Raw genomic sequence first — 45,897 nt, forward strand, 5'->3', positions numbered from 1 at the left:
GTAGATATTCGTCCTTTCGACTATTGCCCGACAAGGCTCTCTTCCCTTTGTGCGGCAGGCTCTTTTTTGTCCCCCACCCCTAGCTTTGGGGTGTGCGGAGTCTGAACACGCGAGTCACGTCTACAAACACGCGAGTTCCGTCTATGAACACGCGAGGTCCGGGTCCGAGCACGCGAGTGCGGTATCACGTCACCCAGCCCGCCGTCTCACCCGAGACACGCCACGTGTGCCTTAACCCTCAAGAGAGCCCGAATCGCCACTCACGACCGCGGCCTACGTGATCGCGGGCGGTGACCAGGTCAGCCGCGGATCCGTCTGCACGAAACTGCCCAGCAGCTGGTCGATCCGGGTGAGCGTGTCGAGGTCCAGCACCACCCCGGCCGCTTTCGCGTTCTCGGTCAGCTGGGTGGCGGTGCTCGCGCCGGTCACCACCGAGGCGACGGTGTTGTGCTGCAACGTCCAAGCGAGTGCCAGCTGCGCCATGGTCAGTCCCGCCTCGTCGGCGACGCCGCGCAGCATGCCGACGCGTTCGAGGAGGTCCGGCAGGAGCAGTGGCCGTGCCTCGGTGGACTTCGCGGCCCGGGAGTCCGGCGGGATCTCACCCGGCCGGTATTTGCCGGTCAGGACGCCTTGCGCGAGGGGGACCGAGGCGAACTGGCCGATCCCGGCGCGTTCGCAGACCGGCATCACCTGCGCTTCGGCGACTCGCCAGAGCATCGAGTAGTGCGGCTGGTTGGCGATGAGCGGGACGCCGTGCCGCTCGGCGATCGGCCGCGCCTCGAGCAGCTGTTCCGCCGTCCATTCCGCGGTGCCGGCGTAGAGGATCTTCCCCTGCCGCACCAGATCCGACAGCGCGAGGAACGTCTCCTCCAGCGGGGTGCGGTAGTCGAACCGCAGCAACTGGTAGACGTCGACGTAGTCGGTGCGCAGTCGCCGCAGCGATCCGTGCAGCGACGTGGTCAGGTGTTTGCGGCTGAGGCCGGCGTCGTTGACACCCGGTCCTTCCGGCCAGAAGACACCGGTGCACAGAACGAGATCGTCGCGGCGGGCGGGGCTCAGCGCCGCGGCGAGGTTCTCTTCGGCGGCGCCGCCGTCCCAGGCCGCGGCGGTGTGGAAGGTCGTGATGCCCGCGTCGAGCGCGGCCCGGACGCACTCCGCGCCGTCGCGGTGCGTGAGCCAGTTGCCGTAGGAGATCTCACTGACGGAAAGCCCGCTCGCGCCGAGCCTGCGGTATTCCATGGTCACCTCTTCAGCGCGCCGGTTTCGAGGATGGTGCGGTCGATCCATGCGTCGAGACCCGCCGCCTTGCGGGCGTAGGTCTCCCGCACCGATTCGTGCGGCAGGATCAGGAACTCCTCCGACGCCAGGCCCTGAACGACGGATTCCGCGACTTCCTCCGGTTCCAGCAACGGCGCGGCGGCGGCGATCGCGAGCGCGGCGGGGTGCCCGGCGGCGATGCCCGGTTCCAGCAGCGCGGTCCGCACGCCGAGCGGGCACAGCGCGCTGACCCGCACCCCGCGCGGCCGGTAGGTGATGGCCAGCCATTCGGCGAGGCCGACGGCCGCGTGCTTCGTCACCGAGTACGGCGCGTCGCCGGGGGTTCCCAGCAGACCCGCTCCCGAGGCCGTGATCAGCAGATACCCGCTCCCCCGGCTCAACATCGCGGGGAGTGCGACCTGGGCGGCGTGCACATGCTGCATGACGTTGATCGCCCACGAGCGCGTCCACTGTTCGTCCGCGGCGTGCACGCCCGTCCCGAACGCGGCACCGGCGTTGGAACAGAAGAGGTCCACCGGCCCGAACTCCGCGCGGGCCTCGGTCACCAGCGTCTTCAGATCCTCTTTGGACGACGCGTCGGCATGCCGCGCGATCGCGGCACCGCCCGAAGCCGTGATCCCGGCGACGACCTGCTCCGCGGCCTCGAGATCGAGATCCGAGACCACCACCCCGGCGGCGCCCTCGGCGGCGAACCGCCGGGCCATGGCGGCGCCGATACCGTGTGCCGCCCCGGTCAGCACGACGACTCGTCCTGTCACTTCCACATGCGCTCCATGGTTATCGATTCTGCTTTCGATGACAATTCTTCTGTTTTGTGACGCCGGTGAGCAATGCGTTGTCGAAATCTGCGACGGCGGTGATAAAAGTGCAGGTCAACGGCCTGTTTTGAACGTGTCGACATATTTGTTTCCGGCGCCGGACTTTAGCATGTGATCCCTTGTTTTCCGAGTTCTCGTGCGGGAGTATTGCGCTCTCTGCGGCAAGTAGGTTATTTCTTGGGAATCCCGCTGAAAGATCGCCGAACCCGGCGAGGTTCGACCAGGCCCAGCCGAACAGGAGGTCCGCCGGTGAGTCATGCGACGGCGCGCACGCGGGTACTCGGCGTCAACCCGCTCGGACGTCCGGATCCGGGGCTGGCGGCCGCCGTCGCCAGGGGCGGTGGGCTCGGGATCGTGGACATCGGGTCCACCGCGTCCATATCGGACGGTAGGTTCCCGTTCGGCGTCCGCGTCCCGTCGGGCCGCCACGCGCGGGACGAAGAAGTGCGGGAAAGCGGCGCGGGGCTCGTCCTGCTGGCCGAGGGGGCGGTCTGGCGGGGGAGGGCCGACCTTCCCGTCCTGGCCGAGGTGACCGGTGTCGAGCAGGCCGTCCGGATGCTCGACACCGGCGCCTCCGGTCTGGTGGCGAAGGGAGCCGAAGCGGGCGGCTCGGACCTCACCACGTTCGTTCTGCTCCAGCGGCTGCTGGCGCGGTTCGGCGAGGGCGTCCCGGTGTGGGCGTACGGGGGCATCGGGCCGCGGACGGCGGTGGCCGCGATCGCCGGGGGCGCGGCGGGGGTGGTGCTCGACGGGTTCGGCCTGTTCCCGGAGGTCGACGTGTTCCCGGCCGAGCGGGCCGAACTGGCCAGGGCCGACGACGGACTCACCACGTTGTTCGCGAGTCGCTTCGAGGACGCGGAAAGTGCTGTCCGATCGGTTGTACGGTCGCTTGCCGCGCCGTCGTCGGCGAGCCCCTCGGACCAAGGCGTACGGCTCTGCCGCACGTTGGGGACCCGCCTGCCGGTCGTGCAGGGACCGATGACCCGGGTGAGCGATCAGCCCGGTTTCGCCGCCGCGGTGGCCGCGCACGACGGCTTCCCGTTCGTCGCGGTGGCCACCGCGAACGGCGCCAAGACCGCCGAACTGCTCGGCCGCACCGCCGAAGCGCTCGGCGAGCGGCCTTGGGGCGCGGGCATTCTGGGCTTCGTCCCGGAGTCGCTGCGTGCCGAACAACTCACGGCGGTCCGGGCGGCGCGCCCGCGGTGCGTGCTGATCGCGGGCGGGAAACCCGCGCAGGCCAAGACGCTGGAGGCCGACGGGATCGCGACCTTCCTCCACGTGCCGTCCCCGATCCTCCTGCGGCAGTTCCTCGACGCCGGGATCCGCCGGTTCGTCTTCGAGGGTGCCGAATGCGGCGGGCACATCGGCCCGCGATCGAGTTTCGTGCTGTGGGAGCAGCAGCTGGACGTCCTGCGCGAACACGGCGGCAAGGACGTCGAGGTGCTGTTCGCGGGCGGGATCCACGACGCCCGGTCCGCGGCCATGGTCTCGGCGATGGCGGAGCCGCTGACGGGGATCGGTGTCCTGATGGGCACCGCGTACCTGTTCACCGAGGAGGCCGTCACCCACGGTGCCATCACCGAGGTCTTCCAGGACCGGGTGCTCGACGCCGGAGCCACGGTCACCCTGGAGACCGCGCCCGGGCACCTGACCCGCTGCCTGCCCAGCCCGTACACCGACGAGTTCGCCGCGGTGAAGGCCGGGCTCCGCGCGGACGGCGTCCCGCCGCAGGAGAGCTGGCAACGGCTGGAGGAGCTGAACACCGGACGGTTGCGGATCGCGAGCAAGGGCATCCGGCGGGAAGGCGACGCCCTCATCGAGGTCGACGCCCTGGGTCAGCTCGCCGAGGGCATGTACATGGCGGGCCAGGTGACGGTGCTGCGTGAGCGCCGCACCGATATCGCCGCCCTGCACCGGGAAGTCACCGATGGAGCGGCGGAACTGCTCGCCGGCCGAACTCCGCCGGAGGAGTCCGTTGTAGACGGTGACATCGCCATCGTCGGCATGGCGTGCGTGTTCCCCGGGGCACCCGACCTCCCGGCCTTCTGGTCCAACATCCTGCGCGGTGCCGACGCCGTCACCGAAGTGCCGGATCAGCGCTGGGACAAGGCGGTCTACGCCGATCAGTCGACGTCGAAGTGGGGCGGTTTCCTCCCGGCCGTGGACTTCGACCCGCTCGCGTACGGCATCCCGCCCAAATCGATGGGCAGCATCGACCCGGCCCAGCTGGTGTCACTGCAGACGGCACGCCGAGCCCTCGAAGACGCGGGCTACGGCGACGGCGGTTTCGATCGTGAGCGCACCAGCGTCATCTTCGGCGCCGAGGCCGGGGGAGACCTGGCGAACGCCGGCGTGTTGCGCGCGTTGCTGCCCAGCTATCTCGAAGAGGTCCCGGAAGAGCTCCTCGCGCAATTGCCGGAGCTGACCGAGGACTCGTTCCCCGGCACGCTCGCCAACGTCATCTCCGGCCGGATCGCCAACCGGCTCGACCTCGGCGGCACCAACTACACCGTGGACGCCGCCTGCGGCTCCTCGCTGGCGGCGCTGGACCTCGCGGTGAAGGAACTGCGGGCGGGCACGAGCTCGATGGTCCTGTGCGGCGCCGTCGACCTGCACAACGGCGTCAACGACTACCTCATGTTCACCTCCGCGGGCGCGCTGTCGCCGACCGGCCGGTGCCGTCCGTTCGACGCGTCGGCCGACGGGATCTCGCTCGGCGAAGGCGTCGCGTGTCTCGTGCTCAAGCGGCGGGCCGACGCCGAACGCGACGGCGACCGCGTCTACGCCGTGGTCAAGGGCGTCGGTGCCGCCAGCGACGGCAAGGCGCTGGGCCTCACCGCCCCGCGTCCCGAGGGGCAACGGCGGGCCCTAGCCCGGGCGTACCGCGACGCCGGGGTGTCCCCGGCGGACGTCTCGCTGGTGGAGGCGCACGGCACCGGCACGGTCGTCGGCGACGCCACCGAACTGACCACGCTCACCGAGTTCTTCCTCGACGCGGGCGCCGAACCGGGCCAGTGCGCGCTGGGTTCGGTGAAGAGCCAGATCGGGCACACGAAATGCGCCGCGGGGCTGGCGGGCCTCATGAAGGCGGCGCTGGCGTTGTGGCACGAGGTCGTGCCACCCACCCTGCACCTGCGCACGCCGAACCCCGCCTGGGACGCCGAGCGCAGTCCCTTCACCTTCTCCATCGGGGCCAGGCCGACGCCGGTTCCTCGCGGTCGCGAGTTCGCCGGAGTGAGCGCGTTCGGGTTCGGTGGGACCAACTTCCACGCGGTGCTCGCCGCCCCGGGAGTCCCGCCGGGACGGCGGCACGGCCCGCGTGACTGGGACGCCGAGCTGGTCCTGCTCCGAGGGTCCGATGTGGACGGTGCCAGGGCCGCGTTGCGTGACCTGCTGGCAGCGAACGAAGGCCGTCCGCTGCGGGAGATCGCCGCGCTCGCCGCCGAACGGGGCGGATCCGGACCGGTGCGGCTCGCGGTCGTCGCGAGTGACCTCGCGGAGCTGCGTGAGGCCGCCGACAACGGCGGAGGGCTCACCGCGGAGCACACCGAGGCCGGTGCCGTCGCGTTCCTGTTCCCCGGCCAGGGCAGTCAGCGGACGGGGATGCTGGCGGAGCTGTTCGTGCACTTCCCCGAACTGGCCGACGTGCTGAGGCTCGCTCCCGACGTCGCCGCGACCACCTTCCCGCCGCGCGCGTTCACCGAAGAGGCACGTGCCGCCCAGGACGAGGCGCTCAAGGACACACGGGTCGCGCAGCCCGCGCTCGGGCTCGTCGAGTCGGCAGTGTGCCGGTTGCTGGCCGACCTCGGTGTCCGGCCGGACCTGCTGGCGGGGCACAGCTACGGAGAACTGACCGCGCTGTCGGTCGCGGGCGCCTTCGACACCCCGACTTTGGTGGCGCTCAGCCGGGCGAGGGCTCGCTCGATCGCCGAAGTCGCGGGCGCCGATCCGGGCGCGATGGCCGCGGTGAAGGCGTCCCGCGAGGAACTGGCCGCCGCCCACGACCACCCGGACGTCGTACTGGCCAACCACAACGCGCCGGGCCAGACCGTCCTTTCCGGACCGACGGCCGCCGTGGAGGAGGCCGTCCGCGTACTGCGGGGCCAGGGAATCGCGGCCAAACGGATCCCCGTCGCCTGCGCCTTCCACAGTCCGCTGGTGGCCGGGGCGAGTGACGTGTTCGCTGTCGATCTCGACAACGCCGAGATCGCTGAGCCGGGTGCGCCGGTGTGGTCGAACCGCACCGCACGGCCGTACGACGCCGGATCAGTACGCGCCGGACTCGCCGCGCAGATCGGGTCGCCGGTGCGCTTCGTCGAGCTGATCGAGGACATGTACGCGGCGGGCGCGCGCACGTTCGTCGAAGCGGGTCCGGGACAGGTGCTTTCCCGGCTGGCCAAGGAAATCCTCGGTGACCGGCCGCATACCGTGATCGCTTGCGACCCCGGTGGGCCGGGGTTGCGAGGGTTCCTCACGGCGCTCGCGCGCCTGGCGCTCACGGGTGTCGACGTGCGCACCGAACGGCTCTTCCACGGCCGCGTCCACGTCGGCCCGCTTCCCTCGCCCGCCTGGACCGTGGACGGCCAGACCGTCCGCGCCCCCGGCGGCGAGGTCCCCGCCCATGGGCTCGTGCCCGCCCGACGAATCCCGAGGACGACCATGAACCAGCCCGTGCCCGGTCGCGACCAGGCCGTCGTCGAATTCCTCCGCACCAGCCGGGAAATGCTGGCGGCGCAACGGGACGTGATGCTGGGCTACCTCGGCACCGCGCCGCTCACGCCGGCCCCCGTGCAGGTCCCGGTCGGGCAGGCGCTGCTGCCGCCCGTCGAGGCCCCGGTCGTCGTGTCCCGGCACGCCGTCGAGCCGGAACCGGTCGCCGCGGTCTCACAAGAAGCCCCGAGCACCGACGTACTGGCCACCGTGATCGGCGCGATCAGCGAACGCACCGGCTATCCGGCCGAGATGATCGACGCCGATCTCGACCTGGAAGCGGATCTTTCCATCGACTCGATCAAACGCACCGAGATCGCGGGCACGCTGCTCGCGAAGCTCGGTCTCACCGGACGGGTGCACGACGACGCCCAAGATCAGCTCAGCCGCGACCGGACGGCGAGCGCACTGGCCGCGCGGCTGCGGAAGTGGCTCGAACCGGCCGCTCCGGCCGCCGTCGCACCGGCGCCCGCGGGTACCTCGCCCGGCCGGTACCTGCTCAACCGGGTGTCCGCGCCCCTCCCGACACCCGATCTCGGCAGGGTGAACGGCAAGACGGTCTCGGTGAGTTTCGAACCCGGCCAGGAAGAACTGGCCGAGTCGGTCCGTGCGGTGTTCATCGACGCGGGCGCCGTGCCGGGGGAGCGGGCCGAGGCCGACATCGTCCTCGTGCTGAATCCGTTGTCGGACGCCGAAGAGCCGGTCGCGGCCCAGGTCTTCGGCCTGCTCAAGGAAGCCATGGGCGCGGTGGTCGTGGTGGCGAGGCCGGGCGCCGGGCACACCGCCGGATTGCGCGGCCTCGTCCGGGCCGCGGCGCGAGAGCGGACCGAGCCGACCAGGCTGGTCGAGCTGGAGTCCACAGTGGACTTGGCGCGCATAGTGCTGGAAGAGGCGCTCGCCGACGGGCCGGTGGCCGTCCGCTACGACACCGCGGGGCGTGCGGCGTTCGAGCCGTCCGCGGGCTCTCTCGGTTCGATCGCGTACGCGGGTGCCGGTCCCGGCGGCGGAGAGGTCAAGGCACTCGGCCTCGACCAGGATTCGGTGCTGTTGCTGATCGGCGGCGCCCGCGGGATCACCGCGCGGACGGCGGTCGCGCTGGCGGCGAGCGGATGCCGGATCGAACTGGCCGGGCGCACCCCGTGGCCCGCCGAACCCGGCGACGACGACCTGCCCGGCGACGCGCCGGGGATGCGCTCGGCCTTGGCCGCGCGGGGCGGTTCGCTGGCGGACATCGAACGCCGGGTGCGCACCGTGCTGGCCCAGCGTGAGATCGCGAGAACGCTCGACCAGATCGGCGCGGCAGGCGGTGTCGCGGCCTACCGGTCGCTCGACGTGCGTGACGGCGCCGCCGTCCGTCAAGTGGTCAAGGATCTGCACACCCGATACGGCCGCATCGACGGCGTCGTCCACGCCGCCGGGGTGATCGACGACAAGTTGATGGCCGACAAGGACGAGCACTCCTTCCGCACGGTCTACGGGACCAAAGTGGACGGTGCGCGCGCGTTGCTCGACGCCTTGGAGCACTTCGGGGTGCGGCCCGGGTTCGTGACGTTCTTCGGCAGCATCGCCGCGGTGCTGGGAAACCGGGGGCAGACCGACTACGCGGCGGCGAACGACGCCTTGGAAACCCTCGGCGAGCAGTGGGCGGAGCGCACCGGCTGCCGGGCGCTGACCGTCCACTGGGGACCGTGGGCGCCCTCGGAGGACCACGCGGGCATGGTGTCGCCTGAATTGGCGCGCGAGTACGAACGCCGCGAGGTGGCGCTGATCGACCCGGACGAAGGCACCACCGCGCTCCTGCGTGAGCTCGCCTTCGGCCCGGCCGACGTCCGCTCCGTGCTGTACACGGCATCACTGTGGTGAACCAGGCCGTGGTGAACCAAGAGCCGGTCGCGATCGTCGGGATGGGCGTGTTCCTTCCCGGATCGTCCACTGTGGACGAGTATTGGCAGAACATCCTTTCCGGCACCGACGCGATCACCGAGATCCCGCCGCACCGCTGGGATCCGAGTTTCCACGCTCGCGACGGCCGCACCCCCGACCGCACCTACGGGCGGCGCGGCGGGTTCGTCGCCGACAGCCTGGACTTCGACGCGACGGCACTGGGCATCGCCCCGAGTTCCGTCGCCGGGATGGAACCCGACCAGCTGGTCGCGCTGGCCGTGGCCGCTTCCGCGGTGGACGACGCCGGTGGCCTGCGGCGGCTGGGCGACCTCGAACGCGTGGGTGTGATCCTCGGCAGGGGCGGCTACCTCTCGCCCGGGCTCCAGCGGTTCGACCAGCGTGTCCGGTCGGTCCGTCAGATCACCGGCGCCGTCCGGGATCTCCTCCCGTCGGCGCGTCCGGAGATGCTCGACAGGCTCCGGGACGCGTTGCTGGAACCGCTCGGCGAGTTCCGGCCGGACAGCGCGATCGGGCTGGTGCCGAACCTCGCCGCGTCGCGGGTCGCCAATCGTCTGGACTTCGGCGGTCCCGCGTACACGGTGGACGCGGCCTGCGCGTCTTCGCTGCTCGCCGTTGACCAGGCGATCGGCGAACTCGTCCGTCGCCGCTGCGACATCGTGCTGGCCGGCGGCGTGCACCACTGCCACGACGACACGCTCTGGTCGATGTTCACCCAGCTCGGGGCCCTGTCGCCGAGCCAGCGGATCAGCCCGTTGTCCCGCGACGCGGACGGCCTGCTGATCGGCGAGGGCACCGCGATCGTGGTGCTGAAACGATTCTACGACGCACGCCGTGACGGCGACCGGGTCTACGCGGTGCTGCGCGGCTCCGGGACGTCGAGCGACGGCAAGGGCGCGAGCCTGCTCAGCCCGGCCGTGGCGGGCCAGACGCTGGCGCTGCGCCGCGCGTGGGCGTCGGCGGGCCTCGATCCCACCGCGCCCGGCGCGCTCGGCCTGCTGGAGGCGCACGGGACCGCGACCCCGACCGGGGACGCGGCCGAACTGGCCACCCTCGCCGAGGTGTTCGGCCCGCCGGACGGCCCCCGCGCCGCGATCGGCGCGGTCAAGGCGATGATCGGGCACACCATGCCGACCGCCGGGGCCGCCGGGCTGATCAAGGCGGCGCTCGCACTGCACCACGCCGTTCTGCCGCCCACGCTGAACTGCGCCGATCCGAGTCCGCTGCTGGACAAGACCCGGTTCCGCACGCTGTCCGCCGCCGAGCGGTGGCAGGCGGGTGACGTCCCGCGCCGGGCGGCGGTCAACGCCTTCGGTTTCGGCGGTGTCAACGCCCACGTGGTGCTGGAGGAGGCCGACCCGGCGCCCGCGCGGCCACGGCGGGCCAAGGTGTCCGCGGAGCCCGAGCGGGTCCTTCGGCTCGCGGCGTCCACGCCGGACGAACTACGCGAGCTGCTCGACCGCCCGGACCCGGAATCCGGTGGGCACGGCTGTTGCCGGATCGGGATCGTCGGGTTGACCGAGAAGCGGCTGGAAGTCGCGCGAAGGGTGCTCGCGAAGGTCACGGCCGAGGGCAAGTCCTGGCAGGGGCCCAGCGACATCTGGTGCAGCACCGCTCCCTTGCTGGAGCAGGCGGAAGCGAAGACCGCGTTCGTCTACCCGGGACTGGAGGCCGACGCGGAACCGCGCTGCGCCGACGTCGCCCGGCACTTCGGGCTGGAACGGCCCGAGTGGTCGACGGCGAGCGTGCTCGCGCGTGCCTCCAGCGTGTCCCAGGTCGGGTTGCTGCTCGACACCGCGCTGCGACGGCTCGCCATCACGCCGGATCTGCTCGCCGGGCACAGTGTCGGCGAGTGGACCGCGATGCAGGCGGCGGGGATGTATCCGAGGCAGTCCACAGAGGACATGTTGGACCAGTACTGGCCGCAGGGATTTACTTTGCCCGACGCCGAGTTCCTCGTTCTCGGTTGTTCCGCGGAACGGGCGGAGGCGCTGCTCGCCGCGGAACCGGAGCTGATGATCTCCCACGAGAACGCGCCGCGGCAAACGATCGTCTGCGGGGACCCGGCGGCCGCGGCCCGGCTCGCCAAGCTGTGCACCCAGCACGGCGTCGTCGCCAGGACACTGCCGTTCCGGTCCGGGTTCCACACCCCGCTGATGCGCTCCCGGCTCGGCCCGTTCACCAGGCTCGCCGCCGAACTGGACCTGAAGCCGCCGCGGGTCCCGGTCTGGTCGGCGACCACGGCGCGGCCGTATCCCACGGATCCGGTGGAGGTCCGCGAGCTGTATTTGGCCCACCTGGTGCGCAAGGTCCGGTTCCGGGAACTCGTCGAGGCGCTCTACGCCGACGGCGCCCGTGTCTTCGTGCAGGCGGGCGCCGGTCAGCTCGGTTCGTTCGTGGCGGATACGCTGGGCTCGCGGCCGCATCTGGTCATCCCGGCGTCCTCCGGCACGAGGCCCGGTCTCGCGCAGCTGCGCCGGGTGGCCACCGCGGTCTGGGTGGAGGGCGGACGGCCCGCGTTCGACGCGCTGGAGCCACGCCGGACCCGGATCGACACGGCGGGCACGCTGCTTTCGGTCGACGGCGACGTCAAAGGCATGTTCGCGGGCGCCGGTGAGGTTCCCGAACTGGCCGACGGGATTCCCGACGCGATCGTCGCGGAATTCACCGCGCTGCTCACCGAGACCCGCCAGGCCGCGGCGAGCGTCGTCAACGCGGCGGCACGGCGGACTTTCGAGTCCACTGTGGACGTCTCGCTCGCCGCGATGCCGTACCTGGTGGATCACCGGTTCTTCCGCCAGCGCGAGGACTGGCCCGACGAAGCCGACTTCCGTCCCACCGTCCCCGCGACGACACTGGTCGACCTGGCCTGCCGGGCGGCGGAACGGGCTTGGCCGGGGTCGATCGCGACCGGCGTGAGCAACGCCGCGTTCTCCCGATGGCTGATCGCCGCCCCCGCCGCGCGCGTGCCGCTTTCGATGACCCGCGAGGGCGACCGGATCAGCGTCCAGATAGGACCGCACGCCAGTATGGACGTCCACCTGGCGCGGCGGTATCCCACGGCGCCCCGGCCGTCTCCGCTCCCGGGGCCGGAGACCGCGCCACCGCTGAGCGCCGCCGAGATCTACACGCGTCGCGAGATGTTCCACGGCCCCGCCTACCAGGGGCTCGCCAAACTCATCGGGCTCGGCGAACGGCATATCCGCGGCGACCTCGTCGTGCCGTCGGCGCCCGGTGCGCTGCTGGACAACGTCGGCCAGCTGCTGGGTTGCTGGCTGATGGCCACCAAGGCGGACGCGCTGCTGGCCTTCCCGACGTCGATGGGCCGGATCACCTGGTATGGACCGGAACCGGCATCGGGCACCCGGTTGCGATGCGTGGTCCGGGTCCGGCTGCCGCGGCCGGACGTGCTGGAGATGGACGCCGAACTCGTGCACGACGGCGCCGTGCTGGCCAGGATCGAACAGTGGCGGGACATCCGGTTCCCGTGCGACCGGCCCGCACACCGGGTTTACGCCTTCCCGGACCGGCACCGGCTTTCCGAGGAGCACCACGGCGGCTGGACACTGGTCACCGACCGCTGGCCGAGCCCCGCCGCGCGTGACATCTACGCCGGTGTCTACCTCGGTGCGGAGGAACGCGCCGAGTTCGCCGCCTGCGCGCCCCGGCGGCAGCGCGGCTGGCTGCTGGAACGGATCGCGATCAAGGACGCCGTCCGCGCGAAACTCGGCTGGGACGGCGTGTATCCGGCGGAGCTCCGCGTGAGCGCCGACGGGACCAGGGTGACCGGCCTCCACGGCCGGACGGTGCCACCGCTGGCGGTGGCCGCCGCGTCGACAGGAGAGGTCGCGGTCGCTCTCGTCCGCGAGCCGACCGCGACGCCAGCCTGGATCGCGGTCCGGGCCGAGGGCGAGTCGGCGGGGCTGGCCGAGGAGATCGGCACCGGGGTGGAGTTCGCCGGGATACCCGGGCACGTGGTGGCCTGGAACCGCGGGTAGGGCCAGTGGGCGGAGCTGAGATGTTCCCCGGAGAAATCGCGATCGCGGGTTCACCTCCGGATAGGTAAGAACAGGAGCAGAGCATGACGATCGAACAGCAGAGCCCGGCGTCGGTCTTCGGGACCGTGGCCGAGTTGCTGACGGAACTGGTCGGGGACACCGACGTCCTCGGCATCGAGATCACCCCGCAGACCACCTTCCACGAGGATCTCCAGCTGGAGAGCATCGACCTGGTCACCTTCGCGAGCATCCTCGCCGAGTACTTCGGCGCGGACGTGAACCTCGCGGAGTTCCTGGCGGAGAAGGACCTGGACGACGTGATCGGGCTCCGGGTCGGCGACATCGCGGATTACGTCGCCGCCCGCCTCGGCGAACGGGCGTGAGGCGGTGCCGACGATGACCGTCAACGGGCTGCGCACGAACGTGCAGCTCGTACCCGGCGGGGGCACGGAGACCGTGGTGTTCCTGCACGGCATGGGCACCGACAGCCTCGCGAGCTTCTACCTCACGCTGGCCCCGCCGGTCGCCGCCGCCGGCGTGGACGTGGTCAGCTACGACCTGCGCGGGCACGGCAAGACCGAACGCCCCGAGCGCGGGTACACGATCGCGGACTTCATCGCCGATCTCGACGACCTGCTGGACCAGCTCGATCTCGACCGGCCGGTCCACCTGGTGGGCAACAGTTTCGGCGGCACCCTCGCCTACAGCTACGCCGTGGCGAAACCGGAACGCGTGCGCAGCATCGTGTGCATCGAATCGGAGCCCGCCACCGAACTGTGGGCGGACAAGATGGCACAGATCCTCGAGCACACCGTGCGGTTCTTGAAGGTCGAGGAGAGCTTCGACTGGATCGAGGCCAACTACAGCGCCCATCACCGGCGGCTCGCGCGAATGGCGGCCGAGCGGATCATGGCGACGTCGATGGCCGAGGAGGTCCCGCTCGGCCCGTTGCTGACCATGGACCAGGTGGCCGGGATCGACTGCCCCGTACTGTCCATTTTGGGCAGTCACGGTTATCAGGCCGACGACTTAACCGCGTTGACGTCCTTGTTGCCCCACGGGGAGCTGCACGTGTTCGAAGGGCAAGGGCATTCGGTGCTCGTCGAGCAGCACCGGGAAGTCCGGGAGCTGCTGCTGGGCTGGATCTCCCGGCACGGGAGGCCACGCGGATGAGCCGGTTCCTGCTGGTCGTCCCGCCGCTCACCGGGCACGTGGCGCCGTTGCGGGCGGTGGCCGCCGAACTGGTGGGGCGCGGCCACGACGTCGCCTGGTGCGGTCCGGAACCCACGACGTCCGAGCTGACGCGCGCGGGCCAGGTGTACGCGGCGGGCGACGCGCTGGAGTTCGCCGTGGAGCGCCGCCCCGATGGCCTGCGCGGGTTCGCGGCGCTGAAGTTCCTGTGGGAGCGGTATCTCGTTCCGCTCGCGGACGCGATGGTGCCCGGGGTCGAGAAGGCGGTCGACGCCTTCCGGCCCGACGTCGTGCTCGCCGATCAGCAGGCCTTCGCGGGCGCCCTTGTGGCGCGTCGCTGTGCCCTGCCCTGGGTGACTTCCGCGTCGACGTCGACCGAACTCGGCGATCCGCTGGGGGCCATGCCGAAGATCGTCGCCTGGGTCGACAGCCTGCAAGACGGTCTCCGTGAGCGGCACAAGGTGTCCTGCGGCGACCTGCGCTTCTCCCCGGATCTCGTCTTGGCCTTCACGACCGTGTCCCTGACAGGGCCGATCGCCGACGCGGGCGCGGTCCGGTTCGTCGGCCCCGCACTGGCTCCCGCGCCACCGGTGGGGTTCTCATGGGACCTGCTCGACGGGCGTCCGCTCGTCCTCGCCACCCTCGGCACCGCCAACGCCGCCCTCGGCCGCCGCTTTCTGTCCGAATGCGTCGACGCCCTCGCCGGGATGCCGGACGTCCAAGGTCTGGTCGTCGATCCCACCGGTGAACTGATCAGCGACGAAGTGCTGCTGGCCAAACGGATTCCGCAGGCGGAGGTGGTGCGGAAGGCGGCGGTGGTGATCTGTCACGGCGGGCACAACACCGTCAGTGAGTCCCTCGCTTCCGGGCTGCCGCTGGTGATCGCGCCGATCCGGGACGACCAGTCGATGCTGGCTCAGCAGGTCGAGGCCGCCGGTGCCGGGCTGCGGCTGCGCTTCGACCGCGTGAAGGCCCCCGACATCCGCCGCACGGTCACCGAAGTGCTGACCGAGCCCGCGTACGCGGCGGCGGCCGCGCGAGTGCGGGCCTCGTTCGCGGCGGCAGGCGGAGTCGCGGCTGCCGCGGACCACCTGGAGGCCTTGCCGCGCTGAGGCTGGTGGCCGGAACACGCGTGTCTGGAGCCGGAACTCGCGTGTTTCGGGCCGGATCTCACGTGTTTCGGGCCGGAACTCACGTGTTTCGGGCCGGATCTCACGCGGTGTGAGAGTTCGGCTTCCGATCACGCGTGTTCCGGCTCTAATCACGAGAGTTCCGGCTCTGATCACGCGTGTTCCGGCTCTGATCACGCGAGTGACGGGCCAGGCCTCAGACCATCGGGGTGACGTCCCGCGGTGTCCGGAACGTCCTCGCCGCGATCCACCCACCGGCAGCCGCGGCCACGGCGGCGATCGCGAGCGAGATGGGGACCGACCAGCCCGAAGGCCGGCCCAGCGCGAGCGCTCTCGTCGCGTCGATCGCGTAGGTCAGCGGGTTGAGCGCCGAGACCACCCGCAGCCAGGTCGGCATCGTCTCGATCGGCATGTACGCGCTGGAGGAGAACATCAGCGGGAACATGACCACGAACGACGCCATCTGCAGGGTTTCGGCCTTGCGCAGCCAGGTCGTGATGGCGACGAAGATCCAGCTCAGGCACCAGCCGACGACGAGCGTGAGCAGAAGTGCCGCGGTGACACCGAAAATGCCGCCGGTCGGCCGGAAACCCAGCAGCACCACGCTGGCGAGCGCGGTCACCAGCAATTGCACGCCGAGCCTGGCGGAGTCGGAGATGGTGCGCGCCACCAGGACGGCGGAAAGACTGATGGGCATGCACCGGAGACGTCCGGTGAATCCACTGTAGATCTCCGCGAGCAGGCCGGCGCCCGAGCTCATCGCCGTGGTCATCGCGATGTTCACCAGCGTCGCCGGGACGAGGAAGTTCACATATCCCTGATACGCCGCGACCCCGGGCAGCGTGCTGACCCCGTTGAAGACCTGGCTGAACAGCAGGAGCAGCACGATCGGCTGCAGCAGACCGAAGAACACCAGCCGCCGGTCGCCGAACGCGGTCTTCAGCGACCGGGCGGCGAGCACCCGGACCTGGGTGGCGAAGCTGCTCGGCGGCCAGGCCGCCGGATCGGTCAGCGCCGACGGGGACGGCGCGCGGTGGCGTGCCTCGGTCATGTCGCGACCGCCGGATTCCGGTGCAGGGAAAGGTAGACGTCGTCGAGCGTCGGCTCGGCGACGGTGAGGTCCTTCATCGGCGCGCCCGCGGCGTCGAGCGCGCGGACCAGCACGGTGATGTCGGCGGGCCCGGAAAGCGCGACGCCGATCACCAGGCCGGAGGCCGACGTCGTGCAGCCCATGCCGAGCCGATGCAGCGCGTCGAGCGCTCGGCGGGCGGCGAAGTCGGTGCCGAAGGTCAGGGTCGCGGTCCGTTCCCCGAGCCGGGCCTTCAGTTCCGACGGCCGCCCGGAAACCGTGATGTGCCCGAGCCCCAGCACGATGACCTGATCCGCCAGTCTGTCCGCCTCCTCGAGGTACTGCGTGGTGAGCACGACGGTGGTGCCGCGCGCGGCGAGCCGTTCGACGCCGTCCCAAAGTCCGGCGCGGCTGAGCGGATCGAGGCCGGTCGTCGGTTCGTCGAGGAAAAGGACTTCGGGGGAGCCGACAAGCCCGGCGGCGAGATCGAGCCGCCGTCGCATGCCACCGGAGTACGTCCGCGCGGGACGGTCCGCGGCGTCGTCGAGACCGAACATGGCGAGCAGTTCGGCCGCGCGAGCCCTGGCCTGGCGCCGGTTCGCGCCCAGCAGCCTGGCGACGAGTTCGAGGTTGCCGCGGCCGGAGAGCGCGTCGTCGACCGCCGCGAACTGGCCGGTGACCCCGATCCGCCGCCGGACGTGATGCCCGGCGCGCACGACGTCGAAACCGCAGACCTTGGCGCTGCCGCCGCTCGGCTTGACGCGGGTGCTGAGGATGTCGATCAGCGTCGTCTTGCCCGCGCCGTTGTGACCGAGCACCGCGAGCACGGTGCCGCGGCCGACGCGAAGGCTGATGCCGGCGAGGGCCGTCACTTCACCGTAGTGCTTGGCGAGGCCGGTCACCTCGATGGCAGCCTGCTCCATTCGCCGAACGTAGCGGCTGTTCCGACATGGCCGCAATGAACGCGAGCGGACTCCGGGCACGCGTGAGGGTTCCACCCTCCCGCTTGCTGACGGAGGTGACAAAAATGATTTCGCGAGGATCCCGGTGCCAGTGAATTACCCGGCCGACAGCATATGTATGACAAAGAAAAGGCGCCGGATTCGGTGTCCTTGCCGGTGCGGGTGGGCGCGGGTAATTTCATCGATTCCGTGTCCGCGCCGTTTCGGCGGATCACGCAATTCTCCGATTCCCGGGAGTGACCGTTGTGAGGTTCCCACTGAAGTCGAAAAGATCCGTGCAAGCCTTGGCCGCCGGTACGGTGGCCGCCGTCGCGGCCACCCTGGCTGTCGTCGGTTCCGGCTTGAGTGAGGCGGCGCCCGCGTCGCTGACGCTGAAGTACACCTGCCCGTTCCCGTTGATCGGCAACCAGACCCTGGTCGTGAAGGTCGACACCGTCCTGCCGGACGACGCCGTGGCAGGGAAGACCTCCACCCCGATCACGTTCGACGTCGACGTCACCGTCCCGGCGGACGCGACAGCGGGACTCGTGCTCGTGGGAGCCACCACCGTCGAAGGCAGCGCGAAGGCCGCCGCGGTGCTGAAGTATCCGGTCGACAAGACGCTGAACCTCGGCCTGCCGCTGGTCATCCCGGTCACCCCGGTGCCGGAGTCGGGCGAATTCCACGTCAAGACGAGCGGCAAGGCGCCCGCGGTCACGTTCCCCAGCCCGGGCACCGCTTTGGTGACGGTCGGGAACTTCAGTACCACCATGACGCCGAAGAACGCGCAAGGGCAGCCGACCGACCTCGGCACCTTCACTTCGGACTGTGTCGTCCAGCCGGGACAGAACCAGCAGCTGGGGACGTTCGAGGTCAAACCCGCGGGCGGTGGCACCCCGACGCCGACCACCCCGACGACGCCTACCACGCAGCCGACTCCCACGACGAAACCGACTCCGACCACGGAGCCGACCCCGACTACGACTCAGCCCACGCCGACGACAGAGCCGACCCCCACGACTCAGCCGACACCGACAACGGAACCGACACCCACGACTCAGCCGACTCCCACCACGGAACCCACGCCGACCACGGAACCGACCCAGCCGACGCCGACGACCCAGCCGACCCCGACGACGGAGCCCACTTCGACGACGACTCAGCCGACGAGCCCGACCACCGCGCCGACTCCGACGACGCAACCGACGTCCACCACGGAGCCGACTCCCACGACCGAGCCCACCCCCACGTCGAGCACTCAGCCGACGTCGACCACGCAACCGACGCCGACGACCCAGCCGACGAGCCCGACCACGGTGCCGACCACCACCACACAGCCGCCGGGTGACACCCAGATCACCTACGGGGTCAGGGGCAAGACCACGATCGCCGGGCTGAACGCGAAACTCCCGCTCGGCCCCGGTGAGTTCAGCGCGAAACTGAACGCGCAGTCGGGCAAGTTCACCGGGCGGCTGTCGCTGCCGCCGTCGAACGTGCAGTTCCGTTTGCTCGGCTTCTTCCCGGCCTCGGCGACAGTGAAGATCAACCAGGTCGGCGATGTGACGGGCACCGTCAACGCCGGCGCGGTGAAGGCCGACGCGAAGGTCGACGTCAAGTTGCTCACGGTGCGGCTGTTCGGGTTCCCGATCATGGCGAGCTCGACGTGCAAGACCGCCCGGCCCGCCGACATCCCGCTGGTTTCGTCGCACGGCTTCGACCCGTCGAAGGGCGGCAAGCTGACCGCTGAGTACAAGCTGCCGCAGTTCCGCGGCTGCGGCCCGCTGACGCCGATGATCAGCGCGATGGCCTCCGGCGACGGGAACAGTCTGGAGATCACCCTCAAGAAGAAGTAGGTCCGGTCTCGTGGGTGGTAATGACGGTCGGAACCGTCATTACCACCCACGAGAAGCCAACCGAAACAGTTACGCCCATTACAATATTTCCGCGTCTCGGCCCCTCTATTCCAGCATTGCTTGTGTCGCTGATCTTCCGCCAGTAGCGTGCTGCACGAGTTGGCTGTTCGGCCGGAGAAAGTCGAAGTGAGGAAGCCCGAATGTCAGTGATGACCGGGCGCGTTCCGCGCGCCTTCCTGCTCCCGGTGGTGCTGGGGCTGGGGGCGCTTTCCTTGGCTTCCGCCTCCGCCGAACCCGCGCGGATCCAGCAGGTCGAACCCGAGAAGCCGCCCGCCGCCGCCCAAGCCGGGTTGAAGTTCGGCTTCTACGTCGGCGACGAAAAGCAGCCGACCACGAGCCGCGTCGCGAAACTCGGCTCGGACATCACGTTCCCGCAAGGCGCGTTCGACGGCTCGATCCTCGGTTTCACCGGCAGGGTGCCGATCACCGGCAAGCTCGCCATCCCGCCGACGTCGAGCTATTTCGTGTCGTTCCGTTTCATGCCGGCCACCGGCGACGTCGAACTCATCCCGGACGGCGACGCCACCGGGACCGTCCTCGTGAAGACCGGCGCCAACGGCGATTGCAAAGCGGTCGGCACCAACATCTGCGCGGACACCGACGTCACGAACAAGGTGTTCATCAAACTCTCGAACGTCAAAGTGGACGGCAAGGTCCTCGACGTCGGGCCGAACTGCCGGACCGCGCAGCCGGCGGTGGTGAACATCAAAGCCCTGGTGCCTCTCGCGTTCCCCGCCTCGCCGGTGAAGGTCACCAGCTCCTTCGCGACGCCCGGGTTCATCGGGTGCGGCATGCGCGAAGACCTCAGCCCGTTGCTCACCGGCCTGGTTTCCGGCCCCGGCAACACCCTGGTCACCCACCTCATGCTGCGGTGCGTCGGCTCGGGCCCGCCCCCCAACGGATGCGGAGCCTGACGATGTCCAATCCCGTCACCTTTCTCGCCCGCGCGCCGGAGAAGGCCGCCGCGGGGCTGCGCGAATTCGGCCGCATGTGCGCCATGGGGATCGACGTCGTCCTTGCGATGTTCCGCCGCCCGGTGCAGGTTCGCGAGTTCATCCAGCAGTTCTGGTTCATCGCGAGTGTGTCGATCACGCCGGCGATCCTCGTGTCGATCCCGTTCGGCGCGGTGATCTCGCTGCAACTCGGTTCGCTCACGAGTCAGATCGGCGCGCAGCAGTTCAACGGCGCCGCGAGTGTCCTCGCCGTGGTGCAGCAGGCCAGCCCGATCGTGACCACGCTGATCATCGCGGGCGCGGGTGGTTCGGCGATCTGCGCGGATCTGGGCGCCCGCTCCATCCGCGAGGAGATCGACGCGATGGAGGTGCTCGGGGTCTCGCCGATCCACCGGCTGATCGTGCCCCGTGTGCAGGCGGCCATCGGCGTTTCGGTGCTGCTGAACGGTTTGGTCAGCGTCGTCGGCGTGCTCGGCGGGTACTTCTTCAACGTCATCGTGCAGGGCGGCACCCCGGGCGCGTACCTCGCGAGCTTCAACGCGCTGGCGCAGCTGCCCGACCTCGTGGTCAGCTCGATCAAGGCGTTCATCTTCGGGTTCCTCGCCGGCGTCGTCGCGGCCTACCGGGGGCTGAACCCCAGGGGCGGCCCCAAAGGCGTCGGTGACGTCGTCAACCAGTCGGTGGTGATCACGTTCCTGCTCCTGTTCTTCGTCAACACCATCCTGACCGCGCTGTACCTGCAGCTCGTCCCGGCGAAGGGAACCTGATCCCGTGACCAGCGTCCCCGAACGGGCCAAGGAAGCGTTCAAACGCCCCGGCAACAGTCTCTTCGAGCTGGGCGACCAGCTGCTGTTCTACATCCGCGCGCTCGCGGCGATCCCGATGGCCGTCACCCGCTACTTCCGCGAAGTGGTGCGTCTGCTCGCCGAGGTGACCTTCGGCAGCGGGGCGCTGGCGGTGATCGGCGGCACCGTCGGCGTGATGGTCGGTCTGTGCGTGTTCACCGGGATCACGGTGGGACTGCAGGGTTTCAGCGCACTGAACCAGATCAACATCTCCGCGATGACCGGCTTCCTCACCGCGTACTTCAACACGCGCGAGATCGCGCCGCTCTCGGCGGGGCTCGCGTTGTCCGCGACGGTCGGCGCCGGTTTCACCGCGCAGCTGGGCGCCATGCGGATCTCCGAAGAGATCGACGCGCTCGAAGTGATGGCCGTGCGCAGCATGCCGTACCTGGTCACCACCCGGATCGTGGCCGGGTTCATCGCGATCATCCCGCTCTACGTGATCGGCCTGCTGATCTCGTACCTCGGTTCGCGGGTGACCACGGTCGTCTTCTTCGGACAGTCCGGCGGTACCTACGACCACTACTTCTCCTTGTTCTTGCCGCCTGAAGACGTGCTGTGGTCTTTCGTCAAGGTGCTGGTGTTCGCCGTCGGCGTCATCCTCACGCACTGCTTCTACGGTTATCGTGCCGCGGGCGGCCCGGCGGGCGTCGGGGTCGCGGTCGGCCGCGCGGTGCGGACGTCGATCGTGCTGATCAGCGTGCTCGACCTGTTCCTCAGCCTGGCGATCTGGGGCGCCACCACGACGGTGAAGGTCTCCGGATGAGCGCGCGGACACGGACGCAGGCGGCGGGGGTGATCTTCCTCGTCATCCTGGTGCTGCTCGGCTGGCTGTCCGTCGCGATCTTCAACAAGGACTTCGACCGCGCGGAACTGGTCACCCTCAAGACCGACCGGGTCGGCAACCAGCTCGCCCCGCCCGCCGAGGTCAAGGTCCGAGGGGTTCCGTTCGGCGAGGTCAGGGCGGTCCGGGGCAGTGCGGACGGCGCGGAGATCGACCTCGCCATCGACCCGGCGAAGATCGAGCAGCTGCCGCGCAACGTCTCGGCCCGGCTGCTGCCGAAGACGGTCTTCGGTGAGCGTTACGTCAATCTCGTGCTTCCGGAGCGGCCGGAAGGGGGCTCGCTGCGGGACGGCGACGTCATCGGGCAGGACCGGTCGTCCAACGCGATCGAGCTGGAACGCGTCCTGGGCGATCTGCTGCCGCTGCTGCGAGCGGTGCAGCCGCAGAAGCTGAACAGTTCACTCGGCGCGATCTCGCTCGCGCTGGACAATCGTGGGAAATCCCTGGGGGACAGCATCGTCCAGCTCAACGACCTCCTCGGCCAGGTGAACCCGCTGATGCCGCAGTTCAAGGCCGACATCAGTGGCCTCGCCGACGTGGCGGACCTGTACACGGGGGCGGCGCCGGACATCCTCAAGGCCCTGTCGGATCTCTCGACGACGGCGAAGACCATTGTGGACACTCGCGCGGACCTCGACAAGCTGTACGCCAGTGTCACCACCGCGAGCGGCGACATGAACAAGTTCCTGGTGCAGAACAAGGACAACATCATCGGCGTCAGCGTGAAGAGCAGGCCCACCCTGGAACTGCTTTCCCGCTATTCGCCCCAGTTCCCCTGCCTGTTCGACGCGGTGAACCGGCTCAAGCCGGTGATGGAGAAGGCCTTGGGCAAGGGCACCGGCGAGCCTGGGCTGCACGTGACGCTGTCCGTCCAAGACCCGCGTGACAAGTATGTGCCCGGCCGGGACGATCCGCGGTTCGACCAGAAGGGCGGCCCGCGGTGCTACGGCGGCGGCGGGACTTCGGCGGCGGTGGCGTTCGCCGCCGATGGGGACCTCGGCCCGGCCAATTCGAAGGGGGAGCGGGGGCTGGTCGCCGAGATGCTGGCGCCGTCGCTCGGGATGAAGCCGGCCGAGGTCCCGGACTGGAGCAGCGTGCTCGTGGGCCCGGCCTTGCGTGGTACGGAGGTGACCGTCCGATGAGGGGTATCGCGGGGCCGGCGATCAAAGGCCTGGTCTTCTTCGTGATCACCGTGGTGGCGACCGGGATCCTGGCCATCACCATCGCCAACTCCGGGGTCGGCACGACGGTCGGCTACACCGCCAGGTTCACCGACGCCACGTCGGTCAACCCCGGCGACGAGGTCCGCATGTCCGGTGTCCGTATCGGCCAGGTGGATTCGGTCGGGGTGGTCGAGCGGCGGCTGGCGGACGTGCGATTCTCGATCGAGAACAAGCGACGGCTCACGTCGGGAGCCACGGTCACCATCAGGTACCGCAACCTGGTCGGCCAGCGGTATCTCTCGATCGATCCCGGCCCGGACGGACCGGCGGCACTGGACGAGGGCGCGTTGATCCCACCGGAGCGGACGCGTCCGGCACTGGATCTCACCGCGTTGTTCAACGGGTTCAAACCGCTGTTCCAGGCGCTGTCGCCGAACGACGTCAACCAGCTGTCGTTCGAGATCGTCCAGGTACTGCAGGGCGAGGGGAGCACCGTCGACAGCCTGCTCGAACACACCGCGTCGCTCACGAGCACCTTGGCGGGCAAGGACGAGGTGATCGGCCAGGTGGTCGGGAACCTCAACACGGTGCTCGACACGCTGAACTCGCAAGGCGATCAGTTCGACAAACTCGTCGACGTCACCGCGCAGCTGGTCTCGGGGCTCGCCGGTGACGCGAAACCCATCGGGCAGGCGATCGGCGGGCTCGGCGAGCTCACCACCGCCACCGCGGACCTGCTCCAGGACGGCCGCGCGCCGTTGAAAGCCAGCATCGACACCCTCGGGGACCTGTCGAAGAACCTCGCCGACAACACCCCGGTGTTCGAGCAGTTCCTGGCTAATCTGCCGAAGAAACTGGACCGGATCGGCGCGATGGTCTCGTACGGCTCGTGGTTCAACTTCTACCTGTGTTCGGTCAAATCGGACGCGCCACCCGCGCCGGGCGGCCCGCCGGTCGGTATCCCGTCGACCCAGGGACGGTGCCGGTGAAAGCGCCGAGGATCAAACCCTTCCGCAGCCGCAACCCGATCGTCGTCGGCACCGTCACGGCGGTGCTGATGGCCGCGGCGGGCTCGGCCGTCTTCTTCTCCGACGACCTCCCGCTGATCGGCGGGGGCACCACGTACGCGGCCGAGTTCACCGAAGCCGCCGGGCTCAAACGCAACGACGAGGTCCGGGTCGCCGGGGTGAAGGTCGGCGAGGTGTCCGACGTCCTGCTGGACGGCGGACGCGTCAAGGTCCTGTTCCGGGTCAAGGACACCTGGATCGGCAACCGCACCACCGCCGCGATCAAGATCAAGACGTTGCTGGGCCAGAAGAACCTGGTCCTCGACCCGGTCGGCAACGGGGATCTCGATCCGGACGAGCCGATCCCGGTGCAGCGCACCAGTTCGCCCTACGACGTCACCACGGTGTTCAACGACCTCGCGAACACGGTCGGCGCGATCGACACCGATCAGCTGGCGAAGGCGTTCGGGACGATGTCGGAAACGCTCGGCGCGTCCACGCCTCAGGAGGTCCGGACGGCCTTCGACGGCATCACCGCGTTGTCCAAGACACTCGCGTCGCGCGACGAGGAGCTGGTGAAGCTGTTCCAGAACACGAACAAGGTGTCGCAGACCCTCGGCGAGCGGTCGCAGCAGATCGAGGCGCTGATCCGCGACGGCAACACGCTGCTCACGGAGCTGAACGCGCGCAAGGACGCCATCGCGAAACTGTTCAGCGGCGTGAAGAACCTGTCGGTGCAGCTCAAAGGGCTGGTGGCGGACAACCGGAAAACGCTCGGCCCCGCGCTGGACCAGCTCGATCGCGTGGCCACCGTGCTGCAGCGCAACCAGGACAAACTCAGCGAAAGCCTGCGGCTGGCCGGCCCCTTCTACCGATTGCTCGGCAACGCGGTCGGCAACGGCCGCTGGATCGACACCTACATCTGCGGGCTCGTCCCGACCGGTGGCACGCCGGGCAGCTGCATGCCGTCAAGGAACGGGGGACGCTGATGGGGCGCCACTTCACGTTGGCCGATCTCGGCGGACAGGCCCGGCGACGGTCCTGGGTGCGGCGGCTCGCGCTCGCCGTCGTCGCCGGACTGCTCGTCACGGCGGCTTGGCCGCTCTTGACCCGGCAGGCCGACCGCGTCGTGACCGGGTTCTTCACCGCGACCGTCGGGGTGTACCCGAACACCGAGGTGCGCGTGCTCGGGGTCCCGATCGGTTCGGTGACCAAGGTCGAGCCGCGGGGCACGAACGTCGAGGTGACCATGACGGTCCGGCCGGACGTCAAACTGCCCGCCGACGTCGGCGCCGTCGTGATCACGCCGAGCCTGGTCGCCGATCGGTACGTGCAGCTCACCCCGGTGTACGTGGACGGGCCGGAACTGGGCGGCGACGCCCGGATCCCGCCTGAGCGCACCGTGACCCCGGTCGAGGTCGACGAACTCCTGGGCAGCCTCAACCAGCTGATGACCGCGCTGGGGCCGAAGGGCGCCAACAAGGACGGCGCGGTCAGCGACGTCCTGACCAAGGCCGCGGCCTACCTCGACGGCAACGGCGGCAAACTCGGCGAAGCGATCAAGAACCTCGGCGAATTCGCCCGTACGGCGAGCGATTCGAAGGACGACTTGTTCAACTCCGTCGACAACATCAGCAAGTTCACCGCGATGCTCGCTTCGAACGACGGCCAGGTGAAACAGGCGATCCAGCAGATCGCCTCGATCAGCGAGATCCTGGCCGATCAGCGGGACCAGTTCTCCGGCGCGATGACCGAACTCACCGAGGCGCTCGGCGTGGTGCAGGGCTTCATCAAGGACAACCGGGGAAAGGTGAAGTCCGATGTGGACAAACTCGCCGAAGTCACCAAGGTGCTCAGTCAGCAGAAGGCCTCGCTGAGCGAGGCGCTCGACGCGGCGCCGAACGCGCTGGCGAACGTCCTCGGCGCGTACAACCAAGGCGCGGGAACACTGGACGGCCGAGGGAACATCACCGAATTCTCGGGGGCGAAATGAAAACCCGGCTCGCCGCGGTCCTGATCCTCGTGCTGGCCGCCACCGGTTGCGGCGGCGGCGTCGACGTCTACGACATCCCGCTTCCGGGCGGCGCCGCACTGGGCGAGCGGCCGATCCACGTCACGGCCAGTTTCAGCAATGTGCTGGATCTGGTGCCGCAGTCCGGGGTCAAGGTCAACGACGTCCCGGTCGGCCAGGTGCGGACCGTCGAACTGGCGCCGGACGGCCGCAGCGCGGTGGTCGGGCTGCTGCTCAACGGGGACGTGAACCTGCCGGCCAACGCCGTCGCGCGGCTTCGGCAGGCGAGCATCCTCGGCGAGAAGTTCGTCGAGCTCGCGCCGCCGGACGACGGGACCCCGAGCGGGCGGCTGGCCGACGGCGCGGTGATCCCGCTGGCGCGTTCGTCGCTGACCCCGGAGATCGAGGAGGTCTTCGGCGCGCTTTCCCTGCTGCTCAATGGTGGAGGCGTCGCGCAGGTGCAGAACATCACCCGCGAACTCAACGACGCGCTCGGTGGCAAGGAAAGCGCGGCTCGTAGCCTCTTGGCCAATTTGGACACCTTCGTGCGCGGGCTCGACGAACACAAGGCCGAGATCACCCGCGCCATCGAAAGTGTCAACAAACTCGCGGTGACACTGAACGCGAACACCGAGGAGATCAAGGCGACCTTGAACGGGCTCACCCCCGGGATCGAGGTGCTGAACCAGCAGCGCCAGGCGCTGGTCGGGATGCTGAAGTCGCTGGACGGGCTCACTTCGGTCGCGGTCGACACGGTGAACCGCAGCAAGGACGACCTCGTCGCGGACCTTAAGGCACTCGAACCGCTGCTGCGGAAGCTGGCCGACTCGGGGGACAAGCTACCGAAGGCGATGGAGATGATCTTCACCTTCCCGTTCCCCGACGCCGCGCTCGAAGCCATCCGCGGTGACTACCTGAACACGTTCCTGACCTTCAAGAACAGTGGTGGCCGCTGATGCTGACCAGATTCGTCCGCGCGCAGCTGGTGGTCTTCGTGGTCATCGCGGTCGTCGGTGTCGCGTATGTGGGCGCGACGTACGCGGGGCTGGACAAATTCGTGCTCGACCGCGGGTACACCGTCAAGGTGCGGCTCGCCACCGGCGGCGGCATCTTCGGCAACGCCGAGGTCACCTATCGGGGCGTGCCGATCGGCCGGGTCGGCGAACTGCGGCTGACCGCCTCCGGGATGGAGGTGGATCTCGAAATCGAGCCGGGCGCCCCGGAAGTGCCCGCGGACACCGAAGCCGTCGTCGCCAACCGGTCCGCCGTCGGCGAGCAGTACGTCGATCTGAGACCGCGGCGTGGCGACGGCGCCATGCTGCGGGACGGTTCGGTGATCAGCGAGGCGGATACGAAGATCCCGCTCCCGGTGGACGTCGTGCTGTCCAGTGTGGACTCTTTCGCCAACTCGGTGCCGAAACCGGCCCTGCGGACCGTGGTCGACGAGCTGTACAACGCCACGTCCGACGCGGGCCCCGCGCTGGACCAGCTCGTCGGGCGCGGGATCGAGTTCGTGCGGGAAGCCAGCGCGCACGTGGGGCCGCTGACCAAATTGGTGACCGACGCGCAAACCGTGCTCGACACGCAGATGTCGCAGGCGGACGCGATCCGCTCGTTCGGTGCCAACGCGAAACTGCTCGCCGCGACGCTGAAGAGCTCCGATGGCGACCTGCGCCGGCTGATCCCGGCCGTCCCGGCGGCCGCGAACGAGGTCAGCGCCCTCCTGCGGGAGACCGGACCGAGCCTCGGCATCCTGCTGGCGAACCTGCTGACCACCGCGGACGTCCTGGAAACGCGACAGGACGGCCTCGAGCAACTGCTGGTCACCGCACCGAAAGCGGTCGCCGCGGGGCACGCGATCATGGGGCCGGACGGCGCGCACGTCGGCCTCTCGCTGACGTTCTTCGATCCGCCGCCGTGCGTCACCGGTTACGGAACCGGCTACCGCGACGGACTCGACACGTCACCGCGCCCGTTGAACACCGCGGCGCGCTGTGCCCTGCCCAAGGGCAACCCGACGAACGTGCGCGGTTCGCAGAACGTGCCGGGAAGGTGAAGGCCATGACTCGAATCGCCGCGCTCCTCGCAGCCGTCGCCACCGCGCTGGCGGCCTGGTTCGGCTACTCCTGGTGGGACGCGAGCCGGGATGACGGCGTCGCGCGGGCCACGGTCCGCGAGGAGGCGTTGCAGGTGGGCAGGCAGGCGGTCACCGCACTGACCACTTTGGACTACCGGCAGGCGGAGCAGGGCTACCAGAACTGGCTGAACCTCTCCGGCGGTGCGTTGCACGAAGAGCTGGCGCGAGACCGGGAAGGCGGGCTCGGCCGGATCGGCCAGGCGAAGACCGTCACCACCGGCCGGGTCGTCGACGCGGCGGTGACCGAAGTGGACAGTGGCGGCGGCACCGCCGAGGTGATCGCCTCGGTCGAACTCGAAGTCCGGCCCGAGGGCGGGGAAGCCGTCACCAAGCACAACCGGTTCCGCGCCGGCCTGAACCGCACGCCGGACGGGTGGCGCGTCACGTCGCTCGGCCAGGTGCCGGTGACCGACACCGGAAAGCCCTGACGGAGGACGGAATGACCACGAAACGAGCCGTCAAACCGGCACGGCGCACCGTGAAGGTGGCCGGGAAAATGGGCGGGAGCACCCGGGTTCTCGAAGCTCGTCTCGAGGAATCCGAGATCGAGCCCGCCGAGGAGGTCCTGGAGACCGACTCCGTCGATTCGGCCGCCGAGCCTGCCGACGAGGTTGTCGAGCCCGTGCGACGTCGCCGTCTCCCGCTGGTGTTCGGCGCGGTCGCGCTGGTGATGGGGGGCCTCGCGGGGTGGTTCGCCATCGAGGCGCGGGACACCACGGCGGTACTGGCGCACAACACCGCGCTGACCGACGTCGCCACCACCGCGGCGGTCAGCGACCAGATCGGCAAGGCGCTCGGCATCGTGTTCTCCTACCGCTACGACGACCCCGCCACGAGTGAACAAGCCGCGAAAGAGGTCCTCACCGGACCCGCGCTTGGGCAGTACGACCAGCTGTTCGCGCAGGTCAGGGGACTGGCGGCGGAGCAGAAACTGGTCGTGACCTCGACTCCGGTGGTCTCGGGGGTCAAGGTCCTCGACGGGGACCGGGCGTCGTTGCTGGTGTTCCTTGACCAGACCGGTGTGCGCGGGGACGGACAGCGCAGTACGGGTTCGGCTCAGCTGAGCGTCACCGCCGAGCGTTCCGAGGGGAAGTGGCGGGTGACCGCTCTGGCCGCCGCCTGACATCAGCGGTCGCCCGGTCCGTGAAGGCCTCCTTGAGGGACTCTGGGTCCCTCAAGGAGGCCTTCACGGACTTTCGCGGTCAGGGCTGTGGCAAGGGGGCCTCAAGTGGGTCGTGAGTGGCGATTCGGGTTCTAACCCGAATCGCCATTCACGACCCACGCGACCCACCACCCTCCAGGAACCGGCCCCGCAGCGCGCGGAGCCTCACGAAGGGGCCGCCCGCAGGGCCAGGATCATCTCGAATCGCCGCTCAGGGTCCCGCAGCCCGTCCGCGAACAGCGCCTCGAGCTCCTGAGCGCGGGACCGCACCGTCTGCGGGTGCACCGCGAGCCGTTCCGCCACTTCGCGGACGTTCCCGCAGGTCTCCAGCCACGCCAGTAGCGTCCCCGCCAGCCGCGAATGCTGCTTGCCGGTCAACCCGGTCAGCGGCCCGAGCCGTTCCCGGACCAGCTCCGCGGCCAGGAACGGTTCCTTGAGCAGCCACAGGCGCGAAAGATGGTCGACGCACCACGTAACGGGTTCGTCGGCGAGCGCGCCGGAGTCGACGAGCCGCAGGGCTTCTCGCGCGGCTCGCAAGGAACGCGCCGCGAAGGTGGGTGGGACGGCGGGGCCGATCGCGGCGCGCCGTCCCGTTAGCGCTTCGGCGAATCGCTCCCGGTCATCCGGTTCTGGAGCGGGAAGCAGGAGGCAGGGAGAGGTGCTCTCGAAGTCGGCCAGCGCGGTCGACGCGATCGCCGGAGTCTCGTCCGGCGACTGGTCGAGCGCGACGGCGACGAGCAGGTCGGGGAGTTGCCACCGGGCGAGGTCGGCGGCGTGGTTGATGACGTCGGGTGGCGACGGCGGTTCGGCGAGCAGGAGTTCCATCAGCCGGTGCCGCCGTCGCTCGAGTGCGCCGGCGGCCTTCTCTCGCGCCTCCGCGTGGCCCTCGACCGACAGAGCCGACAGCTCGTCGATGTAGGCGAAGATGGCTTCCGCGAGCAGGCACAGCGTCGCGGAAGGCACCCCCGCGCGGCGGCCCGCCTCGGCGACGCGGCGCCAGGTCACCCTGGCGCCGACGCGATACGCCGCCTGGAGGACGTCGACGTTGCGGCCCTGCTGGAACTCCTGGACACCCAGGCTCAAGAACACGCTCCGGCGGTCTTCCGACGGCGCTTCCGGGTTCCCGATCCGTTCCACGAACTGCAGGAACGCCATCTGGACGCCGGTCTTGAGCGCCTTCCCGAAAGCCCCGTCCAGTGGTCGCGCGTAGTCGGGGATGGTCCGCTGGATCTCGCGGACCACCTCCCCGGCCACGTCGGCAAGCACCGGCCGGAACACGGTCGCCAGCTCTCTCGGCAGCAGCGCCCAGAGCTGGACGGGGCGCCCGCTCGGCCCGCCCGGCCGAGCGGGCGTGAGGAGCGGACCGTACGTCGCCTCGACCCCGCTGCGGGCATCCTGCGGTCGGGTCACCTCGTCACCTCGTTGTGAGTGGGAAACGCTGATCTGTCAGTCCTCCGCGAGCAAAGCCTCCGCGCGCAGGGCGATCTCCATGTCGAGCCGGTCGTCGGCGTTGTTCAACCGGTCGCCGAAGAGATCGATGAGCTGGTGCATGCGATACCGGACGGTCTGTGGGTGGACCTTGAGTTTCTTCGCGATCTCCGGAGCGCTGCCCCGGGACTGGAGCCAGATCAGCAACGTCTCCCCGAGCCGCGTCCGCTGTTTGGGGGTGAGGTCGTCGAACGGGGCGAGACTGCGCGTGCACAGCTCACGGACCAGGAACTCGTCGGCGAGCAGCCACAGGGTGGACAGGTGATCGCTGTACCGCGTGACCTGGTTGTCCGGCAGGATCCCACGCTGGACCAGCCGCAGCGTGCGGCGGGCCCACATCAGGGAGCGCGGCGCTTCGGTGAGCCGCACGGCAGGGCCGATCACCGCTCGCCAGCCGGGGAGCCGTTCGGCGAGGTCCTTCAGATGCTTTTCGGGGTCGCCGGTGACCAGACAGGGCTTGGGACCTTCGAAGTCGACGAGGACGTCGGCGTCCAGGTCGGCGCTGTCGGGGTCCTGGGGGCCGGGCCCTCGCTCCAGCGCGACGACCGTGATCTCGGTGGGCAGCGCCCACTGGGCGTTGGCGGCGTGGGACGCGATCGACTGCGGTGAGGACGGCGGATCGGAGAGCATCAGTTCGAGCAGCCTTCGCCTGCGTCTCGCCCTGGTGCCCGCGGCCCGTTCCTGCGCGGCCGTGTAGCCCTCGATCGACAGTGCGGAAATCTCGTCCACGTAGGCGAAAATCGCTTCGGCCGCGGTGCACAGGAGATCGGCGTCCGCTCCGATCCCCTGCCCGAATTCCGAAACGTGCCGCCAGGCGACGCGACCGCCGACGCGGTAGGCCGTCTGAAGGCAATCGAGGCTGCGACCTTCGTTGAACTCGACCTTGCCGAGGTTGCGGAACACCGCCGACCACTTGTCGAGCGCCGTCGTCCCCTGACCGATGGTATCGAGGCAGTGCAGGATCGCCTGTCGGATACCCTGCGTGATGATCTGTCCGAACGCGCCTTCCAGTGGCTGCGCGTACTCGGGGACGGCTCGTTGCACCTCCTGAAGGATGGCTCGTGCCAAGGGGTCGGCCCGCGGCCGGAACCGCTCGCCCAGGTCTCTGGGCAGTGACGCCCACAGTCCATTCGCACCGGTGCTGCGCACAGGTCGGTTCTCCACTGGGGTTCTCGGTGCCGGCGTGAAGGCGCGCGGTCGCTGGACCGGACCCGGTGGCTGGCGGTGCGGGGTGGCGGGGTGACGCACGTCGGGGTCTGGCCGTGCGGTCCGCAGATCGTGCCGCGAGAACCCGGTATCCAAGTCGGTCATGTTTTTTATCCTTGCTGGCAACAAAATCAGCCTCTTCAACGGTGAAGCCGATCCAGATTTTGTGGCCCACGCAACATAAAATCCGGCCGAGAGGACTGTCAACGGCTGGCGGGACCTTGATCGGCCACCTGGATGGACTACACCCGAACGGGTGGTCCATTCCGGCGGTGAGTGACATTTAGGCGGGCCTGAGATGGCGTCCGGATGACAACTTTTCCGGGGCGTTTTCGAGCTCCTCCGCCGCCTCGCTGGCGCGGATGAGCACCTCGACGACCTCGTCCAGGGTCAACCGGGCGGGCGCGGTCTCGGCGAGGAAGCGTTCGAGCTCGCCGCCGAACCGGGCCGGGTCGGCCACATGTGGAAAGTGTTTCGCATTTTCGAACACCGTCAAGCGGCTGTCCGGCAGCAATTCGGCCGTCATGCGGCCGTGAGCGGCCGGAATGAGCGGGTCGTGCGCGCCCCAGACGACGAGCGTGGGCACTTCGCGGGCGAGGTAGAGCTTGTCGATCGCGCTCGCGCGCTGACCGCGGAGGTCGATCAGGCTGCGCGCGATGAACAGGAACGCCCGCCGCCTGCCCGGGTCGGCCAGTGACGCAAGGTGACGTGTCAGCTCGCGGGTCTCGGGGGAGAGCTTCCCGCCGAGCGAGCGGCAGGCCGCGGCGAGCCCGCGCGCGATCGCGACGGTGACCGGGTTGACCGCGAGGGTGAGGGTCGCGTTGGCCCCCGGCAGCGCCGTCGCGCGCAGCACCGGGGTCACCTGCGGGCCGAGTCCGGCGCTGCCCACGAGCACCAGCCGGGCGCACATCTCCGGGAACTGGTAGGCGAACTGCATCGCGATCCCGCCGCCGAGGGAATGCCCGACGATGGTCGCGTGCCGGTTCCGGGTGAGGGCGAGGACGTCACGGACCACACTGGCCATCGCGCCGAGGCCGTAATCGGCGCGAGGGGCGGCCGAATCACCGTGGCCGGGGAGGTCGGGGACGAGGACACGGCGCCCGAACCCCGTCCGCTCGAAATGGTCGAGCAACGGCACCCAGGTCTCACCGCTACCCGAGATCCCGTGCAGCAGCACGAGCGCTTCGCCCGCGACGTCCTGTGTGGACGGAAGGTATTCCCGCAGCCGGACTTCCCGCCCGTGCAGAGTCAGTGTGCGCGCTTCGAGAGCCATGTCCCGCCTTTCCGTTGTCAGGCGTCAAAATAACGTGAAGAACGCCCGGTCCGTCAGCGTGTCGCGGGACACGTCCGGCATTTGCGACCGGGGTGACAAGAATGCCGGGGCGGACCCCGAGGTGGATGCCAAAACCGAGACGGCAGGCCAATAGCGCATCGACATTCTCCCACTGTCCCGGTATTCAGGAAAGCGTCGGTGAACACCCGTCACCACGGGGAGAAAAGCGATGGCCTGCCGGGCGGACTTCCACGTCGATCAGCCGAGGGCGAAGCGCGCCCGCCGCGGCCTCCGCTGGGTGCTCCCCACCGTGCCGCCACCGGAACGGCGGGTCCGGCGCGTCAGTTCCCTGGCGTCCCTTCGTCGTGGCGGTGGGCGCGCATAAGCCGCTGCGCGCGCAGCGCCAGTTGCATGTTCAGCCGGTCGTCGGCGTCCCTGAGCCGGTCGCCGAACAGTTCCTCCAGTTGCCGGAGACGGTTCCGCACGGTCTGCGGGTGCACGCCGAGCCGTTGCGCGATCTCCGGTGCCCCGCCGCGGGCTTCCAGCCAGGCCAGCAGGGTTTCGCTGAGCCGCTCCTGCTGTTTCTCGCTCAGCGCGGTGAACGGGTCGAGGCTCTGTTTGGCCAGTTCGGCGCCGAGGAAGTCCTCGGCGAGCAACCACAGCGTGGCGAGGTGATCCCGGCACCAGATGACCGGGCCGGGCGCGTCTTCGCTGTTCAGCAGCAGGGCGCGGCGCGCGGTGCGGAGGGCGGCCGGGGCATCGGAGAGCGGAACGACGGGGGACACCGCCGCGCGCCAGCCGTCCAGCGCGTCCTTCAGTGGAGCGAGGTCGGTGTCGGGGTCCGCGGTGAGCAGGTACGGCTCGGCGGTGTCGATGTCGGCCAGCACGGTGTCGTCCAGCAGGTGGACCGGGAACGCGGGCGCGCCCGGAGCGCGCTGGAGCGCGACCATGGCGGCCGTCCCCGGAACCCGCCAGCCGGCGCCGTCGGCCAGGCTGGCGATGCTGCACGCGGACCCCTCCGGCGCCTGTGCGATCAGTTCGAGCAGACGGCGGCGCCGGAGCGGGATCGCGCCCGCCGCCTGGGCCTCCGCCTCCTGGTAGCCCTCGATCGTCGTGGCGCACAGTTCGTCTACGTAGACGAAGACGGACTCGGCCGCGAGCGCGATCACATCGAGACCGACACCGAGCCCTCGCACGATGGGCCGCATCGCCCGCCAAGCCGCTCGTGCGCCGACCGTCGCGCTGTCGTGCAAGGGTTCCAGGCTCCGGCCCTCGGTGAACTCGATCCGCCCGCGCATGCGGTAGAAATCGATCCAGCGGTCGTGGAGGACGTCCGGATCGCCGATGCAGTCGACGTAATGCCGTACCGCCCGATCGCACGAGACGACCAGCACGCGGCCGAAGACGCCGCGCAGCGGCTGCGAATACGCGGCGACGGACCGCTGCACCTGTTTGACCATGGCCGCCGCGGCGTGCCCGGTATACGGACGCAGTTCTTCGCCGAGCGAACGCGGCAACGTCGCCAGCATGTCGAAACCGCGGTACTGGACCACCGAGACCACCTTTGATTTTCCTCGAACCGGGGGACGGGAAACATGAATCCCTTTGCACAACCGCGTCGGATCGACGGGAACGGGTGCCGCAGTGTTTCTACTGGACCGGCCGACGGCGTGTACCGCGAATGTGACGTTGAATTGGCAACGAAAAGTCGCCGATGCGGCGGCTTTTGACACGGATGTGGCGACGGTTCTACGCTCCGTGCATTCGAGTGCGCCGGTGGCGCGCGGACGAAAGGGAATTGGTGCCCGGAATCGTCGGCCTACTTCACCTACTTCACAGCGGGGGATCGCACACGTGAGCTGGCAGCCCGTCGGTGCGTTGTGGGCACGCCTGCCGAGGGAACTCGGTGACGCCGTCCGCCCGGGGATCCCGGCGATCGCCCGGCACTGCGTCGAAGGCGTGGTGTCCGAGATAGCTGAATGCGCCGAAGTGTTCAGTGACAGCGAGGCCCGCGCCGCGGCCGTCGAGCTGACCAGGCGCGGTATCGAACGCGCCATAGACCGGATCGGTGTTCCCGAACTGCTGCAGAACGACCTGCTGGCGGATTTCCGCGCGCAGGGCCGGATCGCCTTCCATCAAGGACTCAGCCGGGAGGCCGCGCAGGCGGCGTTCAGGGTCTCGAGCCGGGTGCTGTGGCGTTCGATCGCCGCGGCAGGCCGACGGCTCCAGCTGCCGGGCGACGTTCTCTACGGCGCGGCGGAGTGCCTTTTCGGCGATGTCGTCGAAGTGACGATGGCGCTGACCGACGGGTACAACGCCGCCCGAGCCGAGGCGACGGGTCCGGCGGAGCAGCGGGCGCGGTTGTTCCGGCTGCTGACCGGTGGCGCCGGGTACGCCCAGGCCGACGCCGGCGCGCTCGCCGTCGCCATCGGCTGGCGGATCCCGGACCGGATCACCGCGGTCGTGTTCACCGCGGCGCCCGGCGCGCCCGCGTTCCCCTCCGGTCTGTTGCCCTCGGCGATTCCCGCGGATCTCATGTCCGACGCGCCCGGGGCGCTCGTCGCCTGTCCCGAAGCCGACCTCGGCGGCCTGCGGGAACTTCCTTCCGGCTGGTCGGCGACGGTCGGGGTGTCCGTCCCGACGCCGCAGGCCGCCGAGTCGTTCCGGATCGCGCGCCGCGCGTCCGAACTGGCCCAGCGGGGGATGATCACCGCGGTCGGGCCGGTGCTGTGGTGCGAGGAGCACCTCACCACACTGCTGCTGCTCGCCGACGAGTTCCTGCTCGACAGATTGGCGGTCGAGGTGCTGGAGCCGTTGTCGGGGCTGGCGCCGCGCCAGCACGACGAGCTGTCGGCGACCCTGCTCACGCAGGTGCAGACGCGGGGGAGCGCGCCGGAGATCGCCCGGCAGCTCGCCGTGCACCCGCAGACGGTGCGGGCACGGCTGCGGCGGCTCACGGACTTGTTCGGCGAACGGCTGGAAGATCCGGATCAGCGGCTGCGGATCGAGCTGGCGCTGCGCGCCGAACGGCTGCGCCCCGCCGAAGCCTGACGGGCGTCGGCGACGGGGAACACCCAGCGACGGTAGCCATACCAGCGGAACGCCGAACCCGCCGCGGTGCCGAGCAACATCCCGCTGACGAAGTCGGCGATCTCTTGTACGAGGAAGCTGACTTCGGGGACCTCGAGCCGCAGTACGTAGCGCGAGATCAGCGGAGGGCACAGGTTGACCGTCACGGCGATGGCGTTGACCGCGAAGAACAACGCGACCTCGGGAAACCGGCGCCTGCCGCCCCGGGTGTGGAACGACCAGCGCCGGGAAAGCAGGTAAGCGAAGGCCGTCGCCATGACGGTGGCGATGGCCAGCGCCGTGACCGGTTTTTCTTGCAGGACGGTGAGTTTCAGCCCGTAGTTGACACCGAGCGTGAGACCGAACGCGGCGAGGCCGACGGTGGCGAACCGGAGCAGCTCACGCCGCTTCCCGGTCCGCGCACCGCCGGTCGCCACGCCGTCCACAAAGGACGAAGGCGCGGTTCTGAGCACCGCAGGCTCAGCAGTTCGACGTCGCCGGGGCGCCCGCGACCCGGTCCTTGAGGAAGGCGAGCACGTCGGCGTTGCCGGTGTAGACCGCCGTGATGTGGTCGGTGTCGAAGGTCTTCCAGGTCATCTTGACGCCGGCGGTGCAGTAGGTCTTGCGCAACGCGTCGGCCTGGGCGAACTGCACGAGCTCGTCCTTGGTGGCGTGGTAGAGGAGCACCGGGACCCGGGGAGGCGTGCCGCCGAGCTTGTTCTCGTTGAGCCGCTTCACCCATTCCGGCCGCACGTAGCCGGCACTGGTCGTGTAGTCGGCGATCTTCTGGTTCGCGTAGGTGGTGAGCAGTTCGAACGTGCAAGCGCTCTTCTGCATCTCCGCCAGCTTCACGCGACCGTTGTCACTGAGGAACGAGTCCAGCTTCAGCTCGGGATAGGCGTTGTCCAGGCCGATCAGGGCGTAGGCGAAGACACCGAAGCCGAACTTCCCGTCGAGCTGCAGGGTGACCTGCACGAGGTCGGCGGGCACGCCACCGGCGGCGACGCCGACGAGGTTCATCTCCGGCGCGTAGGCCGGTTGCAGTTCACCTGCCCAGGCCGCCGCCCCGCCGCCCTGCGAGTACCCGCGGAAGAGCACCTTGGCGTCGGTGGACAATTTCGCCTCCGGCAGGCGTTGCGCGGCCCGGACCGCGTCGATCACCGCCGGACCCTCCGAACGCCCGACCACATACGTCGTCTTCGGATCCTGGCGATAACCCTCGTAGTCGGTGAGCGCGACGGCGTACCCGGCGTCGAGTGCGTCGTCGAGACCCGACTGCTCGTAGAACGCTCCGATGTCGATCATCTTCGACGGCGTGCAGTCGAACGCCGGACCGTGTGTACCGGCGGCGAACGAGACGATCGGCGCCTTCGCCGGATCGACGTTCTTCGGCACCAGCACGGTCCCGGTCACCGCGTCCGGCCGCCCGAGAGCGTCCGTCGACAGGTACATGACCTGCCACGCGTTGACCGAATCCTTACGCGGACCGGCTTTCGAGATCCGCGAGCGGATGATGTCACCCGGCTTGCCCGCCGGCAGCGGGGACGGCGGGGTGTAGAACGAGTCGTCGGACGCCGCCTCGACGGCGGAGCTCGCCGGGCTCCCGCTCAGCACGGTCAGGAGACCGGCGGACAGGACGATCGCCAGCACGGCGGCGAGCATCCGGCGGGACGGGCGGGGGAACGGGGTCGGCACGGCCGGGCCTCCAGGGCGGGTGGGCTGGTTGAGAGTGCGGGAGAGTGGCCTCACTCAGGCGTTGCCGCCGTAGACCTGACGGCAGGTCGTGGACTCGGCGAACGCGAGATCCAGTTCCGGGTTGGCGCGGAGGTGCTTGATCGGGCCTTCGGGCTCGCTCAATCCGCTCATCGTGCCGTCGGCGTCGGCGACCACCTTCTGCAGGCTCGCCTGGTCGGTGACCTTCGCGTCCTGCATCTTCGCCAGGGTGGCGGACACCTTCGACTTGGTCTCGTCGAGCGTGGTGGTGGCCTTGTCCACAGCGGACTGTCCGTCCGGGACCGGTGGCACCCCGGCGTTGCGGATCCCGCCCGCCATGTCGTCGAGCGCCACGGTGAGCGAGTTCAGGAAGCCCACCATGGCGGTCTTCGCACCCTGAGGGTTGTTGGGGTCGAACGCGGGCGGTTGGGTCAGCTTCGCCGAGCCCGTCGCGACTCCGGAGCACACCTTGTCCACCCAGGCGAGGGCGGCGGGGTCGGCGTGCCTGCCGGTGCCGGCGGGCTCGTCGGACCCGCAGGCGCTCAGCAGGACCGCCGCGGCGGTCACGGAGACGGTGGCGAACGCGATTCGCGCTGCCGTGCGGCGCATTCTTTTCATGATTTCCCCGTCGAATTCGGCGAAAGAGGGCCGGCCGTGGCACGAGGAGCGGGATTCCGCGGTGGTCGGCGGTGACCGGCTTGCTGAAAAGCGAGGTTACTCACGAAAGATTCCGGCAGGCAAGGCGGACGGCGGCCGAGAAAGGATGATTGGCACGCGCGAGATAGTTTCCCGCCGCGCGATTGTCACTCTCGTCAGCGGTTCCTCGGACGGCGTGATGCGGCTCTGTGCTGGGAAAACCCATGTGCTGTTACTAGGAACCGGCCGGAGGTACCGTGTCAGCGTGACAATTTACCGGCGACGCGTCAACTTTTCCCGGGAACCACTTGATAGCAGTACTCCCGCGTCGTTAGTTTACTGTTTGGTTGCGATCCGTCAGACATCGTCGCTACCCGGAGAATTCTCTCGGGCCGATATTAATTGCTCTGGGGAATTGTACGCCGTTTCGTATCATCGTTGATACCACGGAAGGACGATTGTGAGTCACCGTAGAGGAACCAAGAAGGCGGTCGCCGCCGCCGCTGCCGGCGCCGTAGGGCTTGCCACCGCGGTACTCGTGGTCGGGGCACAGTCCAGTGTCGCCGATCCGATCTCGCTGCCCCTCAACTACCACTGCGACCTGCCGCTCGTGGGGTCACAGTCGCTGAAGGTGGTGATCAACACCGATCTCCCGCTGTCGGTCAAGACCGGTCAGCCGACCGGCACGTTCGACATCAAGGCCGTCTCCACGATCAACGCGGACACGGTCAGCGGGCTCAACCTGATCGGTGCGACCACGCTCGAAGGACAGGCCATCGCGGCGGCGACCGTGGCGGCACCGGGGCTCAACCTCCCGGTCAACGTTCCGAACGACATCGCCAAGCAGAACATCCCCACCTCGGGCGAGATGACGGTCAACGCGGCGGGCAAGACGCCTTCGCTGACCTTCAACCAGCCCGGCGAAGCGAAGATCACCGTGGGCGACCTGCGGTTGAAGGTCACCCCGCGCAAGGCCGACGGTTCGGTCACCGGCATCACGCCGGACGGCACGATCGACGCGCCGTGCACGCAGGATCCGGGCCAGAACAACACGCTGGCCACGATCAAGATCGGTGACGGCGGTGGCGGCACGACCACGCCCACCACCCCGACCACGCCCACCACCCCCACCACCCCCACGACGCCGACCACGCCGACGACCCCGACCACCACCACGCCCGGTGGCGGCGGGATCAAGTATGCGTTCAACATCAAGGGACAGACCGCGCTGAAGTCGCTCGGCAGCACGGCGGCCATCAACGGTGGCTTCGACGCGGACGTGAACCTCGCGTCGAAGACGTTCACCGGTGACCTGAAGCTCGAGCCGACGTCGACCCAGTTCAAGCTGTTCGGGTTCGTCGACGGACGTTCTGAGGTCAAGGTCGAGCAGGTCGGCAAGCAGTCCGGTGAGCTCGTCGGCACCGGGTTCAAGGCGAACATCAAGTTCAACGTGTTCCTGCCGAGCGTGCAGATCTTCGGGATCCCTCTCAGCAGCGACCCGAAGTGCGGCACGGTCAGCCCGTCCACCAGCGAGATGACCACCGGTCCGGACTTCGACCTGCTCAAGGGCGGGAAGCTCACCGGTACCTACTCGCTGTCGGCCCTGCAGAACTGCGGTTCGTTCAACGACATGATCAGCATGTTCGCCAAGAGCGACGGCAACACGCTCGATCTGAACCTCACCAAGAAGTAAGTCAGGCAGCCGGTCCCCGTCGCGTTCCGTGACGGGGACCGGTGCCGTGTCCGTGCCGTCCAGGAAGGCGACCATGCCCCTTCGCATCAACGTCCGGATGCTCCTCGCGGCAGGCCTCATCGTCCTGCTCACCGTCGGCAGCCTGCTGTTCGTCGCCGTCCGGAGCGCCGCGGCGGGCACCCCCGTCGACAAGAAACTGTCGTTCACCTGCCCGTTCCCGCTGATCGGGCTGCAGAAGCTCGATGTGAACATCAAGGCCGACTTCGAGGTCCCGACGGCGCCCGGCGGCACGCTCACCACCTCCGGGCTGACCATCACCGTGACCGTGCCGGACAAGGCCGCGCGCGGGCTGAACCTCGTCGGCGCCGCCACCATCGAGGGCACCGCCGCGGCGGGCGTGACGCTGGTCAACGGTGACGCGAACCCGCTCCCGGTACGCCTCCCGCTAAACGTCGCGAAGACCGACCTCCCGCCGTCCGGCGCCTTCAGCACGGTGGCGACGGGTTCCGTGCCCACGATCACGCTGGCGAAACCGGGCAAGACCACTTTGACCATCGGGGATTTCACCACCCGCCTCACCCCGAAGAAGGCCGACGGCTCGTTCACCGGGATCGGTTCGTTCACCTCGGACTGCGCGCTCGACCCCGGCCAGGACCCGGTCCTGCTCTCATTCGAACTCGCCGACAAGCCCACAGGGCATCGGTACACGGTCGCCGGGAAGACCGGCCTCAAAGCACTCGGTGCCGCCGCGCCGCTGACCGGCTCGTTCGACCTGAACCCCACCGCGGCCACGGTGTTCAGCGGCGGTCCCGTGTTCGACAAGGCGCACGTCGACTTCCGGCTGTTCGGCTTCCTGCCGGGCTCGGCCGATCTGGAGTTCGTCGCCGACGGACCGCAGGGCGGCGATCTCGCCGGGACCGGTTTCGTCGCACGGCCCCGGTTCACCACCGTCCTCCCGCTCGTCACGCTCGTCGGCATGCCGGTCAGCAGCGGACCGGGCTGCCGGACGTCGACCCCGTCGACGGCGGAATTGCGCACCGGTGACGGCTTCACCATGGCGGCGGGCGGCAAGCTCACCGGCACCTATTCGCTGGCACCGCTGACCGGCTGCGGCGCGTTCACCTCCTACGTGAGCACGCTCGTCCAGGGCGACGGCAACACCTTCGACCTCACGCTGACCCCGCGCTAGACCCCGCGCTTGCGCCCGTGTGAAGTACATGAAGGACCCCTTCCTGTACCTAGGCGCAAGGAAGGGGTCCTTCATGTACTCGGGAAGGTGTGAAGGTCGAGTTTCTTCGGCTGAGCCGCGGGAAGGGGTCCTTCACGCGCTGGCGCCCCGAAACACTCACGACCACCCCGATCCGGCGGTTACGCGTGACTGAGCGGACGACACGCGAAAGCGCCATCCGCGGGAACCTGGTCTGGGCGTTCGGCTACAACGTCGCGGCGATCCTGCTGGGCCCGCTGATCGCCGGGGTCGCGATGTCGCTGTCGTCCGTGCTCGCCGTGTCCAACAGCCTCCGGCTCAAGGACTTCGGCCGCGCGGACCGACGCGCTGCGTGACACTTCCGGGTGGTTTTGTACCATCGCCCCGGACAAGGGGGCCGTCGTGAAGCCGTTGAACACCGGCGAACCCACCGGCGTGGGGCGCTATCGGGTGTTCGCCGCGCTCGGTGAGGGCGGGATGGGCCGGGTGCTGCTCGGGATCTCCTCCGACGGGCGCCTGGTCGCGATCAAGCAGGTCCACCCGGGTTTCGCGCACGACCCCGGCTTCCGCGAGCGGTTCCGCCGGGAGGTCGAAACCTCGCGCCTGGTGTCCGGCGCGTACACCGCCCCGGTCATGGACGCCGACCCGCACGCGCCGACACCGTGGCTGGCCTCGGTGTTCGTCCCGGGACCGGCCCTGTCCGAGGCGGTCTCCGCGGGTGGGCCGCTGCCGCCGATGGCGGTCCGGCATCTCGCCGCGGGGCTCGCGCTGGCGCTGGGCGACATCCACCGCGCCGGGCTGATCCACCGGGACCTGAAGCCGAGCAACGTCATCCTCGCCGGTGACGGGCCCCGGGTGATCGACTTCGGGATCGCCCGTGCCGTCGAAGGCGACTCCGAACTCACGCACACCGGCGCTGTCATCGGTTCGCCCGGGTTCATGTCGCCCGAACAGGCCGAAGGCAAGTCGCTGACCGCGGCGAGCGACATGTTCTCGTTCGGCGCGTTGCTGGTGATGGCCGCCACCGGGACGAGTCCTTTCACCGGGACGTCCACGCCGCACACTCTGTACAACGTGGTGCACGTGCAGCCCGATCTGCGGTATCTGGCGCCGGAGCTGCGGCAGATCGTCGAGCCGTGCCTAGCCAAGAATCCGGCGGACCGGCCGTCCCCGGCCTGGGTGCTGGAGCGGCTCGGCCCGATCCCGCCGGTGACCAGCCCGTGGCCGCCGGTGGTGTCGCATCTCATCGAGACACAACAGGCCGAGGTCCGGCGGCTGCTGAACCCGCCGCCGCCGAAGCGATCCCGGCGCGGCCTGTACGCGGGACTGGCCGCGGCCGCCGTGGTGCTGCTGGCCGGCGGCACCGTCGCGGCGGTCTCGCTGTCCGGGGAAGACCAGCCTCCGGCCGCCATCGCGCCGAGTTCGTCCCCGCAGCCGGACGAACCGGTCGCCACGCCGGTCAACCAGGATCCGCTCGGCCCGGACAACCTGCGCCGGGTCGACCTGTGCAAGGTGCTCGCGGGCCGGGACGTGCCAGGGTTCGGCAAGCTGAGCACGGAGATGGACATCCATTTCGACTCGTGCACGTACTCCTCGCCCACGGGCAAATGGCTGGAGCTGGGGGTCGGCGGCGACCTGGTCGAAGGCGTGGCGGGCGGTGAGCTGGAAGGGCTTCCGTTGCGCATCAAGGGATCCGACGATTCGTGCGCGGTCGCCGTCCCGGTCGGCGGCCTGCCGAACACCAAACTCAGCGTCGATGTCAACTCGATGTCCACAAAGGACGAGGCGTGTTCGGTGGTGAAGGCCGCGCTCACCGACGCGGTCAAGCGGATCCGCGCCGGCGGCCACGAGCGCGTGCTTCCGGCGGGCACACTGGCTCCGCTGGACCCGTGCGCGCTGCTCGGCCCCGTGACCACGGACCGGCTGATCGGCCCGGTCGTCGAAACGATCCGTGAACATCTGCACCAATGCCGGTACGACGCGGCGGGCAGTGTCCGGATGAGCTTCGTGCGGGCGTACCCGCCGGTGCAAGCGAAGGACTCGTACTACACGGAGACCGCCACCCTGGATCTCGGCGGTGCCAAGGTGTACCTGGCGAAGAAGGACGACGGCGTCGCCCGGTCCAGCTGCTCGCTGACCTGGCAGCACCGGTCCGTCAGTGACCGCGACGGGGAGAACGTCGAGCTGACCGTCGGGACCAGCGGTACCAAGATGACCGCCGACGAAGCCTGCGAGAAGGCGAAGGGCTTCGCCGGGGCGCTGTTGCCGAAACTTCCGAAACCCTAGGGCCGACCAGTGAAACCGTTGAACCCCGGGGAACCCCGGCAGATCGGCCCGTACCGGATCATCGCCGAGATCGGCGAAGGCGGTATGGGACGCGTCGTGCTCGGCCTGGCCCCGGACGGCAGGCTCGTCGCGGTCAAGCAACTGCACACCCAGTTCGCGCACGATCCACGTTTCCGCGAACGGTTCCGGCGCGAGGTCGCCACGTCGCGGCTGGTCTCCGGCGCCTACACCGCCGCCGTCATGGACGCCGACGCGGAAGCGGAAACCCCATGGCTCGCCTCGGTGTTCGTCACCGGTCCCTCGTTGAAAGAGGCCGTGGACGCCGCCGGGCCGTTGCCCGCCGAGTCGGTCCGGCTGCTGGCGTCCGGGCTCGCCGCGGCGTTGACGGAAATCCACCGTGCCGGGCTGATCCACCGGGATCTCAAGCCCAGCAACATCATCCTGACGAGTGACGGACCCAGGGTGATCGACTTCGGCATCGCACGGGTGGCGCAGGACGCGCAGGAGCTCACCGGGACGGGCGCGATCATCGGGTCGCCCGCCTTCATGTCACCGGAACAGGCGGGCAGCGGGCAGGTCACCGGCGCGAGCGACGTGTTCTCCCTCGGCGCGATCCTGATCATGGCGGCGACCGGACGCGGCCCGTTCACCGGTCCGACCGCACCCCAGACGCTGTATAACGTCGTTCACGGCGCGGCGGATTTCAGTGAGATTCCGGACGAGATCCGGCGGCTCGCCGAACCCTGCCTGGCCAAGGACCCGGCGCGGCGGCCGACGCCGGAACAGATCCTGGACTTCCTCGGCCCGGTCCCGCCCGGCGCGGCGCCCTGGCCGCCCGCGGTGCACGACCGGATCCAGCGGCAGGACGCCGAAGTGCGCTCAGTGCTGGCTCTGCCGTTGCCGATCTGGCGGCCACCGCCGAAGAAGATGGCAGCGAAGACGAAGAAGATCCTGTTCGGCGCGCTTGCCGCGGTCGTCCTGCTCCTGATGTCGGCGATGGTCGCGCTCGGCCTCACCATCGCCGACTACGCCAAGCCGGATAACCCCGGCACGACTTCGCTGTCCGCGACCGACGCGCTCGGCCCGGAACGCCTGCGCCTGGTGGATCCGTGCAAGGTGCTCGCCGGCCGGTTCGTGCAGGAGTTCGGCACCCTGAAACCGGATACGGACCTGTACTACCCGGCTCGCTGCAAGTACACCGGTCTCAGAGGTGTCACCTTCGAATTGCGGCTCGGCGAGGGCGTGACCGCCAGCAGCCTCGAACGGACCGATCGCACCGCCGAAGGAGTTCCGTTGCTGCGCAGCACGATCAGCGGCGGCTGCGATTCGGTCGCGCAGCTGCCGACGGACCGGCGGCTCGGTGTCGTCGTCTCCCGTTCGGGCCGGGACGGCGATCCCTGCAAGGCCGCCGACGACATGCTCACCGCTACCCTCACCCGGCTGCGCACCCACGAGGTCGACCGTGACGGCGATCCGGCGAGCATCCTTCCGCTCGACCCGTGTACGGCAGCCGATCCGACGGTGCTCGGCAAGAACATGGCAGGCGCGCGGGCGACTCCGCGGACGTTGCGGAGCTGCGAATGGGAGGGCGGCGGGGACACGCTGGCCGTCGAGTTCCACCGGGGTTCGTACGCGCCCGAAGGTACGCCGGTGGACCTCGGCAACGGAGTCACCGGCGGCATTCGGGAGTTCGGCGGCTCGAACTGCGCCGTGACCTGGCGGCACCGTCCACTGCCGGACCGCGAGGCCGAACACGTCGCCGTCCGGCTGCTCGCGCGCGAGGGCGGAAGCCCCTGCGATCGGGCGAAGGAGATCGCGGTCTCTGTCGCCTCGAAGCTGCCGAAACCCTGAGCCGACCGGGTGCTGATCGACAAGGGGAACCCCTGTGCGAACCCGGAAACGGGTCCGCTAAACTAGCTTCAGTACGAACAACTTCATCACGCGCGTTTAGCTCAGCGGGAGAGCGCTTCCCTGACACGGAAGAGGTCACTGGTTCAATCCCAGTATCGCGCACCAGGTTCACTTCCCCGGTGAACCGGAGTTCGTACCGCGGGCGATTAGCTCAGGGGGAGAGCGCTTCGTTCACACCGAAGAGGTCACTGGTTCGATCCCAGTATCGCCCACCGCGGTGAAGGCCCCATCCGGTTCGGGTGGGGCCTTTTGCGTTGCGCGGCCGCGGCGGTCGTGGGGGGGGGGGGGTTTTTTTTTTTGCCCCCAGCCACCCCCCCCCCCCCCCCCCCCCCCCCCCCCCCCC

The 45,897-nt window shown here is 69.4% G+C and carries 34 protein-coding genes and 2 tRNA genes; 25 read left to right on the forward strand and 11 right to left on the reverse strand.

The window, feature by feature from the left end:
* Nucleotides 1–273 precede the first annotated feature (273 nt).
* Nucleotides 274–1,239, reverse strand: a complete 966-nt coding sequence (locus ACZ6DT_RS19205; RefSeq protein WP_465596609.1) for an aldo/keto reductase — start codon at nucleotides 1,237–1,239, stop codon at nucleotides 274–276.
* Between the two features lie 2 nt (nucleotides 1,240–1,241).
* Nucleotides 1,242–2,042 carry an SDR family oxidoreductase gene (locus ACZ6DT_RS19210; protein WP_465596611.1) on the reverse strand — a complete coding sequence of 267 codons (801 nt, stop codon included), beginning with the start codon at nucleotides 2,040–2,042 and terminating at the stop codon, nucleotides 1,242–1,244.
* A 303-nt stretch (nucleotides 2,043–2,345) separates the two neighbouring features.
* On the opposite strand from ACZ6DT_RS19210, the gene ACZ6DT_RS19215 reads away from it, so the two are divergent.
* From ACZ6DT_RS19215 to ACZ6DT_RS19235, 5 genes are all read left to right on the forward strand, one after another.
* Nucleotides 2,346–8,669, forward strand: coding sequence for an SDR family NAD(P)-dependent oxidoreductase (locus tag ACZ6DT_RS19215; protein WP_465596614.1), 6,324 nt, complete (start codon nucleotides 2,346–2,348; stop codon nucleotides 8,667–8,669).
* Nucleotides 8,670–8,677: 8 nt separating this feature from the next.
* Nucleotides 8,678–12,706 carry a beta-ketoacyl synthase N-terminal-like domain-containing protein gene (locus ACZ6DT_RS19220; RefSeq protein WP_465596618.1) on the forward strand — a complete coding sequence of 1,343 codons (4,029 nt, stop codon included), beginning with the start codon at nucleotides 8,678–8,680 and terminating at the stop codon, nucleotides 12,704–12,706.
* Between the two features lie 83 nt (nucleotides 12,707–12,789).
* Entirely contained in the window at nucleotides 12,790–13,089 is a 300-nt protein-coding gene (locus tag ACZ6DT_RS19225) for a phosphopantetheine-binding protein (protein ID WP_465596621.1), read from the forward strand.
* A gap of 4 nt (nucleotides 13,090–13,093) precedes the next feature.
* Nucleotides 13,094–13,879, forward strand: coding sequence for an alpha/beta fold hydrolase (locus ACZ6DT_RS19230; protein WP_465596624.1), 786 nt, complete (start codon nucleotides 13,094–13,096; stop codon nucleotides 13,877–13,879).
* Nucleotides 13,876–15,009 carry a glycosyltransferase gene (locus ACZ6DT_RS19235; RefSeq protein WP_465596627.1) on the forward strand — a complete coding sequence of 378 codons (1,134 nt, stop codon included), beginning with the start codon at nucleotides 13,876–13,878 and terminating at the stop codon, nucleotides 15,007–15,009. The genes ACZ6DT_RS19230 and ACZ6DT_RS19235 overlap by 4 nt, the downstream gene beginning before the upstream one ends.
* A 214-nt stretch (nucleotides 15,010–15,223) precedes the next feature.
* Here the strand turns inward: ACZ6DT_RS19235 and ACZ6DT_RS19240 are convergent, their stop codons facing one another.
* Nucleotides 15,224–16,078, reverse strand: coding sequence for an ABC transporter permease (locus ACZ6DT_RS19240; RefSeq protein ID WP_465596630.1), 855 nt, complete (start codon nucleotides 16,076–16,078; stop codon nucleotides 15,224–15,226).
* On the reverse strand, nucleotides 16,075–17,019 hold the full coding sequence (locus ACZ6DT_RS19245; RefSeq protein WP_465596633.1) for an ATP-binding cassette domain-containing protein: 945 nt from the start codon (nucleotides 17,017–17,019) through the stop codon (nucleotides 16,075–16,077). Before ACZ6DT_RS19245 ends, ACZ6DT_RS19240 begins: the two co-directional genes overlap by 4 nt.
* Before the next feature lie 284 nt (nucleotides 17,020–17,303).
* Between ACZ6DT_RS19245 and ACZ6DT_RS19250 the strand changes: the two genes are divergently transcribed.
* From ACZ6DT_RS19250 to ACZ6DT_RS19305, 12 genes are all read left to right on the forward strand, one after another.
* Nucleotides 17,304–18,890, forward strand: a complete 1,587-nt coding sequence (locus ACZ6DT_RS19250; RefSeq protein ID WP_465596636.1) for a DUF6801 domain-containing protein — start codon at nucleotides 17,304–17,306, stop codon at nucleotides 18,888–18,890.
* A 200-nt stretch (nucleotides 18,891–19,090) separates the two neighbouring features.
* The gene (locus ACZ6DT_RS19255; RefSeq protein ID WP_465596639.1) at nucleotides 19,091–19,864 is read left to right on the forward strand and encodes a hypothetical protein; all 774 of its coding nucleotides are present in this window, start codon (nucleotides 19,091–19,093) and stop codon (nucleotides 19,862–19,864) included.
* 2 nt (nucleotides 19,865–19,866) lie between these two features.
* Nucleotides 19,867–20,670 carry an MlaE family ABC transporter permease gene (locus tag ACZ6DT_RS19260; protein WP_465596642.1) on the forward strand — a complete coding sequence of 268 codons (804 nt, stop codon included), beginning with the start codon at nucleotides 19,867–19,869 and terminating at the stop codon, nucleotides 20,668–20,670.
* Between the two features lie 4 nt (nucleotides 20,671–20,674).
* Nucleotides 20,675–21,514: an MlaE family ABC transporter permease gene (locus ACZ6DT_RS19265; protein WP_465596645.1), complete on the forward strand. Its 840-nt coding sequence runs from the start codon at nucleotides 20,675–20,677 to the stop codon at nucleotides 21,512–21,514.
* Entirely contained in the window at nucleotides 21,511–22,734 is a 1,224-nt protein-coding gene (locus ACZ6DT_RS19270) for an MCE family protein (protein WP_465596648.1), read from the forward strand. The genes ACZ6DT_RS19265 and ACZ6DT_RS19270 overlap by 4 nt, the downstream gene beginning before the upstream one ends.
* Nucleotides 22,731–23,744, forward strand: a complete 1,014-nt coding sequence (locus ACZ6DT_RS19275; protein WP_465596652.1) for an MCE family protein — start codon at nucleotides 22,731–22,733, stop codon at nucleotides 23,742–23,744. The genes ACZ6DT_RS19270 and ACZ6DT_RS19275 overlap by 4 nt, the downstream gene beginning before the upstream one ends.
* The gene (locus tag ACZ6DT_RS19280) at nucleotides 23,741–24,751 is read left to right on the forward strand and encodes an MCE family protein (protein WP_465596655.1); all 1,011 of its coding nucleotides are present in this window, start codon (nucleotides 23,741–23,743) and stop codon (nucleotides 24,749–24,751) included. The genes ACZ6DT_RS19275 and ACZ6DT_RS19280 overlap by 4 nt, the downstream gene beginning before the upstream one ends.
* Nucleotides 24,751–25,755, forward strand: coding sequence for an MCE family protein (locus ACZ6DT_RS19285; protein WP_465596658.1), 1,005 nt, complete (start codon nucleotides 24,751–24,753; stop codon nucleotides 25,753–25,755). Before ACZ6DT_RS19280 ends, ACZ6DT_RS19285 begins: the two co-directional genes overlap by 1 nt.
* Nucleotides 25,752–26,729, forward strand: coding sequence for an MCE family protein (locus tag ACZ6DT_RS19290; RefSeq protein ID WP_465596661.1), 978 nt, complete (start codon nucleotides 25,752–25,754; stop codon nucleotides 26,727–26,729). The genes ACZ6DT_RS19285 and ACZ6DT_RS19290 overlap by 4 nt, the downstream gene beginning before the upstream one ends.
* On the forward strand, nucleotides 26,729–27,829 hold the full coding sequence (locus ACZ6DT_RS19295) for an MCE family protein (protein WP_465596664.1): 1,101 nt from the start codon (nucleotides 26,729–26,731) through the stop codon (nucleotides 27,827–27,829). Before ACZ6DT_RS19290 ends, ACZ6DT_RS19295 begins: the two co-directional genes overlap by 1 nt.
* 5 nt (nucleotides 27,830–27,834) lie before the next feature.
* Entirely contained in the window at nucleotides 27,835–28,338 is a 504-nt protein-coding gene (locus tag ACZ6DT_RS19300; RefSeq protein WP_465596667.1) for a hypothetical protein, read from the forward strand.
* 11 nt (nucleotides 28,339–28,349) lie between these two features.
* Nucleotides 28,350–29,033, forward strand: a complete 684-nt coding sequence (locus tag ACZ6DT_RS19305) for a hypothetical protein (RefSeq protein WP_465596670.1) — start codon at nucleotides 28,350–28,352, stop codon at nucleotides 29,031–29,033.
* Nucleotides 29,034–29,237: 204 nt separating this feature from the next.
* On the opposite strand, the gene ACZ6DT_RS19310 is transcribed toward ACZ6DT_RS19305, so the two are convergent.
* The 4 genes from ACZ6DT_RS19310 to ACZ6DT_RS19325 all read right to left on the reverse strand — a co-directional run bounded on the left by ACZ6DT_RS19310 (nucleotide 29,238) and on the right by ACZ6DT_RS19325 (nucleotide 34,601).
* Nucleotides 29,238–30,482: a PucR family transcriptional regulator gene (locus tag ACZ6DT_RS19310; RefSeq protein WP_465596673.1), complete on the reverse strand. Its 1,245-nt coding sequence runs from the start codon at nucleotides 30,480–30,482 to the stop codon at nucleotides 29,238–29,240.
* Between the two features lie 36 nt (nucleotides 30,483–30,518).
* Nucleotides 30,519–31,709: a PucR-like N-terminal domain-containing protein gene (locus ACZ6DT_RS19315; RefSeq protein ID WP_465596675.1), complete on the reverse strand. Its 1,191-nt coding sequence runs from the start codon at nucleotides 31,707–31,709 to the stop codon at nucleotides 30,519–30,521.
* A gap of 340 nt (nucleotides 31,710–32,049) precedes the next feature.
* On the reverse strand, nucleotides 32,050–33,039 hold the full coding sequence (locus ACZ6DT_RS19320) for an alpha/beta fold hydrolase (protein WP_465596678.1): 990 nt from the start codon (nucleotides 33,037–33,039) through the stop codon (nucleotides 32,050–32,052).
* 341 nt (nucleotides 33,040–33,380) lie between these two features.
* On the reverse strand, nucleotides 33,381–34,601 hold the full coding sequence (locus tag ACZ6DT_RS19325; protein WP_465596681.1) for a PucR family transcriptional regulator: 1,221 nt from the start codon (nucleotides 34,599–34,601) through the stop codon (nucleotides 33,381–33,383).
* Between the two features lie 292 nt (nucleotides 34,602–34,893).
* Between ACZ6DT_RS19325 and ACZ6DT_RS19330 the strand changes: the two genes are divergently transcribed.
* Nucleotides 34,894–36,090, forward strand: a complete 1,197-nt coding sequence (locus tag ACZ6DT_RS19330; protein WP_465596684.1) for a PucR-like N-terminal domain-containing protein — start codon at nucleotides 34,894–34,896, stop codon at nucleotides 36,088–36,090.
* Here ACZ6DT_RS19330 and ACZ6DT_RS19335 read toward each other — a convergent pair.
* Genes ACZ6DT_RS19335 through ACZ6DT_RS19345 form a run of 3 tightly spaced genes read right to left on the reverse strand, consistent with a single transcriptional unit; the run spans nucleotide 36,030 to nucleotide 38,430 of the window.
* Nucleotides 36,030–36,581, reverse strand: a complete 552-nt coding sequence (locus ACZ6DT_RS19335) for a GtrA family protein (protein WP_465596686.1) — start codon at nucleotides 36,579–36,581, stop codon at nucleotides 36,030–36,032. The genes ACZ6DT_RS19330 and ACZ6DT_RS19335 overlap by 61 nt on opposite strands.
* Before the next feature lie 7 nt (nucleotides 36,582–36,588).
* Nucleotides 36,589–37,803, reverse strand: a complete 1,215-nt coding sequence (locus ACZ6DT_RS19340; protein WP_465596689.1) for a lipase family protein — start codon at nucleotides 37,801–37,803, stop codon at nucleotides 36,589–36,591.
* A gap of 54 nt (nucleotides 37,804–37,857) precedes the next feature.
* Nucleotides 37,858–38,430 (reverse strand): hypothetical protein, encoded by a 573-nt coding sequence (locus tag ACZ6DT_RS19345; protein ID WP_465596692.1) that lies wholly within the window; start codon nucleotides 38,428–38,430, stop codon nucleotides 37,858–37,860.
* Between the two features lie 487 nt (nucleotides 38,431–38,917).
* On the opposite strand from ACZ6DT_RS19345, the gene ACZ6DT_RS19350 reads away from it, so the two are divergent.
* The 7 genes from ACZ6DT_RS19350 (at nucleotide 38,918) to ACZ6DT_RS19380 (ending at nucleotide 45,766) form a co-directional block, all read left to right on the forward strand.
* Nucleotides 38,918–40,150 (forward strand): DUF6801 domain-containing protein, encoded by a 1,233-nt coding sequence (locus tag ACZ6DT_RS19350; protein ID WP_465596695.1) that lies wholly within the window; start codon nucleotides 38,918–38,920, stop codon nucleotides 40,148–40,150.
* A gap of 73 nt (nucleotides 40,151–40,223) precedes the next feature.
* Entirely contained in the window at nucleotides 40,224–41,339 is a 1,116-nt protein-coding gene (locus tag ACZ6DT_RS19355; RefSeq protein ID WP_465596698.1) for a DUF6801 domain-containing protein, read from the forward strand.
* Nucleotides 41,340–41,524: 185 nt separating this feature from the next.
* Nucleotides 41,525–41,713 (forward strand): hypothetical protein, encoded by a 189-nt coding sequence (locus tag ACZ6DT_RS19360; RefSeq protein WP_465596701.1) that lies wholly within the window; start codon nucleotides 41,525–41,527, stop codon nucleotides 41,711–41,713.
* A gap of 46 nt (nucleotides 41,714–41,759) precedes the next feature.
* Nucleotides 41,760–43,643 carry a serine/threonine-protein kinase gene (locus ACZ6DT_RS19365; RefSeq protein ID WP_465596704.1) on the forward strand — a complete coding sequence of 628 codons (1,884 nt, stop codon included), beginning with the start codon at nucleotides 41,760–41,762 and terminating at the stop codon, nucleotides 43,641–43,643.
* Between the two features lie 9 nt (nucleotides 43,644–43,652).
* Nucleotides 43,653–45,494 carry a serine/threonine-protein kinase gene (locus tag ACZ6DT_RS19370; protein WP_465596707.1) on the forward strand — a complete coding sequence of 614 codons (1,842 nt, stop codon included), beginning with the start codon at nucleotides 43,653–43,655 and terminating at the stop codon, nucleotides 45,492–45,494.
* A 90-nt stretch (nucleotides 45,495–45,584) separates the two neighbouring features.
* Nucleotides 45,585–45,659, forward strand: a tRNA-Val gene (locus tag ACZ6DT_RS19375).
* Nucleotides 45,660–45,694: 35 nt separating this feature from the next.
* A tRNA-Val gene (locus tag ACZ6DT_RS19380) sits at nucleotides 45,695–45,766 on the forward strand.
* Nucleotides 45,767–45,897: the final 131 nt, after the last annotated feature.

It is taken from the genome of Amycolatopsis sp. NPDC041971 (genome assembly GCF_055588925.1).

Coding starts and splice junctions, on each gene's coding strand:
- ACZ6DT_RS19290 (WP_465596661.1), top strand. CDS start 25,752: ATGAAAACCCGGCTCGCCGCGGTCCTGATCCTCGTGCTGGCCGCCACC.
- ACZ6DT_RS19275 (WP_465596652.1), top strand. CDS start 22,731: ATGAGGGGTATCGCGGGGCCGGCGATCAAAGGCCTGGTCTTCTTCGTG.
- ACZ6DT_RS19245 (WP_465596633.1), bottom strand. CDS start 17,019: ATGGAGCAGGCTGCCATCGAGGTGACCGGCCTCGCCAAGCACTACGGT.
- ACZ6DT_RS19285 (WP_465596658.1), top strand. CDS start 24,751: ATGGGGCGCCACTTCACGTTGGCCGATCTCGGCGGACAGGCCCGGCGA.
- ACZ6DT_RS19205 (WP_465596609.1), bottom strand. CDS start 1,239: ATGGAATACCGCAGGCTCGGCGCGAGCGGGCTTTCCGTCAGTGAGATC.
- ACZ6DT_RS19355 (WP_465596698.1), top strand. CDS start 40,224: ATGCCCCTTCGCATCAACGTCCGGATGCTCCTCGCGGCAGGCCTCATC.
- ACZ6DT_RS19270 (WP_465596648.1), top strand. CDS start 21,511: ATGAGCGCGCGGACACGGACGCAGGCGGCGGGGGTGATCTTCCTCGTC.
- ACZ6DT_RS19225 (WP_465596621.1), top strand. CDS start 12,790: ATGACGATCGAACAGCAGAGCCCGGCGTCGGTCTTCGGGACCGTGGCC.
- ACZ6DT_RS19240 (WP_465596630.1), bottom strand. CDS start 16,078: ATGACCGAGGCACGCCACCGCGCGCCGTCCCCGTCGGCGCTGACCGAT.
- ACZ6DT_RS19300 (WP_465596667.1), top strand. CDS start 27,835: ATGACTCGAATCGCCGCGCTCCTCGCAGCCGTCGCCACCGCGCTGGCG.
- ACZ6DT_RS19260 (WP_465596642.1), top strand. CDS start 19,867: ATGTCCAATCCCGTCACCTTTCTCGCCCGCGCGCCGGAGAAGGCCGCC.
- ACZ6DT_RS19295 (WP_465596664.1), top strand. CDS start 26,729: ATGCTGACCAGATTCGTCCGCGCGCAGCTGGTGGTCTTCGTGGTCATC.
- ACZ6DT_RS19305 (WP_465596670.1), top strand. CDS start 28,350: ATGACCACGAAACGAGCCGTCAAACCGGCACGGCGCACCGTGAAGGTG.
- ACZ6DT_RS19320 (WP_465596678.1), bottom strand. CDS start 33,039: ATGGCTCTCGAAGCGCGCACACTGACTCTGCACGGGCGGGAAGTCCGG.
- ACZ6DT_RS19255 (WP_465596639.1), top strand. CDS start 19,091: ATGTCAGTGATGACCGGGCGCGTTCCGCGCGCCTTCCTGCTCCCGGTG.
- ACZ6DT_RS19345 (WP_465596692.1), bottom strand. CDS start 38,430: ATGCGCCGCACGGCAGCGCGAATCGCGTTCGCCACCGTCTCCGTGACC.
- ACZ6DT_RS19235 (WP_465596627.1), top strand. CDS start 13,876: ATGAGCCGGTTCCTGCTGGTCGTCCCGCCGCTCACCGGGCACGTGGCG.